Origin of the sequence: Staphylococcus canis (genome assembly GCF_016238445.1) — a bacterium.
In the GTDB taxonomy this organism is placed as follows: Bacteria; Bacillota; Bacilli; order Staphylococcales; family Staphylococcaceae; genus Staphylococcus; species Staphylococcus canis.
Window position 1 is genome coordinate 1 of record NZ_JABANU010000003.1, and the last position, 57,671, is coordinate 57,671.

The window sequence follows — 57,671 nt, forward strand, 5'->3', positions numbered from 1 at the left end:
AGAGCGTCCTGGGTTCGAGCAGAACGATAGCAACGCGTAAAAGTGGGTTTTACTTTAACGTGGTGCGAAAGTTCTGCCGAAGAACCCTGCTCTCGAAATGCCGTCAAAAAAGGTCATTGAGAGAGCGTCCTGGGTTCGAGCAGAACGATAGCAACGCGTAAAAGTGGGTTTTACTTTAACGTGGTGCGAAAGTTCTGCCGAAGAACCCTGCTCTCGAAATGCCGTCAAAAAAGGTCATTGAGAGAGCGCCCTGGGTTCGAGCAGAACGGTAGCAACGCGTAAAAGAAAATCCCCCCTTAAAGCATATTCCTCAGAGTACGCCTTAAGGGGGTTTTATTAGTCGCGATTTATTTTATCAAATGTTTTAACGCCCGCCTGTGTTCCAACAATGGCGTGATCTGCAATGTCTAGAAAATATCCCGTCTCTAAAACTCCTGTGAGATGAATTAAAAACTCATGTGCCTCATACGGATCAACCTTTTCATTGAATGGACAATCTAGAATATAATTGCCGTTATCTGTAATGAGTGGTGTATCTTCAACCATTCGACGTTCGACAGTCGTGTTGAACCGCGCTTCAACTTTTCGTGCCACTTGATACCAATTAAAACGATCTACCTCCACGGGAAGTTTAAACGTTTGACCAAGATAATCTACTAACTTAGTTTCATCTGCTAAAACGACAAAACGTTCTGCAAATTCATCGATAACTTTCTCTCTAAATAACGCGCCGCCGCCACCTTTGATTAAATTTAAATGTGGATCAATCTCATCTGCACCATCAATTGCGAGATCAATATGTAAAACATCATTAATATGTACAACTGGAATGTTCAACGATTTCGCTTGATATTCAGTACGCTCTGATGTACATACACCTTTTAAATGATAACCTTTGTCATGAATCAATTTAGCAATTTCTGGAACTAGCAATTCAATAGTACTTCCTGTGCCGATGCCAAGTGTCATACCATCTTCAATTTGAGCAACAGCTTTCTCTAATGTTTGTAACTTTAATTGTTTTGTATCCACGATTTTCCCACCTTTATCAACACGTTTGTTTGCACCTCTATTTTACCTTATTCTATTTAAAATACCTAATTGAAATACATTATAATTCATACTGTCTGTACTACAATTAGAAATGCACCTCTATCTTAGGCGTTGATTTTCCCTTGATGAGGTGCATGTCATATTAAACTATTATAAGGTGTACTCTAACTACTCATTTTAATGTGGTTTTGCTTCGATTTGATAACTTGTTTTTGAATAATATGGTGTATCAGCCTTCAAAATAGAATGCGCTTCTTCTCCAAATAAATGGATGTCATTTGGCATACTTTGCGTTTCTAATGTAATACCTGAATGTGCTTTATATATATTCATTGGACTTTTCCAATCCGATGTGTCATTTAATGTGAAAATTACCACCTGTGGCATGTCTGTACGCACATGCAACGTTAAAATATCGTTAGATAAATTAAAGTAACCGTCTTTAACTTCAAATGGATGATCTAAGCCTTTAACCTTTTGTGCTTGCGCTTGGATTTCAGTATCATTTGAATTAAAAATATCGTTGAGCTGAATTTCTTGCTTACCTAGTTTTGATACTAAATCGATTGGCTTTAGTTCTGGCATATTATTTTCCCCTAGCGGAAACATGTGCAACTTCTCACTTGATAACACATGATTATCAACCACTTTATTATCTCGATTCAAATTAAAGTAGACATGATTCATTGGATTAAACACAGTATCTTTAGTAGACACTGCTTCATATTCAATGGTCCATGTACTTGTTTCATCATACGTAAATATAACTTTTAAATCGATATCACCCGGGAAATGATCTTCTGATTCTCTGAGCTTCGTATGAAAGATGACTTTAACATAATCTTCAGCTTCCTCAATATCATAGTCAAATAACTGACGCGAAGCACCTTTTGCCCCCCCATGTAAATGATGTGGTGGATCGTTTTGCTCTAATTGATAAGTAACTCCATTTAATTGAAACGTTCCATTTTCGATGCGTCCCCCATAACGCCCAACAGTCGCTCCAAAATAAAATGGATTATGTGGATAAAACTCATCCGCTTCAACCTCGTTCCCTAAAACGATGTTGTTGTCATCAAATTTCCAATTCACAATACGTGCCCCATAATTGGTGAAAATGATTTTACTAGACGCGTTCTCAATTTTAACAAGTTCAATACCATTAGTTTGCTTCTCAATGTTGACTTTCATGATTTTACTAACTCCTTTAACTTTCCCTAAATTATCCCCCTGATTTTGGGTGCATCAATCACAGAGTAAGATATACATATTATACTACTATGATGCTTAAAATACGAAGATGTTATAGAAAACCATATACTGCAATTGATACGCCAACTGCTTTATTAAAGTGAAGCAATGCTTCTCTCAATATCATCGCCACTTTTTTACTATTGTATCAGTTTATCTTCATAGTGTGCATAGGAATTTTTCAGAAATTGGTCAAAATCTGGTCAAATTATTGTGTCACATTATACTCAGCCACTTGTAATGAACTTCCATTTTACGAGCTATCACTTAGGATTGCGACTTTTTAGGCATAATTCGTTTTAAAGTAGGGATTAAACCTTTCTCAAAAGTCAGTACTGCTTTGTGATAAGTAACCGTCGCAAACCATAAAAGTACAGCGATAAGAACAAGATGAATGATTATTGCGATGACACCCTCGAATGTTGGTGTGTCCATTAAAGATAATCGCGTGAATGTCACAAATGGTGAAAAGAACGGTACATATGATAATACTCGAACAATAACATTATCAGGATTAAACGTACCAAAATATCCGGCATAAAATGCAGCAATTAACAACATATTAAGTGGCATAAGAGATTGATTCATATCTTCAATACGTGTCGTTAAATTACCGAAGATTGCTGCTAAAATCACATAAGTTAAAACTCCTAAAATCAACAAGATTACACCAAATATAATCATTCTGATAATGTGTGTTGACGACTCGATATGAATGAAATCCAGCATCTCTCTTAAATCAAATACAAAATATGCAACTACACATGTAATCGCTAATATTGCAATCTGTGCAAAAGCAACAGCTAAGACACCACTGATTTTAGCTAGAATATGTACGGATGGTTTAACACTCGTAATAATCATTTCTGATACGCGTGAAACTTTTTCAGTAGCGAGCTCCATTGCAATTTGTTGTGCGTATGAAATCACAATAAAAAACATGATGAATGTGCCTATCATTGCTATAATTTGAGTGACCATTTCATCATCACCACTCATAGATTGTGTCTTACCTTTAGTTTGACCTATAATTTGTTCCTTCACTTTTACTGGGGATTGGAGTTGTTGCAGTTCAGATTGACTGAGTCCGAGTCCATTTGCAACCGTCATCGTTTGAATCGGTGTTAACATTTGACTTAGCACTTCTTTATCCGATGCTGATATAGAAGATTTCGTTAAAATCGTAGCCTGCAATTGTTGATTGTCGCCCTCTTTAATGACGTAGGCCTTTTTAATTGTTCCATCTTTTATCTTTTGATGTGCCTCTTTATCCTTCATTCTAGCCAATTGCTGATCATCTTTTTGAAATTTATTTTGCGCTTGTACAGCCTGATAAAGCTTATCATTTTGAACCACAATACCAACTTTTGACGGTTCGTCATCTCCTGCAAATAAGTTAATAATTTTATCCATGTTAGCGCCGATTAAAATCGCAATAATCATTATTAATGTTGTAATGATAAAAGCTTTACTTTTTAATTTCTTGCTAAAAGTGAGCTTAAACGTTGCCCAGAATTTATGCATGAAGCTCACCTACTTCCTGAATGAAAATTTCTTTAATCGTCGGTTCGACTACTTCAAATCGCTTCACAAAACCTTTGTCTCGAATGACTTGAAAAATTACTTCAGCTACAGACTCATTCTCAATCGTAAAATAGGTTGTAGTATTAATTTTTTCAACTTGACGTATGCCATCTAGTGATTCAATTTCTGACACATCATAATGTGCATCGATAGCTACACGCTTATAACCATATTTTGATTTCACCTCATGAATTTCTCCTTGAACCACCATCTCACCTTTGTTCAAGATACATACATCATCACATAATTCCTCAATATGTTCCATACGATGCGAACTAAAAATAATCGTCGCACCTTTTTGATTTAATTCGACAATTGCGCTTTTTAGCAGTTCAACATTCACAGGATCTAATCCACTAAAAGGTTCATCCAAAATAATTAATTCGGGTTCATGAATAATACTTGCTAATAATTGAATCTTTTGTTGATTACCTTTGGAAAGCGATTCAATTTTTTTATCTTTATTTTCTGTAATTTGAAAACGTTCTAACCAGTAGGTAATAGTTTTATCTAAATCTTTAGAAGATACCCCTTTCAAAGTTGCTAAATACTTTAATTCTTCAAATACAGTAAGCTTCGGATGAAGGCCTCTTTCTTCAGGTAAGTATCCAATATGATTGTATCTCGATGCTTTAATAGGTTGCCCATCAAATGTAATTGTCCCCTCTGATGGTTCAATCAATCCTAAAATCATTCTAAATGTTGTTGTTTTTCCTGCTCCGTTTCGCCCTAAAAACCCTAGCATTCTACCTTTTTCTAAAGTAAAGGAGATATGCTTAACAGCTTCAAATTGATTAAAACGCTTCGTTACAGCATCCACTCGTAAAACCATTAGTCCACCTCTTTCGCTAGTCTCTTCAGTCTTAATATACGTGAATGCGTATCGTTTAACAACCTATCTTAAAATAAGTTCATATTTTAGTACCCAATTAAATACGCAATCGACATACCAAGCCCACAAATAACAACCCACGCTAAAATAACGCGCCAAGCAAATTTTATCCATTGTATATACGAAATATTTGCAACAGCAAGTGCACCCATAAGTACTGCAGATGTTGGGAATAAACTATTACTAATCGAATCACCATATTGGAACGCAAGTACTGTAATTTGTCGATTAATATTTAATAAATCCGAAATAGGCACAAGTAATGGCATTGTTGTTAATGCTTGACCAGAACCGGATGGGATAAAAAAGTTTAAAAAGAACTGGAATATGAACATTCCAATGATTGTCACAATCGGTGGTAACCCTTGTAAAAATGAAGTCATCACAAATACAATCGTATCAATAATTTTTCCATTTTCTAAAATAACAATAATCCCTTTGGCAAAACCGACGATCATTGCACCAAATAATATTTTCTGCATCCCTTCAACAAAAGCATCGAAAGTCCCATTAAAACCTAGTCCTGCCACAAAACCTGCAAGTAACCCTGCTAAAAGGAAATTGGCACTCATTTCTTCAAATGACCAACCGTATTTAAAAATACCAAATACATTAAAAATTATGGCACATACAATAATTAATAAACTTCCAAGTTGACGCTTAGAGAAGTCTTGACGTTCAAGTTGTTTTTGTTCTTTATTTTCCTCTTGTTCCAATTGATAGACAATACTTTTCTCGGGACTTTTTTTAATTTTCATTGCATATCTCATCACAAAAAATACGGCAACTATCAAGATAAAAATATAAATGATAGAACGTAAACCCCATCCTGAAAACAACGGTAACTCAGCTACTTTTTGAGCGACCCCTACTGTAAATGGATTTAACATACCGCCTATAAATCCACTCGCAGCACCTAAAATAACAATTGCTGTTCCAGTTAATGCGTCATAACCTAAAGTACGTGCGATGATAATACCAATTGGTACAAATATAATCGTTTCTTCAGCTAAACCAATTGAAAAGCCTAATATTGAAAAGATAAGCATCGTTAACGGAATCATCAATATTCTTGAACTTCCAAGAATAGTCATCATTCGGTTAACCCCTGCTTCAATTGCACCACATTTATGAATAATCCCAAATGCGCCACCTACTAAAAAAATATAAAATACAATATCTGCTGCACTCATTAACCCTTCAGGTACAGCACGAAATATATCTAAAAATTGTGCCGGTGCTGATGAAAAGGTTTCATATGATCCCGGTACGACAACAGTTTGACCATCTTGTTGCTTTCGATCAAACTCTCCAGAAGGTATAATATACGTCAATATACTTGCTAAAATAATAACCATCATGAGTAACGCATACGTGTGTGGCATTTTCAATTGCTTTAATTTTTTCATTCAACCAGTCCTTTTTTCAATTTTCAAAAAATTGTTGTTACGTTCTATTCCCTATTTTCATCATCTCAATCAAGATATTAAAAAAGTTAGGATATAATGACTTTTTAATAATACCTAAAGTTTATATCCTAACTTGATTGATTATATTATACGAGCTACTCATACCCTAGTCTATAGTAAATAACGTTTAATATTTATAAGGGTCTTGTTGCTTGATATCTTGTGAGGATCCCGAATTAGCATGTAGTTCATCTTGACTGTGATGACTATATCTTTCTCCTTCACCATACATTGAATGATCGCTATATTTTGGAGAAGGACCATATTTGTTTGTGTGTTTTTGACTATCTAAGAGTGCCACAATAAATGAAACGACTGTTAAAATCAGTGACAATAGACCAATAATCACGATTAACCAATCAGGCAGTCCACTAAGGATACCTAAATTTTCTTGAACTGTATAATTTGTATTAGTATCCTCAAAAATCGTACGACTTTCTTGTACCACATTTGATATAGACAGAGTCACTGATAAAATTAAAGATACAATAGGAATGAGCATCGACATTCCACGGTCATGAAATCGTCGCGTCAATAGCGCATAATTAGGAATAACTATAGCTAGAGGATAAAGTACAAAGACAATGAGAAACCCAATTCCTCCAATAAAAATACCGATAAAAGGAATAAAAAAGAGTACAATTGACAATAATCCGCCACCAAGTACGACGATGGTATGCCACAACGCTACCCACCAATACTCGCTACGTCTACTTCTCCCTTTAAAATTAACATAGTTTTTCCAAAACAATTTATAAGCTTCTAAAAAACCAACTTGAGGCATTTCGTTCATGAATAATCCTCCTAAAATAAGTTTACTGTATAATTGTATCATATTTACTTTAAATTCACGTTAAAGGGTAACAATTTATTATAGACTCTATTTTTTATGATATGATTATTAACAATAACACTCGAAAGAAGTGGTAATAGTTATGGATTTTATAAATCGTTCAACTATAGAAATCGCTAAAGAGTTATTAGGGGTAAGACTCATTTATGAGACGGAGCACGTAACCTATTCAGGATATATCGTTGAAACTGAGGCCTATTTAGGCGTTAAGGATGAAGCAGCGCATAGTTTTAATGGCAAACATACACCTAGAGTGTCTTCTTTATACAAGGCTGGCGGTACGATATATGGGCATATGATGCATCGCTACTTACTCATTAACTTTGTGACGCAAAAAGAAGGTGTTCCAGAAGGAGTCTTGATTCGTGCAATTGAACCTGAAATGGGTTTATCTAAAATGAGTGAAAATAGAGGGAAAACTGGATTCGAAGTAACAAATGGGCCTGGTAAATGGACAATTGCTATGCAAATTCCAAGAACAATTGATGGGACACATCTTAATGAAGGTCTCTTAAAAATTGATACCCGTCATCGAAAATATCCTCAAATCATTCAAGAAAGTCCTCGTATTGGTATACCGAATAAAGGTGCATGGACTGAAGCACCGTTACGTTTCACTGTGAAGGGGAATCCTTATGTCTCCCATATGCGCGTTAAAGATCGTTTACCTATTGAAGATACTTGGAAATCTTAATCATTATACACATAAAAACATACCATTGTCAGTCTTATGTACCCATCAATGGTATGTTTTCTATTTTTTATTTATTAAGACGCATCTTTATTTTTACGAAATACACCTAAATGAATTGAAATGATCGCACATAAGGTTAAGATAAGTGGATAATAAGAGTATTGTAATACTTCTACATATGAAACATGACCAAATTGTTCAGCCATTAACATCCCACTATCGTGCGGTAACACCATCAACGCACTGGCTGCAAAGATGTCTAGTAAACTTGCCATACGCTTTGGAGCAATTTTGTATGTGTCTCCAATTTCTTTAGCAATCGGTGCTGAAATAATAATCGCAAGTACATTGTGTACTAATGCTGCAGATAATATTGCAGATAAAAAGCTCATCGCGTATTCAGCACTTTTCGTACCATTTGCCCGTTTTTTCATCGTTTGAATAATCCAGTCAATTCCACCATAGTAACGAATTAATGCAACTAAACCTGAAACTAAAAAGGCAATAAGGAAAATCATAAATGTACCTTCCATACCTTCACCAATTTTAGTTGTCCATTCAAAAAATGAAATGTTTCCTCTTAATAAACCAATAATTCCAGTAAGTAAAATACCTGATAAAAGAACTAACATCACATTCATACCAGCAATTGCCGCAATTAGCACGAATAAGTAAGGCAAAACATCAATAAAGTTGTATGATAAGTCACCCTTAATTTTACCGGTACCGCCAATAATAGCATAAATAATAAATGTAATGATGGCTGCAGGTAATGCGATAAAAAAGTTGGCTTTAAACTTATCTTTCATTTTAGCGCCAACACCAGTAGTCGCGGCAATTGTTGTATCTGAAATAATAGACAAGTTATCTCCAAAATACGCACCAGCTATAACTGCTGCAGCCGCTGCTGCAACGTTCAAATCAGCTGCTTGGGCAACTGCAACACCAATCGGTATAAATGCTGCTTGTGTTCCTGTAGATGTCCCTAGTGCTGTTGCAACAAATGCACTCATTACAAAAATACCAGGAATCAGTAGGCTCGGCGGAATTACAGAAAGTCCCATATTCACCATAGCCTCTTGACCGCCCATAGCAGAAGCAGCACTTGCAAAAGCACCGGCAAGTAGTAGAATCAAACCTAATTGAGCAATTCCAGATGACCCTGCATTTTCAGTAAAAATTTTGATTTTGTGGGCAACTGGTGTTTTACGATCGTAAGCAACCCACGCGATAACGATAGCTACAAATATCGCAACGTGTCGAGGTAATTTACTAAATGCATCATCCGCGCCTTGCACTGTAAAAAATAATCCAACCCCAATGTACAAGACGAGAAAAATAACGAGTGGTAATAAAGCCAATGCACCATATTGTTTTTGACTTCTTAATTTTTCAGACATTTGATTTCTCCTTAAATCATAGTATCATTATATGAATTATACATACCATATATCATTTGACAAGCGTGTTGCTCATATTGATTAAAGTAAGAAAGTTCTGCCTATTTAAAACTATAGTAAATACCTATAAAATTAGTCTCGATAGTCTACCTGTTCGACAATTATTTCGTCATCAGTTTCTAAAAATAAAGTATAAGTGCCGCAAGATGTCATTAATTGAGATTGTTCATCGATCTGAATTTGACACGATTGATCTAAATCGATATCTCCATGTTTTACCAAAAACCCTTCAGGATCAACAATGGTATAAGACACAATCGGTAGTCCCTCTACTTCCTTAATATCAATGGATACATTCACTTGATGTTGTGGTTCGTTGTATTTGGTTTGCAAGGTATAATTCACAATACGATCATTGGCGCGCTCTAAAATATAAATACACTGATTTAAATGTGTACGTAAATACGTCGCAAAATCAGATGCATTTACAATCGCTTCATCTTTAACAATAATTTGAATGGTATTTTTACCTTCATGTAAATATGCCGTAATATCATACTCTGACACTTTAGAGATGTCATTAATTTCTCCAATGTAGTGATGATTAATTTTAATTAAACTTTCCGTTTGCAATGTTTCCACATTTAAATGATAATCCTTTGATTCATCGTAATCATCAATTATATATGTACGCTCATACTCAAAATAGAAAAAACGCTGTTGTTTTATTAATTCAAACGACTGATCAGTAAGTTTTGACCAATTGCTTGGTGACTGCACAGTAAGTGTCGCAAATACTTGTTGACGCTCTAGTGCCGCTTCATTAAGAAATAAACGACATGTCCAACGGCCTTCCAAATCCGTTACACTATGAATATCTCTTATATTCGTCGTACTAAAATATTCATCTTTATCCACAAAAGGAATATAGCACTGTCGTTTAGCAAGTTGTGTCGATTGCTTAAATTGTTTTATATCATTCATTGTCATTTCCCCTAATATTTTTATTTCCTAAAATATTCATCAATAATTTATCACAATATTTTAAGAATACACATATTCACATGAATACAATACATGGTAAAATGTTTCCTATAGATGAGGAAATGGGGAAACTTCATGCAATTAATGTGGAAAATTTTCAGCAAAGATCATTTGGATGCGAATGTCGATGAATGTGGTATTGAAGTAGGCACAGAACAGTCAAAGTATCAATACGTGGTTACGAAACCAGCAGTGCTTCATATTGTGACATCAGGATCTGGTTTCTTTGAGTATCAACACAAACGTTATCACTTAAAATGTGGAGATATATTTTTATTAAAACGTGGTATGTCTGTAAACTATTACGCCGCATCTGACGATCCTTGGACCTATTATTGGGTTGGCTTTAGTGGTGATGTAGCACTAGAATATTTAAATCGAACAATTTTAAATGAACGTTACGTAATTCAAAACCAAAACACTACTGATGTGAATAAAATGATTTATAAAATGTGTCAACGCGCAATATCATACGATGTTAAAGCTTCTGATGATATCCTGCATTTAAGTGAACTTTATGAATTACTTTACTTACTTCAACGTCATTTCCCTAAAAGATTTGAAATTATAGAATCGGACACGAATAAAACGGTTCGTAGTGCACTTCAATATATTAATCAAAATTACATGAAACCGATTAAAGTGCAAGATGTCGCACAACATGTGAATGTCAGTCGCAGTTATCTCTATAAGATTTTTAAGAACCATATCCATCAATCACCCCAACAATATTTAATTCATTTACGTATGTATCACGCTGCACGCCTGATTAAGCAACACCATAAGCAAAATCAGGAGATTGCTTATCTCGTTGGATATCAAGATCCTTTACGCTTTGCGAAAGCTTTTAAAAAACATTTTGGAATGACTGCAACAGCCTATCGTCGAAAGACAATTTCCACACAAAATAAAGGTTGAACAAAATCATGTATAGCTTTTTTGATACAAAACAATTATAATTGTATAGTATGGGTTTGAAAGCCCTTTCTTAAAATAAACATTAAAAGGGGGACAATACAGTTGATTACATTAGATAATATTACAACGCTATTTATCGCCTGTTTATTACTTATTATTGGTCAAGCGATTGTAAATAAAGTAGAAATTTTCAACCGATTAAGTATTCCATCACCTGTTATTGGTGGTCTGATTTTTGCTATTATTTCAGCTATTTTGTCAGCAACAGGGGTACTTAAAATTGAACTTGATGGCAAATTTTTCCAAGACTTTTTTATGCTTGCATTCTTTACAACAATCGGTCTTGGTGCTTCATTCAAACTTTTAAAACTAGGTGGTAAAGTACTCATTGTATATTGGATACTATGTGGTGTGCTTGCTACATTTCAAAATATTATTGGTGTTTCACTCGCAAAAGTTTTACATATTGATCCATTACTAGGCCTTACTGCTGGAGCTATGTCAATGGAGGGTGGTCATGGTAACGCAGCAGCATACGGACAAACGATTCAAGAACTTGGCATTGAATCTGCTGTGACGGCCGCTTTAGCTGCTGCAACATTAGGGCTTGTCGCAGGTGGTTTAATTGGGGGCCCTGTCGTACGCTATCTTATCAAAAAGCATGATTTAAAACCTGCTCAAGCAGACAGTGTTCAAAAAGATTATTCTGAAATAGACGTTAATCGTCGTTTAAAAAAGAATTTTTCTTTAAATGAAGTATTCTTTATTCAAATTTCAGTTATTTTATTCTGTATGGCTTTAGGGACATATTTAGGTAATTTATTTAGCGAATGGTCAGGCATTAACATTCCATTATACGTTGCTTCAATGTTTATCGCTGTAATTATTAGAAATATTTCAGAATTTGCCAACTTAAATTTAATCGATCTTAAATTAACGAACCAAATCGGTGACATTTCACTGAGCATTTTCTTATCTATTGCACTTATGAGTATTAAATTGACAGAAATTTACAACCTTGCATTACCACTTGTCGTGATTGTCATCTGTCAAATTATTTTTGTAGCATTATTCTCTATTTTTATCGTCTTCCGATTACTTGGAAAGGACTACGATGCTGCTGTTATGATTGGTGGTTTTATCGGACATGGTTTAGGTGCTACGCCAAATGCAATGGCTAACCTGGATACTATTACGAAAAAGTTCGGTAACTCACCACGTGCATACCTTGTTGTGCCGATTGTTGGTGCATTTTTAGTCGATTTACTAGGTGTACCAATTATCACATTCTTTATTAATGTTTTCAGTTAAAAATAATGGGACATGTCTCATTTGGAATTTCCAAATAGACACGTCCCTCTTTTAATTACTGTTGTCTTGTAATTTGCCATGGATATGGATTTTCAAGTTGTGACCAATCAGAGTCAATTTCTGTACTATTGATAAGGCATGCATCTAGTTCTTTAGTGATTGCCTCTTCATCTAAATCTACACCAATAATCACTAGTTGAGTATGACGATCGCCATATTCTGGATCCCAGTCTGCTCTGACATCCTCTCTTTCTTGTAAAATCGCAGCACGTTCTGCTTTAGGCATTGTCGCTACCCAAAATGTTACTGGATGAATATCAACAGCTGTACCGGCTTGTGATACAAGACATGCGACTTCATTGTATTGCGCAAGCCATGCGATACCTTTTGCGCGCACAATATTATCCGTCATATTTTCTAACCATTCATTAAAACGAGCAGCATGGAATGGTAAACGACGGCGATATACAAATGATGAAATACCATATTCTTCTGTTTCAGGTGTATGTGTCGCATGACCACCCGCTTCAAGCTCTTGCAACCATCCAGCTGACTGACTTGCATTATCAAAATCAAATAAACCTGTTTCTAATACTTCGTCAAGTTCAACTTCAGAATTGACTGTACGAATAATCTTCGCTGAGGGTTGTAATTTTCTAAGCATTGCCTCAAGTCGATTTGCATCTTCTTCTGACACAAGGTCCACTTTATTTAAAATCAATACATCACAAAATTCAATTTGATCGATAAGTAAATCTGCGATAGTACGTTCATCTTCATCACTGACACCTTGATCACGATCGATGAGCATATCTCCAGATTGATAGTCTTGAATAAAGCGATTCGCATCGACTACTGTTACCATTGTGTCTAGACGACAAATTTCTGTTAAATCAATCCCTAACTCCTCATCAACATATGAGAACGTTTGAGCTACTGGTACAGGTTCGGAAATACCAGTTGATTCAATAACGATTTGGTCAATACCTCCGCGTTTAACAATTCGCTCTACTTCTTGAAGTAAATCTTCACGCAATGTACAGCAGATACAACCGTTAGATAGCTCAACCAGTTTTTCGTCAGTTCGAGATAACCCTCCACCTTGAGCTACTAAATCTTTATCAATATTGACTTCACTCATATCATTAACAATAACCGCAATACGTCTATCTTCTCTATTATTTAGTATATGATTAAGCAATGTTGTTTTTCCTGAGCCTAAATAACCACTTAACACTGTTACTGGAATTTTATGCATATATATCCTCCTCAGTTCTTCAAATCGAAATAATTACGATTTAAAGTATATAATATCTCACTAAAAAAACGCAATGGTTAAATATAAAAAAACAGTCAATCAGCAAAAGCCAATTGACCGTATAAACCTATATATTTGTTATTATAATTGTCGTTGAGACATCCAATTTTTCAGATAAGGATCAAGAACTACAGAGGATTGACGAAGTTCTGCGATCGTTTTAGCATCCAGTAACGTCATTATTTTTTTCATTTGTTTTTTAAATGAATCTATATATTCAACCGCACCTTCTACCCCTTCATTTTGAACTTGAATCAACACGTTTCGAGACATACCTACTGCTTCTGCACCTAAACGTAATGCCTTAATCGCATCGAGTGGATGTCGGATGCCCCCACTCGCTAAGATATGTACTTTATTATTGAAATTACGTGCTTCTAGAAGTGAGATGGCTGTAGATTGACCCCAATCTTGCAAATAATCCATGTTACGTAAAGGACGTCGTTGATTTTCAATCGTTGCAAAGTTCGTACCGCCTTTACCACTGACATCAACATACCGTATGCCAATATCCATCAGCTTTTCAATAGTTTCATAACTCATGCCAAAGCCCACTTCTTTAACAATAATTGGAATATCAATAGCTTGAACCATTTTTTCAATACGCGTTAACCAATTTTTAAACGTACGACTTCCTTCTGGCATGATTAATTCTTGTGGTGCATTCACATGAATTTGTAAAGCATTCGCTTCAATCATATGAATCGCTTTTTGAGACTGTTCCAAGTCCATATCCGCACTTACGTTAGCCCATATTTGCCCATTTGGATTAATGCGTCTGACTATTTTATATGAGTCACTCACATCACTATTTTTAACCGCTGCATGCATACTCCCCACCGCCATTGGTGTACCCGTATCCTTAGCGACTTGTGCAAGTTTTTCATTAATTTCACCAGTCCATTTAGACCCCCCTGTCATCGCATTAATATATAGTAAATCAGGGATGTTTAAATCTGAAAAAGACGCTTTAAAATCCACTTCGTTTGTATTAATTGACGGTATAGAATGATGGACAAATTGCACACGGTCAAAATCAGATTGAGGTGGTGGTGTTTGATTTAATGCTAATTTTAAATGGTCGTTCTTCCTTTGTTCTCTACTATGATTCATATTTCACATTCCCTTATCAACTTTATTAATTCGACTATACCACACTTAAATACGTAATATTAATTTTAAGTTCACTCTGCCTTGGGTATACTCAACTATAGAATGTATCGAAGGAGGATACTTATGTTAAAATTTCCTTTTTATGATCGTGATAAAGTACATCAATCCTGGATTGATCGTAACGGCCATATGAATGATTCAGAATATGCTCGTGTATTCAGTTTGGCGATTGATGCTTTTCATGATCAAGTTGGTTTAACCAATGAAGAACGTGATGCTCGCGCATACACTGTATTTACATTAGAAACTCATATTAGTTACTTAAAAGAATTAAAAGAGAATCAAGCATTTAAAGTTCTTGTATCTATTTATAATCATGATGAAAAACGCACACACTTTTTCTTAGAACTTTTTGATGAAGAAACTGAGGAACTTTGTGCAACAGCTGAAACGATGATGATGGGTATTGATCGAATATCTCATAAAACAGCACCATTCCCCGAGGATATTTATCGTCACATTCATGCTTATTATGTGTCACAGCCTGAACGTGAATGGCCAAAACAACTAGGTCATCGTATCGATATTCCAAAATCTTAATATGCATATTTAAACCCCTTTCATTCAAATGAAAGGGGTTGCGTCATTTTCTATAACTATTTAATCTGTAATACCGCGTGCTTGCATATCACTTTTCGTAACAATTGGATAATTTTTGAAAATGATAGAGCCTAAAAAGCCCCATACTAATCCAACAATACCCATCGCTACACCGTAAAGGACAACCGTATGCCAACTATTAAAGCCAAACATAACAAGGAACCCTGCAATAGGCGTCGCTGTCCCAGTTGCATCATTAACCATACCAGAAATCGCGATGATAAGTCCTGCTGTTGCCCCACCTAAGAAGTTGGTAATATACACTGGTATTGGATTCGCTGAAACAATATCTGCTTGTGATAAAGGCTCAATACTTACAGAAATCGTATCTTTACGATTACCAAGTTTTAATCGATGGAATAGTGTACCATTCATAAACGCTGAACTAAACGCTGCCATAGCACCAATAGCCATTGGCACACCTGTGAGTCCTAATAATGCGGTTAACGCCATAGAGCTCAATGGTGCAGTACCTACAACAGTGATAATACCACCAAGTACAATACCCATAATAATAGGGTTTGCATCTGTAGAACTTTGAATAATATCACCTATTTTAAGTAACGTATTATTGACTACAGGTGTTAATCCATAAGCAATTAAACGCGCTAAAGGTGCGATAATAACAATTGCACCAATTAAGTCAACACCATCTGGTACATACTTTTCAGTATATTTCATTAAGTACCCGATAATATAACCTGCAAAAAAGCCAGGTAGTAAATCCATACCACCACAAGCCGCCGCAATGACCAGTGCATAGACTGGAGACACACCAATTGCCAGTGCTGTTAAACCTGCAGCAGCAACGCCTCCAAGTCCACCAGCAGCGTCTCCTAACTCTCCTAGAAACGAAATCCCAAACACTTCGCCTCCAACATACTTGTTGAATGCTTCAACCAAGAATGTTGCTATTGCAGCATTCGCCAAAGCACCCATGGCACGCATACCGTTAGGTGCTTTGTATGTAAATAATGTAAAAATCACAAGGACTAAAAGTAAAAACGCCGTACCGATTAATAAATCCATAACTTCCCCCTCTCGTTATTCAAAAACCCCTCTATCTTTTATAGGAAATTGTCGAAATTTAACTTTTGAAGCAACCTCGGTTTGAGTTGACTCAATACTCAACGTATATCTCCCACATTTTTGAATAACTTTAATTCGATATAAATTAAACACATTTCATATTCTACTAAAAAAGCAACTATCTTGCACGGAACTTTTAAGTATAATTATATTTTGTGTATATAGCGTGTCCATTCATTTATCTAAACTACGAAAAACCTTTCATAATAAAGGTTTTTATATTAAATCTATTTGCTATTGTATGTGTCAGGTGAACATTATAAAGATGAGATATTCCTATTTAAGAGAAATATACACCCTATTTGCTATTCAATTTACTATTAATTCCACTTTATTTTTATCATTTGATTTTTTAATATTTATAATAACATATCAACACGATGTCATCCGATTAAAAATGACACTATTGATATTGTCTTAAAATCATTCTTTCAATTTTTTAAATATATATTGTAAATGAATTTGAAGTTAGATTATAATAAAACAAGTTTAAAAGTTAAATCACCCTAGATGTATCACCTCAGACTAGAAAGGTGAATCTAAATTGTATGAACAAAAGAGACTTACGTATTGAAAAAACCTTATCAAAACTGATGAATGCATTTTTAGAATTACTTGAAGTAGAACTTCTTTCTAAAATCACTATCAATAACATATGTCATTTAGCAAATGTACACCGCAGTACATTTTATAAACACTTTAAAGATAAATTTGATTTATTACACTACACTTGTGTCGTGACAACCGAACCTTTTTTTGAACTAGATTTTACAACACGTTTAGAATCTCCTTTTATGAGTATTGAAAAAACCTTTACATGTCAAATGATCAAAGTTTTAAAATTACAAAAGGAAGATCCTTTATTTTATGACGTCATACTCCCATTATTCTCTCAAGTATTTTCAAAAGAAGTTCATAAACAACATAAGGAGTATACGTTTGAACCATTATTTCCTGTAGAATTATTTAGCTATGTCTACGCATCAACGATAATGACAATAAACCAGTGGCGTATTACTCAAAACCTTGAGTTTAATCCTAAAAAACTTGATGAAATGTATCAATCTTTAATGAATTCAAAGCTACTTTACCACGAAGACATATAATCTATCCTACTTACCTTGCACTTTCTGTTATTTCATGTCATGTTAGTAGTAATAAGGAGGAGAATTAAAATGTCGAAATTTACCGATCGTCTATTTGAACGTGTACAACCGATTTGGGAAAGTTACTTAGATCATCCCTTTGTCAAAGGCATTGGCAACGGCGACTTAGATAAAGACAAGTTTAAGCATTGGCTCAAACAAGACTATGTTTACCTCATTGAATATGCACGATTGTTCGCTATCGGGGCAGCAAAATCAACAGATTTAAAGATGATGACAATGTTTGGAGATCTCGTACACGGTACGCTAAATACAGAAATGAGTCTGCATCGTGATTATGCATCACAATTTGGCATATCAAACGAAGCACTTGAAGCAACACAACCTGCAAGTACAACAACTGCTTATACGAGTTATATGCTAAACCTCGCTCAACGTGGTGGTATTGAACATGTCATTGCGGCAGTACTCACTTGTACATGGAGCTACAATTATATTGGAGAAGCACTGAATCAAATAGAAGGTGCTCGTGACCATGACTTCTATGGTGCATGGATTCAAATGTATAGTTCTAAGGAATTTACTTCATTCAAAGAGGACGTGATTCAGATTATGGATCAAGTTGCTCAAGGTAAAACAGAAGACGAACTTAAGGCACTTGAGGATATTGTTGTTTATACAAGTTATTATGAGTATATGTTTTGGGATATGGCTGAAAACTTAGAAACATGGCCTGTTCCGGTACCATAATTAAAAAGGGTTAGAAATAAATGCTAAGTGCTTTGACATTTATATTCTAACCCCATTGTTTATAATGTTTGCTTTACTGCTCTACTATCTTACTTTTGGTCTACGATTACGGAAAAATAAAGCAATAAAGTAAAGGATTGTCGCTATCGCCATGAAAATAATCGCATTGTGAATCGCACTTGATTCAATAAGTAATGCTTGAGGATTGATATCACCTAAATACTGTGAAAGCTCTTTAGATAGACTTGAAGCAACGTATCTAATAATGAAGAGAAAACCCACAGGAATGATAAGTAAAATAACAGAAATCACAAAATTAATTAATTTGAGAACTGTTCTGTTGAAAATCAATGTAATTAGACCTAATAAAATACTGACTAAACTAAGTATGAAAAACACATTCAACACAAGTAGTAACTGGTTAAGACGTGTTTCAAAATCTGACAAGTCAATAAAACTTTGTTGGCTCAACTGTGATGTAAACACTTTAAATTGATCATATGTAACGTTTTGGTCTAATATCACCATTCTAAATAAATTTTCTGTATACATACTGTAAGCTGCGATGATTGTAAGTACAAGCGCAATTAAGGTTAAAATAAAACTGACCCATGAGCGCTTCTTTTTACCATAGCGTTTTCCCCTATGAAGTGTTTCATTTTGAAATTGTTGTTCAAAATGCGGTTGTTGTGATTGTGAAGATGTCATGTATGTCTCCTTTCATGTATAGTTTTATAATTTGTGATTGCGTTTTGAGTTTGAAATAATGTGAGTAAATCAATCCATTCAACGCTATAACCATCTGGTACTATTCATGACTGATTTAAAAAGATTGATATGGTGATTATATTATATGTTTACTTATTTTCATAGCGCTTTCTAGTAGAAATATGATTGTAAAAGGAGGTAGAAAATATGATTACAAACTTACACAGTGTGAGTGAGATGGAATCCTTTATAGAAAAACATCCGCTTGCTGTTATTCAAGTATCGCGTCAAAATTGCAGTGTCTGTCACGCTGTCGCACCAAGAATGGAAGACTTGTTATCTCAATACCAAGATGTTGTGTTTGGTATGGTTGATGCAGACGAAGTTCCTGATATTGCAGGTGCACTCTCTATATTCACAGTCCCTGTAGATATTATATTCTTTGAAGGGAAAGAAATGCATCGTGAAGGTCGTTTTATCGATTTTGATCGTTTTGAAAATCAACTTTCTAAAATTTATGAAAGCATTCATCAATAAAACATATTATAATAATTACATTAAGAAATTATAAAGTGAGGGATCCCCTTGAAACGTAATGTTATGAGTCATTTATTGGGGCGTTACCTATCTCATCAACGTCACATCAAATTTAAATCTCAAAAAGAAATCGATCAATTTTTAGAGCGTCGTCGCGAATTAAACCGTGAAAAACATAAGCAACCTGATCAACTTAATGTGAAGTCTAATCTAATTAAAGATACATTTGACGATATGCAGGTTTTCCGTTTCAATTTCGGTCATCATATTAAAAATAAAATTCTTTATATTTATGGTGGCACATTCGTACTGCAACCGTCTTCTTTTCATTGGCGTTTTATGGATAAATTAGCCTATGAAACCTTACATGAAATTGTATTACCAATTTATCCTAAAGCTCCAGACTTTACCTATCGTGATACGCATGAAGCAATTAAACGTGTTTATGAACGCTTATTAAGAGAAACCGAAGCTTCTAATATTGTTATTATGGGTGACGCTTCTGGTGGAAACATGGCACTCAGTTTTGTACAACAATTAGTCAAAGACAAAGACATGCCTTTACCTGGTAAAATATACTTAATTTCGCCATGGCTTGATTTGTCCCTTTCTAATCCAGATATTACAGATCAGTTGCAAAAAATGGATCCTATTCATAACGTCTTTAGCTTACAATCTATCGCAAAAGTTTGGGCAGATGACTTGGAAAGTAAAAATCCTAAAGTATCCCCAATGTACGGTGCGATTAGAGGATTGCCGCCTGTCTATATGTTCGGAGGTACACACGATATCTTCTATCCTGACATGAATAAATTGGTAGATTCTTTCAATGCTGAACAGCAACCGATTCATTTTTATGAATACAAAGGGATGGTAACCTCTTTCCCACTTTATCCTATTGTGGAATCACGTAGAGTTTTAAGACAAATTCGCAAGACTATCCATATTTAAAAAAAGCATGAGGTTCATGTATCTTTCATCGATATCCTTACGAGTGTACGGTCATATCAGTGAATGATAGGTTTAACCTCATGCTTATTTAGGTTGGCTAAAAATTTTAGGACATGTAACTGAACTTAACATGCCAAAATAAGACTTCACCCAATCTGTTAAAGTACTCATCTTTTTTTCTTGAGAATCTTGATACGATTCGATTGCATCGCTATCAAATGATAATTGAATATGATGCGTCGATTGAAGCATATCTTTTTTGATTGTTACTGTATTCGTTTTAAATGTTTTATCATCTAAACGCCCCATTGCATAAACCTTTAAGTCTCTATCAAATGGGAATGGTCCTATTGATGAATTTGATTGATAATTTAATTTTTCTTCATTTACGACAACTTTCAAACTGTTGTCATCTAATGCTTCATCATGCTTTAAATCCACTTTTAAATAGGCTTCTTGAAAATCTTCTTTAATTTTAACGACATTACTTTTACTTTCAGCTGTGTTAAACTTTAATTGGCCTTGGTATGTGCCTCTTTCCGTAGTTTTTCGAGTATCCAGCGCATAGGCTCCTGGAATAAAGTTACCAATTGAGACGGCTTGATTTTTTTCAACAATTATTTTTTTAGGATGTTCATCAATTGTTAATTCATAAGTTGATTTTACATTCGGTTTAACTTCAGCTTGCTTTGTCGGTGCTTGAAAACCTAAATTGCTAAAAACAAAATAACGTCGTCCATTTTTACTAATACGTAATACATTTTGATTACGATTGGTCTTAACATAAGCTGCAACAGATGCATCCTGTTCAAGATGACGTACCGTTTGTTCCACTTTCTTTTTAAAACTTGGCATTCCAATTTCCGTTTTAATAAATCGGATATATGTTTGAGCTTCACGCGGTCCTACTGTATTGTCTTTTGAACTTAAAATACTCGAAACGCGAGATGCATCATTATTTTCTACGGCGTTTATAAGTATACGCGCTTGGGCTTCGGGCGAATTATAATTTCTGAGTAATAAGAAAAGAATCGTAAGTAAAATCATGATAAATATCATAATACCAATGGGTATCATTTTTTTAATCGGCCACTTTCCAGATGGAGGCTGATTCACATGCGTCGTTTGTTTTTCGGAATTAGAATCCATGGCATATGAGACATGCAATCCACAATGAGGACAACTTGTTGTTTGACGACTTACATTTTGCTGGCACCATGGGCATTTAACCACACCTACACCTCCTGTTAGATTGATTGACATTCAACACATTATTCAATTTAATTCTAATTCAAATGACGTATTAACTCATCATTCGTGAGTTGGATATGTATGATTTTATAAGTGTTTAAATTGTGATGCCATACGTTGATTAATTTTTTCAAGAACTTGACGTGTTTCTACAAGTTGATCCACTGGAATATCAGAAAGCATTTTAGTAGCTAATTCAGCAACTAAATGGCGAGAAGCTTCTACATATTCTTTCCCTTTTTCAGTCAGTGCAATATACTTTAACCTTTTGTCATGTTCATAGTTCATATTAACCCATTTAACTAAATCAAGTTCAACTAATTTTTTAACACGTCGACTCACTGCTGCTTTATTGACACCTTGACGTAACGTAATCTCTGTAAGTGTTAAAGCGCGTTTATGTGACAACATCATCAGTACACTCGATTGCTCATTTGAAATATAGTATTGCTCACGTAAATCTCTTAACAATTTTGTTGTTAGTGTATTCATATTTGTCATAAACTCGCCCATGAATGCGATATGTTCATTCATAATATGCGTATTAGATTGTTTCATTTGATCACCACCTATAAGATATCTCTTTAATCATACCAATTTATGATAGATAAGAAAATATCATATTTAACGAAAAATTTGGAGTCTTATAGTATGCTTAGAATAACTCATGTAAAGGAAAATAGTGGTATGCTTATGTGGCTCATTTTAACATTATTTTATATCATTTTAATCATTACTTTAAAAGTTTTTCCGGATGTTTTTCTACATATCAATACTTTTTATGCTTTAATGGTGTTTAATATGATAATTATATTATTCGCCCAATATCATTTGTATTGGCTTTTAATCGTCATTTTTCCAATAACCATAATACTTTTATATCTAATAGTTGCTTTTTTTCAACATCAACGTACCAATCAAAGATATCGATTCCTGTTCTCTTTATTATGTTACGGATTATCTATTATTGCACTTATTATTGGTAGCTATATGATGATTACACTATTACCATTATGGGCAGCAACACCTTTCGCATTATTGTGTTCATTGGCAAATGTCTTTTTAGTATCGTGGTTCATCTATTTATACATGACTTTCCTAATACAACACATACCTCCTAATGTACATCAGGCTACTATACTTGTGTTAGGTGCTGGTATTTTCACTGAATCCGTCACACCCATGTTAAAACAAAGGCTAGATCGTGCCATTTACTTTTCAAAAATGACGAAGTATGTCAATTCTTTTGTAGTAAGTGGTGGTCAAGGCCCTGATGAGCCGATTTCCGAAGCTTTAGCCATGAAGCGTTATCTTATACAGCAAGGTATTCGCGAAAATCATATAACGATGGAAGATCATTCGACAAATACGTATACAAATATGGCTTATTCGAAACAGTATATAAATGAATATCCTCACCCCGTAGTGATTGTGACAAGTGAATTTCACATATTGCGTGCATTAAGACTTGCGCAACGCCATCATATTCGAAGCTTAGGCTATGGTGCACCTTCACCTATTGTATTTCGTGCGACTTCACTTATTCGAGACTACAGTGGCTTATTATTTCAGTATCCGATAACTTGGAGTGTGTTTGGTATCCTTGTGATTATTATAAAGTTAGTGTTGCAATATTAAAAAACCCCGAGGTTGGGATAGTCGCTTTAAGCATCGATTCACGATGGCCTAAGCACTACTTATCCTAACCTCGAGGTTTCAATTTATATTGATGATACTGCTTTTTCTTGAAGTTGACCTTCATTTAGATATAACATTTTATCAGCGTAATCAAACAAACGTTCATCATGTGTGACCATAATACCAATAGCTTGTTCATCTCGCACTTGTTTTTTAATCATTTCAACGACCTCAGTCGCACGTTTAGCATCTAAACTTGCAGTAGGTTCATCTGCAAGCAATAATTTAGGTGTATTCATCCAAGCTCTCATAATCGCAACACGTTGTTTTTCCCCACCTGATAACATATGAGGATATGCATCAACACGGTGACTTAAACCAATACGATCTAATAATTCTAAGGCACGTGTCTCTGCTTCTTTTTTAGACATGCCCGCTTCTTTTCCAACTAAAATCAATTGATCTTTTACTTTTAAATACGGTAATAAATAAGAAGCTTGAAAAATAAAACCAATATCTTTCAATCTCTTTTCAGTTAATGCCTTATTTTTTAGCCTACTTAAATCCTCATCGCCAAGCATTACTTCACCTTGAGTTGGAGATAACAGTCCTCCTATGATTGTGAGTAAAGTCGATTTACCCGAACCAGATGCACCGTTTAATATCACAAATTCCCCGGGTTTAATCTCAAAGTTGATATCTTTAAGTACTTCTGTCTTAGCATCACCTTTACCAAAAGATTTATAGAGATTTTTTATAGTTAAACTCATGCATTTCCGCCTCCAATCGCTTCTATCGGATCAATTTTGAATACACGAACTAATGATAGTAATGCGCCTAAAACGGCAACAATAATAAAGATAACTACAACTAATAACATTAACTGTGCTGTAATGTGGAATGGCATTGTCACTGGTAAAGCCATAGTTAGTATCGCAATAAGACCTAATGCGATAAGCACACCGAGCATAGTCACAAATAAGATTTGCGCCATTAATGCAACTAATAAATGACTTGTTTTAATACCAATAGCTTTTAAAATACCAATTTCTGATGTTTTTTGAATTGTCATGACATAGAAAAATGCTGTTAAGACAATAGCGGTAATGACGAATAAACTCACAATCATCATTGTAAGCGGCGCTTGTTCTGCTTGATAACTTGGAATAGCATCAGTTAGATCTTTTTTAGATACCACTTCAACACCGTCAATGTTGTTTAATTGTTGAATTTCTTTTTTCTGAACACCATTTAAGAAATATAATGATGTCGCGGCATGATTTTCAGTAATCTGATTGAGTGTTTCTTGATTCACCATCGCAACATTAGTATGAGAATACATTGCGTCTTCAAAAAATCCCACTACTTTTACTTTAGTATCTTGATCTTTAATTGACAGTTCATCACCTATTTTTAAACCTTCACCTTTTAACTTACTATTCAATGTGACCTCGTTATCTTTTGTTGCGAGATGTCCTTCTGAAAGTTTAGGTTGTTCCTCTTTAGGAATTGTCGCAAACATCATATCTTCATTTTGTCCACTAAACTCTGCTGTTGCTATGCCTACTTGAAGCGGCGCTGTATCTACAATTTTCTCAATTTCCTTTTGTTGACTCGGCTCGATATTTGACTTCTCAAGTTGTTGATCGACACCTTTTTGAATGACATACTGTTCAGACTTAAACTCATCAAGTAAAGCAATATTTTCGCGTGCTAATCCTTGTGCGAGCCCTGTGATAAATAAAACCATACTTGCGAGTAATACAACTATAAATGTGATTAATAAATACTTAAATTTATAGAATTTCAATTCACTTAATGCGATTTTCATCACCCACAACTCCTTCTCTTTTTATCTTGCATTTATCATAAATCAACTATATGAACTGAATATGAACAACTCATTTTTACAAAACGTTATTGTGGGATGTTTATGTTAAGATAAAATTAATCCATTAGAAAACGAGGTGTTATCGATATGCCTGTAAAATGTCTTATTGTTGACGATGATCCAGATATTTTAGATTATGTTTCACACCATGTGAGTAAAGAAGGTTACGAAGCCATCACACAAAATAGTGGTGAAAATGCATTGGCTTATTTAGCTCATCATGATATTGATATCGCGATTGTAGATATTATGATGGGAGGAATGGATGGATTTGAACTGTGCCAGACGCTAAAATACGATTATCATTATCCTGTCATTATGCTAACAGCGCGCGATGCTTTAAGTGACAAAGAACGTGCTTTTTTAGCTGGGACTGACGACTATGTAACTAAACCATTTGAAGTAGCAGAACTTATTTTTCGTATTAAAGCGGTACTAAGACGATACCAAATCCAAACCTCTACACAACTTCAACTCGGAAATGTCACAATAGATCAATCTAAATTAGAAGTGAAAATTCAAGATAAAGGCATGCTATTACCAAATAAAGAGTTTATGTTATTAAGTGAATTATTAGCCTATCCCAATAAAGTATTTGAGCGAGAAAGTCTGATTGAAAAAATCTGGGGTTTTGATTATGAGGGAGATGAGCGTACAGTTGATGTGCATATTAAAAGACTCCGTGCACGTTTAAAAAAGTTAGGCGCCTCTATACAAATTGAAACCGTTCGCGGCATTGGCTATAAGGTGACTGAACATGTTTAAAACACTCTATTCAAGATTTGCGATTTATACAATTACAGTGATGCTCATTAGTGCTATACTTAGTTTTTTGATGACAAATATTTATTATCACTTTGAACTCAAGTCTCATAATGATGCGAAAGTCATGCAAACATTACAACAAGCAAAAGCGTACCAGGAGAATGAACACCAAAACTTTAATCAATATATGCACTTATTAGGCGACTTAAATTTCCAAATTGTTGTGTATGATGAAGCGTATCACGCCTCACATTATGGTCACCCTTTTCGTAAACACAATTTAAGTCGTACAGCAATCGCTCGTGTTTTATCAGGGGAAGATTATCATGGTATTCAAAATCGCCCTTTTAATCCTGTAATTACTGGCTTTTTTGATAACGAGACGCGTAATACAGTAGGCACACTTTTTGAAACACAACACGGTCGATATGCTGTATTTATGAGACCTGATATCGGTCATGCATTTGGAGAATTCCGAATCTTTTTAGTCGTTCTCCTTACACTACTCATTATCATATCTATTGCGCTTGTCATCTGGTCAACATTCGCCTTAGTTAAGCCAGTGCAACAATTAAAATTAGCAACAAGTCGAATGATGGAAGGCGATTTCAATACGCCTATTGCTGTCACACGAAATGATGAAATTGGAGCATTACAGCAACATTTTGATACAATGCGCATCAAACTTAAACAGCTCGATGATATGCGTCAGCACTTTGTTCAAAATGTATCTCATGAAATGAAAACACCACTCACTCATATTCATCATCTACTGACACAACTTCAAAATGAAAAAACACCGTCACAACAATCGCAATATATTGAGCGTATTTATGATGAAACACATCGCTTGAGCCAACTAACACGACAACTGTTATTGCTATCTGAGCTGGATAATGATGCTCACTTGAAATTTGATGATAAGCTAGAACTTAAGGGGGTCATTCAAGACATCCTACAAAAAGAAGCTTATGCACTAGATCAAAAAGAGCAAGTAGTTGTTTACGAGTTAAAACCTATACAATACATGGGTAATGAACGATTACTCACTCAAGCTATTGAAAATATTATACGTAATGCTATTAAATATACAGAACCATATGGCATGATTGACATTCATCTTTACGATAACCAAGATACAATCGTCATAGCGATTCAAGATGATGGCCCAGGCATGTCTCCTGAAACGCTACATCATATTTTCGATCGCTTTTATAAGAACAATGCTCACACTGACAGTAACGGCTTAGGGCTTGCTATTTCAAAATCGATTATTGAACGTCATCATGGAACTATCGAAGTCGAAAGTACACTTGGTGAAGGGACATTGTTTAAAATTATATTGCCAAAAGCAAGTGAAATCTAAATACTTTAATCATTTGAATCAAAATGAGAGGTTGTCACACATTATGATACATGTGGACAGCCTCTCATTTATTTAAATATATACATTAACTTAATAATGTACCGTCTTTATTAAGTTTTAAATTTTCTGCTACTTCTTTACTAATTTTCTTGAATAAATCGACATTATCAGTAAGTTTAATACCGTATGACGGAATCATTTCTTTAATTTTAGGTTCCCATTCACTTAAATATGTTGGGAATGTACGCTCTATGATATCTAACATGACCGCAACTGCTGTTGAGGCACCTGGTGATGCACCAAGAAGTGCTGCAAGTGTGCCATCTTTTGACGTAATGACCTCTGTACCAAATTGAAGTGTTCCTTTACCTTTATCTTTCGTATCTTTAATCACCTGAACACGTTGACCTGCAACAACGACTTTCCAATCTTCTGCCTTAGCTTCCGGTACAAACTTTCTTAAGTCCGCAATACGTGCTTGATTTGACAATAATAATTGAGAAACTAAATATTTAGTCAAATCCATCTCTTTAGCGCCAGCTGCAAGCATTGTTGTTAAATTGTTTGGTTTGATAGATTTAAATAAATCTAAGTAAGAGCCTGTTTTTAAGAATTTCGGTGAAAATCCTGCAAATGGTCCAAATAATAATGAACGCTTGCCATCAATATAACGTGTATCTAAATGCGGTACAGACATTGGAGGTGCACCCACTTCTGCTTTACCATAAACTTTGGCTTTATGCTTTTGAATCACATCATCGTTTTGACATACTAAGAATAAACCACTAACTGGGAAACCACCGATATGTTTCGATTCTGGAATACCTGTCTTTTGTAAAAGTGGTAAGCTTGCACCACCTGCACCAATAAATACAAACTTAGATTCTACAGTAAAGACTTTATCTTCTTTAAGGTCGCGAATTTTAACTGTCCATGAGCCATCTTTATTTTGCGATAAGGTTTTAACCTCGTGCTCATAGTAAATTGAGCCACCTTGTGCTTCTAACTGCTCTAATAATTGCTGTGTTAGTGCACCAAAGTTCACATCTGTTCCAGACTCGTCACGTGTAGCAGCAATTGCTTCACTGTCTGCTTGACGTCCTTCCATCATTAGAGGAATCCATTGACGTAACGTTTCAGTGTCATCTGCAATATCCATTCCACTGAATAATACATTTTCTCTTAAAGCTTTTACACGTGATTCTAAAAATTTCACATTACGGTCGCCTGTTACGAAACTCATATGTGGGACAGCATGAATAAATGCTTCAGGCTCTGGTAACTTTCCAGATTTAACAAGATAAGACCAGAATTGTTTAGAAACTTGAAATTGCTCATTGATTTTAATAGCCTTTGTAATGTCCATAGTGCCATCTGCTTTTTCACTAGTATAATTTAATTCACATAAGGCTGAATGACCTGTACCAGCATTATTCCAAACGTTTGAACTTTCCTTTGCACATGTATCTAAACGTTCAAACACATTAATATCCCACTCTGGTTTTAATTCTTTTAATAGTACACCTAATGTTGCACTCATAATACCGCCACCGATAAGCACAACATCTGTCTTGTTATGTAAATTATTCATAACAATACAGTCCCCCTTCTTCAAATTTAAAGCATATATATCTTTAAAATATTGCCCTTTGTAATACTGTATTCAATTTTCAAAAAATGATTAACACATTAATTATATACCTAATCCTTATAAGAAAAAAGGAATTATCATTATTTTCTCACGTTAGACAAAATTCTATCTAATAATGTGCGACTTGCTTAATTTCTATATTTTATTGAACTTTCCCACTTTTTTGTATATAAATGCTATAATAATATAAAAATAGAGTGTTTGGGGAATTCATTATGAAATCTATTACATTTTTAATGCACAATATTTATGCTGTCGGTGGCACAGTCAAAACGATTACAAATTTAGCCAATCAATTGTCAAAGCAAGGGCACTCAGTAAAAATTATAACAATTTTCAAAACGCAAAAAGCTCCCTACTTCCACTTAGATCATCGCGTTAAAATTGAACACTTAATTAATTATCAAATAGACATTCGAAATATCATACCATTATGTGCAAATCGTATTCGTAAGTTTACCCCTTTATTAAAACCGAGACATTTATCACATTTTGAGCCTGGTTTTAAGCAATATTCAAGTTATATTGAAAAACGTTTAATTCGAGCAATTGAACACGATCACTCGGATATTCTCATCGGCACGCGTGCAAGCCATAATATTTTAATTGCACGTTTCGCTCGACCTGAACAAATTACGATTGGTATGGAACATATGAATTTCACAGCGCATCATCCACAGTTAAGAGCGGAAATTATACAATATTATAATCATCTCAATGCTATTACTACACTTACCGAAGAAGACCAAGCATGTTATGCATCAGAACTCGATATCCCTGTATTTCTTCTGCCGAACATGATTGATGAAAAACGTCATCAAATTATGAAATTAAAGCGCATTATTTCTGTAGGCCGCTTCGAATACGAAAAAGGCTTTGATATTTTAATTGAAGCAGTTTATAAAATTCAAGAAGAGCTAAGAGAGCAAGGATATACGGTTGAAATTTATGGTGAAGGTCCTGAAAAAGAAGCATTAGGGCAGCAAATTAACTTTTTAAGATTGCAAGACTTAGTCGCGTTGAAACCAGCGACACAACATATTAGTGTTCACTTAGCAGAAAGTCAAATTACCTGCGTCCCCTCAAGAAATGAAGGTTTTGGCATGACAATTTTAGAAGCTATGAATCAAGGAAGTATTGTAGTGAGCTTTGATGGTAACGTAGGCCCTCGTGCGCTCATTAAACATCAAGTAAATGGCTATTTGGTTCCTCATTTAAATGTAGAATTGCTAGGTCAACAACTTCTAGAAGTTATCGCACACAGTTATACATCACGTACCAAATCGATTATTGCAAATGGTTATCAAACTGTTGAAAATTATGGACCAGAAGATATTTATCAACAATTTTTAACAATCATACATCAAATTTAAAAATCCCTCAGCTGATGATGTCAGTTGAGGGATTTAATAATAGAGTGAACTGCTTAATTAAGCACCGATAATTAATGATAAGATAAATGTCCAAATACACCAGAATACAAGTAAACCTATACTGTATTTTAATGTCATTTTTAAGAGTTCTGACTCTTTACCTACTTGCTTAACCGCTGCAGTGGCAATTGCGATAGATTGTGGAGAAATTAACTTCGCAATTGTTCCACCTGCAGTATTCGCAGCAACAAGTAACGCACCGCTCGTACCAACTTGTGGTGCAACTGTTGCTTGAATTGGTGCAAATAAAGCATTGTTATTTGTAACAGATCCTGTCATAAATACACCAATCCAACCTAAGATAGGTGACAATAATGGGAATACTGTACCTGTTTTCGCAATCGCTTCACCCATTGCACTTGTTAAACCACCATAAGTTGTTAATTTAGCAATAGCGAGGATAAAACAAATTGTGATGATTGGTAACCATAACTCTTTAAACGCTTGTACAAGTAATGCACCTGCAGTCTTAAAATTGATTTTTTTAGACATTAAAATCGTGATTACACCAGCAAGTAATAATGCCATACCTGTTTGGTTAATCAAATTAAACGTTAACATAATTGGATGGCCTGACACATCATTATTCGTACCTGGAATACCAAATACAATATTCATAAATGATAACGCGCCACCTTCTGCAAATAAACCTTTGAAGAATTTAGAACTCCAGATTAATACTAAAACAGTTAAAATCACGAATGGGCTCCAAGCATAAACAATTTCGCCAATAGAATGTTTTTTAGGTTCTAATGTTTCAGCTTCGTTATTATTATTCACACGATAAATATGTTTTGGTTGGAAACGTTTAGAAACTAAAGCTAATACAGCCATCGCTGCTAAAGGCGGAATAACGTCTGCTAATTCTGGACCTTGGAATTGATTAAATATTGTTTGTAAAACTGTAAATGGTATAGCTACAGCTAAAATAGCAGGTAAAGTTTCTTTAATACCTTTAAAGCCATCTAAAATAAATACTAATAAAAATGGTACAAATAAGCTTAATAAAGGTAAGCTCAAGTTTAAAGCACGAGAAACATCAATCGCTTCTACATTACCAGGTAAAGCTAATGTATTGATTACTGATACAGGTAAGCCAATAGCACCATATGCACCTGCAGCACCGTTACCAATTAAACAAAGCATCGCTGCTTTTAATGGTTCAAAGCCTAATTGGATTAAAAGCACAGCACAAATCGCGATAGGTACACCGAAACCTGCAACACCTTCTAAAAATGCATTAAAACTAAAGCCAATTAAAAGGAGTTGAATACGTTGGTCTTCAGACACTGATGTAATACTATCTTGAATTGTCTCAAATTGACCTGTCTCAACTGTTACTTTGTATAACCAAACTGCCATCATTACGATAAAGCCAATTGGCAATATACCTTGATAAAAACCTTCTGCAATACCACCTGTAACAATACCAAATGGTAACTTAAACACAAATGCAGCAATAATAATAGTCACAATTAGTGTTGTTAAAGCTGCGTAAATCCCTTTCATTTTAAACACTGTTAAACAGAGTAAGAATAAAATGATAGGTATACTTGCAATTATTGCAGATATTGCAAGATTGTTAAAAGGGTCAAAACTAGTTACTAACATCTCTTTCATCTACCTTCAATAAGATTTAAATAAAACACAACGGGTTAAATGTGATTTATTTCACATAAAATATAACACTTCATTGTATCGAAATCAATACCAAATTTAAAATTTATCACTACTTTTTATGAAAACAATAAAGTGAATTAATTTAAATTAACACATCTTTTCAAATTAATCCACTTTATTTATGATAACGCGTATTATTGAACGTAAGCTGGATCCACTATTCTAGCTTGTCCTGTATAATCTACTACTACAATTGTATACGTCCCAGGATTCGCTTGATTAATGAAACTAAACATATATGCATATTGTCCATCCTGATTTAAAATTGCATAGTCATTATAAGGATTATTACTACCATTAAATTGATTCACTTCTGCTGACGCTGAATTTAATGAAGTTTCAAAATTTGGTAAGTATCGTAAAGCTTCTTGACGATTGATGTCTGTTGACGCTAAATTTTGAGCAACAGGAGCAACATTTTGTCCTTGGTATGGTGCAACATAAGACGCTGTAGTTGTATTTGATTGTCCATTATTTCCTGCATCTGATTGATTATTAGAAGCCACACTAGCATTAGACTCATTATAACCTTGATTGCCATAACCGTAGCCCGATTGGTCATACGCTTGACTATTAGTACCATTATATTGATCTTGATTATTTACGTTGCCATCGTTATATCCTTCTGAATTGGTACCTTGATCAGAAGATGTTGAATCATTATTTCCATTTGCGCCTTGGTTATCACTAGAATTTGAACTAGATTGACCATTTTGTGCAACTTGACTATTATCATTTTGATTGCCATTTCCAGTATTAGAAGACGCATTGTTATTCGCATTACTATCTTTATTTTCTTCATTTGATACGTCATTAGATTTTTGTTCTGAAGATTTACCCTCTTTGTCGTTAGATGCTTTGTCAGATTGTTCATTCGATTTTTTGTCTTTACTATTTGCGTTGTCTTTTTGTTCAGTTTGTTGCGCCTCATTATCCGCTTTCTTTTTCGCATCATCTCCATCATCATTCGAAGAGCACGCTGATAAAATAACCCCAACCACTAAAGCACTCGATAATAACTTTTTCATATCCTTCGCCTCCATAGAAAATAAATTGATAAGATAAAAGACCTATCACTTTTTTATAGACTACGACAACACCAAATAAACATCAAGGTTGTTGAGGAAGCGTTTAGGATTCAAGCAGAATGAAATAATACGCAAAAATTGGTTTTTAATTTTAGCGCATTATGGAATTCTGTCGAGAATCCTGCTTCCGAAACACCGTCTATCATCAAGATCATTGAGAGAGCGTTTTGAATTCTAAAGAACCACTTTGGATGGAGTCTCTTATCTAAAGGTTATCAATCATATTAAGCCTCCAGACGTTAGTGGTTCTTACAAATGCGTAAATGCGCATTTGTTCATTTAACACCTGCACGTTGCGAAGTTCTGTTGAGAATTCAGCTCTCGAAATGCCGTTCATCACCAAGGTTGTTGAAAAAGCGGTTAGAATTAGAGTAGAACGTAACAGCTTGTAAAATCGTAGTTTGATTTTATCAAGATGTAGAGTTCTACCGATAATTCTGCTTCCGAAACACCGTCTATCATCAAGGTTGTTGAGGAAGTGCTTAGTGTTTGAGCAGAACTACAACTACTCATTGATATAATTATTTATTCTTTATGGTTAGAATTTGCAATTAAATAATCGATGTTGGTATTCTTTGTATGAAATGTAATCAAGGAGGAATCTGAAATGGCTCAAAATTTTAAAGCATTTGTCGTCAATAATGAGAACAATCAGTTTAAAGGTGAATTTAAACAACTCGATACGACACAACTTCCTGATGGAGATGTTACCATTCGCGTTCATTATTCAAGTATTAACTATAAAGATGTTTTAGCAACACAGCCTAATAATAAAATCATTCGGCAATATCCACTGATTCCTGGTATTGATTTAGCTGGAACAGTCATTGAATCGAGTCATCCTTCTTTTCAAAAGGGCGATAAAGTACTTGCGACAGGATACGAACTTGGTGTATCACATGACGGAGGTTATAGCGAAATCGCACGCTTAAATGGAGATTGGCTTGTACACTTACCAGAGGATCTAACGCTTGAAGAAGCGATGATTATTGGAACTGCCGGTTTTACTGCAGCGCTATCCATACAATTATTAGAAGATAACAAAATCTCTAGTACAAATGGTCCTATCCTTGTAAGAGGTGCTAGTGGTGGTGTAGGTTCAATGGCTCTTATGATGTTAAAAGCAATCGGATATCATACTGTCGCTAGTACTGGCCAAGAGAAAAAAGCAGAAAGATTAAAGGAACTTGGTGCAAACGAAGTCATCCCACGTATTTCTAACGATAGCCAAAAAGCATTGCTTAAACCCGAATGGCAAGCGGCAATTGATCCAGTTGGTGGCGCTACTATTGAGTCGATTTTAAAATGTATCCAACCTCATGGTGCTGTTGCGTTAAGTGGTAATGTGAGTGGTGCTAAATTTTCATCTACTGTATTTCCATTTATTCTACGTGGAATTCGTATCATAGGTGTAGATTCTGTTAATTTCCCTATGAAACGTCGTCAACACATTTGGCGTCGCTTAGCTAAAGATTTAAAGCCAGCACATCTTCATGATATTAAAACGGTTGTACCATTTGATGACATTGAAAAAGGGTTTGAGCTGTTACAAAATGACGATCACTTTGGTCGTATCATTATTGATATGAAGGTTTCACAATAAAATCAATCATAATTCATATTTTAAACTGCGGGCACTGTATATTAACCAATCATAGTGTTCGCAGTTTTTCTATATATCTCATCGTTCAGTTTTTTTCATTTACTAATCAGATATGAAAGCGTATACTGAATGTGCAAAATATTTGGGAGGTAAATTGGATGAAAATCAATAAAAAATTAATTTTCTTTATTGGCGCACTCGGGGGTCTTCTTTACGGATATGACATGGGTGTTATTTCAGGAGCATTACTGTATCTAAAAAATGATATTCCGTTAAATGCTTTTACTGAAGGTCTAGTTGTGTCGTCAATGTTAGTCGGTGCCATCTTCGGTTCTGGTTTTAGTGGACCATTATCTGAAAAATTAGGTCGTAGACGACTCGTATTTATTATTTCTATCATATTTATTATTGGAGCATTAATATTGGCATTCGCACCGACAATGGAAATTTTAGTACTCGGTCGACTCGTAATTGGGTTTGCAGTCGGAGGATCTACTGCAATTGTACCTGTTTATTTATCAGAACTTGCACCTACTGATGCACGTGGGTCATTGAGTTCATTGAATCAATTGATGATTACGATTGGGATTTTGTCATCTTATCTTGTTAACTATGCCTTCGCACCTATCGAAGGTTGGCGTTGGATGCTTGGACTTGCGATAGTACCATCACTTATTTTAATGATTGGTGTTATCTTCATGCCAGAAAGTCCAAGATGGTTACTTGAAAAACGTGGTGAAAAAGCAGCACGTGATGTCATGAAGTTAACTTACCCAGAATCTGAAATTGATAAAGAAATTGCTAATATGAAACATATTAATGAAATCTCTGAAGGAACATGGACTGTTTTAAAATCTCCATGGTTACTTTCAACAATTATTATTGGTAGTGTTTTTGCATTATTACAACAATTAATTGGAATCAATGCGATTATTTACTATGCACCTTCTATTTTCGAACGTGCTGGCTTAGGAAGTTCAACTTCAATTTTAAGCACTGTCGGCATCGGGGTTGTAAACGTCCTTGTGACTATAGTCGCTATTTTCATTATTGATAAAATTGACCGTAAAAAACTACTCGTTATCGGTAATATTGGGATGGTCACATCATTACTTACAATGAGTGTTTTAATTTGGTTAATTGGTGTAAATAGTTCGATTTGGATTATGATGATTTGTTTAACAACATTTATTATTTTCTTTGGTATTTCTTGGGGACCTGTACTTTGGGTTATGTTACCAGAGTTATTCCCAATGCGTGCACGTGGAGCTGCAACAGGAATTGCTGCATTAGTACTTTCAATTGGTAGCTTACTCGTTGCGCAATTCTTCCCAGTACTTGTTTCGATTTTCCAAGTTCAACAAGTATTCTTGATTTTCGCAGTAATTGGAGTTATTGCATTATTCTTTGTTATTAAGTTCTTACCTGAAACACGTGGTCGAAGCTTAGAAGAAATTGAAAAAGATTTACGTGAACGTAGTAATTTATCATCATAATAGTGTGAGAGGTGTTCAACTGTTTTTACAGTTTGAGAACACCTCTCTTTTTGATTAACACTACACTTTTTAGAGAATATTATAAGAAAGGAGGATTCTAATGGAGATTCGAAAATTAAACATACCACCTTCATCGATTGATTATTGTCATTTACGAAAGATTTGCGGTATGAGCGAGAAATCGATAGAAGCAGCTGAAATTGGATTAAAACATGCATGCTTTAATGTCACACTGTATGATGACACTTTATTAATTGGAATGGGCAGAGTGATTGGAGATGGCGCCACTGCATTTCAAATTATCGATATTGCAGTACATCCAGATTATCAAAAACAAGGTTACGGTAAACAGATAATGAAGGAAATTATGTCATTTATTGAAGAGGTTCAATTACCTGGAACTTATGTGAGCCTTATCGCCGATCATCCAGCGGAACATTTATATCAACAATTTGGGTTTCAAATGACTGCTCCAGCGTCTCAAGGGATGTATGTACACTACCCTTATCATTCTGATTAATATAAAAATAAAAAAGCTGGCATGTCTTTTCAAATTCCTGAAGCATGCCAACTTTTATTGAGGTAATTATTATCTTGGATTTTTAATAATGGCTTGTCTTAATAAGAAAAATAATAAAATAAAGCCACCTGTAATCACGACATGTCCGATACCAGCAAATCCTGATATTGATGCAGATACATTTTGACCGACAATTTGCATATAGCCTTTTGTAAACTGCATGCCAACAGTAATAAGGACGCCAAGATTATAAATGATAAAGAACCAATTAAAAAGGTAATATGAACTTAATTTAAACAACTTCTCAATTGGGATTAAAATTAAAAACATAAACATGCCTAGTGTCAGTAAGTGCGTATGTAAAACACTCATTTGAGTTTCACCTGTGAAATGGTAATGCAATGTCAATTCACGGTAAATAAACCCACTAAATAGTCCTAATGCGGTATACACTAAAAACGCGTATAAAATTCGTCTCATAGCTCTCCCCCCAATCTACTATTAATAATTGTCATCTTCTTCATTATCATAATTCATAAAACACGTGTCAATATCTATTATTTGTCTTATTTCGTAAAGTTTCTACGCTTAAAGAGTGCGATTAAAGCGATGATAAGCGATGCAATTGTAATGACCCATAACGCCTTAGAAGTACCTGTAGATTGATCTGCTTCTTCAGTCTTACTCATATCCTCACCTTGTTTGACAGTTGTTGTTGGTGCTGGTGTTTCGCTATTTTCATCATCACTTGTCCATTTCACAACATCCCCATTTTTATAAGTTTGGATAGCTTTCCATTTGAAAGTTCCTTCTTCTTCAGGGTTAGCTGCGATAATCGGGAAGTTCATATATTCATTTTTCCCAATTCCTTTTCCTGTAGCTTTCCATGTGATTTTTGTGATATTTCCTTTTTTATCCTTTGTAAAATCATGTTTAAACCCTTCAACAGGTTGTACATTAGATACAGTCACACCTTCTGGTACTTCAAGCTCTAGTTTTGTTGTATGCGAATCTTTTTCCACAGGTACTCTTACTTGATACTCTTCATATGACCCAGGTTCACTAGTATCTGGATTTAATGTTACGTGTGCTTGTGCTGTATATGTAAGACTTGTTAACATGAACATCAATAATAAACTTACTACTAATTTTTTAACCTTCACAATCTGATCTCCTTTATAGTGGTATTTCAATTTGACTCATAATAACCCCTACACAAATTAAACCGATCCCTAGTATTAACTCTCCATATAACATAGGTTTACGGATATCACGTTCTTTATTCATAACAATAAATGTTTGATATGCACCCATAGCCATCATAGTAAACGTTACTACCATCTTAGATAACCATAAAAATGTATAAGGCGTTGCTTTAGTGAGTATTGCTGAGAAACTCGTTGCATCAATTGACATTAATATACCTGTTACAATAATTGACGCTACCGCAGTCAAATTTAATTTAAAAATCGTATCTTTTAAAATCAAAACATATGAGTGTTTCGGTTGCTTCATTAAATATTTAATTAAATAGACTATACTTCCTAACCATATCGCAATGCCCATAAGGTGAATCGCACGTATGATGATTGAATAGATTGGCGTAGATTGTGCCCATGCATGTCCGGACATCGCTAATCCTAAAAATATTAAAATAGCAATGAAATCATACCAAATCCACTCCATATCACGTAGCACAAATAAAATGAGCAAAATAAGTATCACAACAATTGATATGACAAATGGAAACTGTCTCCAAGTCGCAAACTCTAATGTTAAAATCTCAGTAATCACATCATTAGGTAGCGACATTAAGTATAAAATCCCTGTAGCAATCGCAATCATCATTAGAATACTTAGAATCCCTCTAGACTTTGCAATGCTGCCATAAGTTGGGACGCCTCCTAAACTCACTAATCGATTGACTATATAATAGCCAAACAGTAATAACAACCCACTCTGTAAAATGAATCGTGATAGACCTAACCAAAAGTCAACTTGTGTGTAAAATGGTGCTTGGGTACTAATACCATCAGCTGTTCGTTCACCAACTGAAAATTGATATTTTCCATCTATTTGATGTCCGTCTAATGACACAGTTTCCCATTCAATAGCATATGTACCACGTTCAATATCCTTTGCATTAAACGTCACAATTTTAGATTGTCCAGATTCATTAGGTTTTAACATTGCTACTTTTTGACCTTTGTCATCATAAACATTTAATGTAGTATGTTTGGTATAAACTGGTTCATTAAAAGTGAGTTCAATATTGTCTGGCTGATTTTGTACAACACTGTTTGAAGATGGGTTTTCAGTTTGTAATGTTGCATGTGCTTGCACTTCATTTATGTGACCCAAACTCATGAGTCCTAAAAACATAAGGAAACTTATGATAACTACTAAACCTTTCAACTGTCTCAATCAGAACACCTCCTTATTCTTTTAAAATATATACTATGAAATCATAACAAAATTTTAGCGTAATACAATACTAATGTCATGTTTTTTATAATTATCCATATAAAAAAGCTAAGCACATAAGTAAAAAACTTAGCACTTAGCTTAATTTGATATTATTTTAAACTTCTTCAATTGCGATGTCTTCATCTTCTAATGAAACATCATCATTCAAACCTACCATGGATTCAGAAATGTTACGCGCGTTGTATCCAATACGTTCTAAAACTGCGATAACATCAACGTACAATAATCCACCATCTGTTGAACATTCTCCACGATTTAAACGTTTAATATGCCCTTTACGTAATTTGTGTTCAATATTGAAAGCTTTCTGACTGCGTTCAACAACTTCATCTTTTTTAGTTGTATCGTAAACATCAAGTGTATCTAAAGCTTTATGGAAAGATTCTGTGACAAATCTGAATAACTTGTCAATGCCACGAAACGCATCGTCCGTTAGTACAATATCTTTGTCTTTTTTACGTTCAATCAATGTACTGTATTCTTTAATCAACTCAGAAACTTTGAGCATAGAACGATTCACATCAAACATAACTGCGAGACGTTCGACATCTTTCTTGTTAATATCTTTTGTAGAAATACGAACTAAGTAACTTCGAATGCTATCATTAATAGTATCCACAGCCTGGTGTTTTTGCTCTAAAGTCTTTACTACTTTTTTATTAATTTGTGCTGGATCTTTTACATCTTCAAGCATTGATTCTACGATATGACCAATATTTTGAAGTTCCTTTTGTGTTTCTTGTAACGCAACACCTGGTGCATGATAAACTAAATCTTTATTCAGATGTTGTGGTTTGTAATCTTCAGTAACGTCTTTACCTGGTACAACTTTTGTCACAATCCATGCGAGCACACCGACAAATGGTAATTGAATCAATGTGTTCGTCACGTTAAATGCACCGTGCGCGAATGCGATACTCATCGCCGGTTTTAAATGCCAAGCAGCTTGTAACTGTTCGACCAAATGGATAACAACAGGAAGAAAGATCGCAAAAATAATTACACCAATAATATTAAAAATAACATGTACAAATGCTGCTCTTTTAGCGGCAATTGACCCTGCAAGTGATGCAAGTACTGCTGTAATCGTTGTACCGATATTATCTCCTAATAAAACAGGGATTGCACCATTGAGATTAACTAATCCTTGACCGTAAAACTCTTGCAAAATACCAATCGTCGCACTAGAACTTTGAACTAATGCCGTTAAACCAACACCCGCTAAAATACCATATAACGGATTCGACGACATATCTAACATGATATCCTTAAAGCTCTGAAGTTCTGCAAGTGGCTTCACTGCACCACCCATAAACTCCAAACCAAAAAATAAAGATCCAAAACCGAATAAAATACGACCAATATTATTAATATGTGAACGTTTAAAGAAGAAAATTAAAAAAGCTCCTAGTGCAAGTATCGGCATTGCATATTCACCAAGATCAATACCGATAAGAAAAGATGTTACTGTTGTTCCAATATTAGCACCCATAATGACACCAATCGCTTGTTTTAATGTCATAAAACCTGCAGTAACAAGTCCAATCGTAATAACAGTTGTTCCCGAACTACTTTGTATTAAAATTGTTACAATCATTCCGGCGATAACACCGAGAACTGGATTAGATGTAAATTTGTTTAAAATACTTCGTAAACGATCTCCTGCTGATGCTTGAAGGCCATCTCCCATAACCTTTAGACCGTATAAAAATATACCTAGACCACCTAGAAAAGAAAAGACGATCTCTGTAACTGACATATGCATGATTTCACCCCAGTTAAAAATTACGTAAAGCTTGTACACGTTTAAATAATCATTATTTAAATGATAAGTCAATCATAATTGTGTCACTATAGATTATGAAGCATAATTGTAAATTTAATGTTAAGATAATATTAATTTTACGTTCATGAAAACGTTTTTATTATTACATTAAGATTTCCAAGGTGCTTCAATTAAAAAACCATCTAATTAAGTCGCTTCACAAAATTAACAATCCTTACGATACATTAATAAATATGCTATATTTATTTTTTATAATTATATAATTCTTTATACCAATGACATATCTGTGAATGTCTATTATAATAAGTTAAAGTAATAACATAAAAGGATGTTTCCCCTATGGCACAAAATAACGATTACGAACTTTTTTTATTTTATTATGCGTATCAAACTTTTACAAAAACAGCTGATGACATCATTGCTCAGTATGGATTAAACCGTCAACATCACCGTTTTTTATTTTTTATTAACAAACTGCCTGGTATCACAACAAAACAATTGCTAAAGAACTTGGAAATTTCTAAGCAAGGTTCCCATGCAACTTTAAAACTTTTAAAATCAAAGGGTTATATATATGACAAAGTTGACTCACAAGATCGACGCTTAAAGCGATTATTCCCAACTTCTGAAGGTAGTACATTAATTGATACATTAACACATGCACAAAAAGAACTTTTTAACCAAATTAAAGCAAATAACGGAAGTGATTGGTACGCAATTATGGAAGGATTTGCGGAATATAGACAAGGTTACAAAGATATCAAGCACTTAAAACAAAAAATCGATGAAGGTGAAGAATGTTGATTACTGTTTATCAAAACACTACAGATTTATATATTAAAGAAATAGAAGATTGGGAACAAGCACAGTGGATTAATGTTGTGAAGCCTACTCATGAAGAAGTTGAACAATTAATACAATCATTTGGCTTCCCAAAAGACTTTTTAGAGGATGCTTTAGATAGCGAAGAAAGTTCACGTATTGAATATGATGATGAGAGTGGTTACTCCTTAATCATTAGTGATTTACCTATTTCAAAACCAGACAAGTATAAATTAAAAAGTTTTACAACATTACCACTTGGCATCATTATCGGTAAGAATATTGTTGTCACTGTGTGTGCGAAGCCTTTCTCCTATTTTGATGACTTAACACATCGTCAAATTAACTTAAGTTATAAAAGTCAGTTTGCACTCAAATTAATGTATGATATGGCTGCACAATATAATCGCAGTTTAAGACTTTTAAATAAAGAGCGTCGCCAAGTTGAGTATAATCTACAACATCGTGTAACCAATACTAGACTCTATTTACTTAGTGAAATCGAAAAAAGTTTAGTATATTTTCTAGCATCATTAGAAACAAACTCTTCTACTATTCGTCGTTTATTTCGCTTACCTGCTATAAAACGGTTTGACGAAGATGAGGAATTACTAGAAGATTTACAAAATGAGCATCAACAAGCAGTTGAAACTACTGAACTTTATTTGCGTATTGTTGAAAGTATGTCTAATTCATACGCCTCGTTATTATCTAACCAATTAAATACAACGATGAAAACTTTAACGATATTTACGGTACTTTTAACATTACCAACACTCGTCTTTAGCTTTTTTGGAATGAACGTACCTTTACCAATTAGTACAGAAAGTATGTTTTCTTGGATTATTATTATTGCCATTTCTATTGTTTTAGTTGCGATAATGTTTACATTTTTATGGCGTAGTAATAAATTGTAACACTTTTATAGAGGTTGAAAATTAAATGATATCTATAATTTTCAACCTCCATCCTCAGTATGAATGGTTGATCTATAATTCTTATATCAAAAACTACTTATATTAATATGAATTATCATATCCCATTTTTTAATTGTCCCTTTTAATTTTTACTTAATATCCTCTCTATATATTAAATTATTAAAAGAATCATATATCCCCTTTAGTAAAAGTAATGCTTTTTTATTTATTTTTGTCTCCTTAATTTATGAAACCTAAATTTTTAAACATCTCACATAATAATGGTTTAGAATTTTAATATCTCGAATAATGGATATTGTATTTCTTAACCTATTTATGTCATTTTTTAAATCTAATCTGATTTTTTCATATAATTTCCTCTCGTAAAACTGTCTTTGTTTTAGAATTGTATGCTTATTTATATAAAGACCTATCCCCATTGTCCTAACATAACTCTCGCTTTTATAATTGATTCAAATTATTACATGATTTCACAAATTATATTTTGTGAAATTGAAAGAGGTCTACAATGCAAGGTGTAACTATTGAACTTATAAAACATTATCAGACAGAAGCACATCGCATATTTAATGAAGTTACTTTAATGATATCACTTGAAGATGTCTTAGATGTTCAATGTAACGGTAAAAAAATCAAGTTTTATAATCAAGTTGCGTTATTTACTCATAATGACATCGTTAAAGTGTTTAATGCACAATCACTAATTATTGTTCATATTCCATTACACTTTTTTTCAAAATACCAGTCTGATTATTTATTAGGATATTTCAACCATGAAAGGCTATCATCTCACAATCGAATAAAAACGCTGATTCAGTCTATCATTAAAGAGGAAAGTTATGAACAACAAAATATTTTTCTAGAAGATGTGCTGTCAATATTATTTAAAGAGACTTACATGTCAACCGAACGTGTGCATATACCAGAAATACAAACGCAAAATGCGTTATTTTCTAATGTCACTGAATATATTAATCAACATCGTTATGAACACATCGCGCTTAAAAGTATTGCGGATCACTTTTTTGTGTCTCAATCCTATATTTCTATTTTGTTTAATAAATATATAAACATGAACTTCAAGACTTTTATTGTCTCATTACAAATTAATCTTTCACTCAACAAATTATTATCTACAAATGAGACAATCCAAAATATTTCATTAGAATACGGATTCACAAATTATACAAATTACTCAAAACAATTTAAAAACTTAATTGGTCAAAGCCCAATTGAATATCGAAAATCGCTACATTCAGCAATACCAGCGTTACATATTTCACCCTATGATAGACAACATTTTGACGCTTATTTTGTTGATCATATATCGCAAAAAGATTATCAATCTCATTCAACAATACACTTACAGACATTAAATCCAACAACTTATATTAATCAAAAGTATTTATTTCTCGAAACACCACAATCTCAATCAATTATGGATACTATTAATGAAATCAGTCATATCTCAGATTTTAAAGATGAATATTATCTATACTTTAATAAGTTATCTGTAAGTCAATTAGAATTTTTTAATTCAAAACAAATCGAATGGTTATGTCATTATATTCAACATCAAAAACTTAATTTAGCTTTCAAAATAGACTCTGTCCAAAACTTAAAAAAACTAGAATCTCATTTCTTAGAACCATTGCTTAAAGTTTTAGCAACACATTGTGTTTCTATTTCTGAAACATTGTTAACATTAAATATCGTATTGGACATTGATTATTTATCGTTACATGATATTCATTACATTAGACACCAGTTAGATCAACTTATCCCTAAGTATCAATTTACACTTATTGTTAATTTACCATATTCCTTAAGAAAAAATCATATGATTCAACAACTTTTTGATCATCATATGTCTTTTGATTTTTATATGTTAGGCTTTAAAGATTTAGATTGGTCACTACTTCGAAATGAAGATGAAAATAAAGAAGGTATCGATTTAGTCAAAATGATGATTAAAAATCTAACTCAACTGATACCACATTCTAATTATCGAATCATTTTAACTAATATCAATGAATCATTGTTTGAGTTGTTGTTTGATCATCATATCAGTGAACATCCTGAGCTATTTTTATACTTTTTAACAATTTTTAATTCATATATTAATGGTCTATCCTTATCACTTATGCCAAGCGAGCAAAAAGAGATATCTCTGTACAATCAATATTTTCATAAAAGTGCCATTCAATTAATATATGAATTATTTCATCGTTTTGAAAATCAACACGTTACATTAACAGATCAATATTTAGTGAGCGAAAACAATCATGCGTATCAAATTTTATTATTTGATCCATTGTTTCACTTTGTAGAAAACCATAAAGATTCTAAAGGCACCACACATTATCAAATAATAAAATCTGAACATCTATCTAAAAATATAGTCGCGACATATCAATTTCAAAATCAACAATCAAATGTTGAATACATGTTCCCATCAGAAATTCAACGCTACTATATACCAAGTCATCTCATCAAAGAAATCGATCAGAACAACCAACTTCAAATACAAACAAACATCCATGACTTCAGAGACACAACACTAGAAATACAACTCGCACACCGAGAACTCAAACAACTCATCATCTACAAAACAAAAGCAACCCTAAGAAACAACTTGTACTAACAAGGTCATTGAGAGAGCGCTTTGAATTCGAGCAGAACCATAGCAATTCAAGAAATTGTTTACAATTTTGAAGAATTGCGAAGTTCTGTTGAGAATTCAGCTCTCGAAATGCCGTTCATAGCCTCCCACCACATATGTCACAAGGTCATTGAGGAAGCGATTAGGATTCAAGCAGAATGGAATAATGCGCAAAAATTGGTTTTTAATTTTAGCGCATTATGGAATTCTGTCGAGAATCCTGCTTCCGAAATGCCGTTCACATATTCCCACCACATATGGCACAAGGTCATTGAGAGAGCGCTTTGAATTCTAAAGAACCACTTCATATGGAGTCTCTTATTTAAAGGTTACTAACCACATTAAGCCTCCAGATGTTAGTGGTTCTTACAAATGCGTTCAAGCGCATTTGTTCATTTAAAACTTCCATAACATAAGAAAAAGTGCTTTTTCTTTAATTTGTACGTATTAGTATTTTTTATAGTGTAGTTTACTCTTTGAGATGAGGCTTCTAACCTGTATTTTTATATTTCCCACAATATTTAGTCATATCACCGAATATATATTATAATGAAATCAAACATCACACTTTAATAGGAGGATACTTTGAATGTCAAAGATCAAGAAAGCTATTATTCCTGCTGCTGGTTTAGGTACACGTTTTTTACCAGCAACCAAAGCAATGCCTAAAGAGATGTTACCTATATTAGATACGCCTACGATTCAATACATAGTTGAAGAAGCATCACGTGCAGGTATTGAAGATATTATTATTGTGACGGGAAAACATAAACGTGCGATTGAAGATCACTTCGATAATCAAAAAGAACTAGAATCAACCCTAAAAGAAAAAGGAAAATTCGACCTATTAGAGAAAGTGCAACATTCCGCTTCACTTGCGAATATTTTTTATGTGCGACAAAAAGAACAAAAAGGGCTTGGTCACGCCATTTGGACTGCACGTCAATTTTTTGGTAACGAACCTTTTGCCGTGTTACTCGGAGATGACATTGTCCAATCAGACAAACCGGCCATTCAACAATTAATGGAACAATATGATGAAACAGGCAAATCTATTATCGGTGTTCAAGAAGTGCCTTATGAAGCAACGCACCGTTATGGTATTGTAGAACCGTATTCACAACACAACAGACGCTATGAAGTTAAACAATTTGTTGAAAAACCAAAAGCAGGCACGGCACCTTCTAATTTAGCAATTATGGGACGCTATATTTTAACACCTCAGATTTTCAAATATCTTGATACTCAAGAAGCAGGAGCTGGTGGAGAAATCCAATTGACTGATGCCATTGAGCGATTGAATCAAGATGATCAAGTATATGCGTATGAGTTTGAAGGTATACGTTATGATGTGGGAGAAAAAGAAGGTTTTGTGAAAACAACGTTAAGTTTCGCACTGAAAGATCCAACAATGAAATTAGCAATTGCAAAATATATGAAACAATTGCTCGATGATTACAATAACACGCCATCTTAAATATGAAAATGTCTGAGGTTTAGATGCCATGTTTGAACTCATGAACAATACCTAAGCCTCAGACATTAATTCTATTTATCCTCAACATAAGCCGGTTGTGATGCGTATAACCCTACACCTAAAATGAATAGTGCCATGATCATAAACATGATAATGCCACTCACCCAACCATGTGTCATATCATATGACACACCTAGTGCAAATGGTCCAACCGCTGCAACTAAATAACCTACCGACTGACCAAATCCTGATAATGCAAGACTCCCTTTTGTTGTACGTGCTCGAATTGAGAAAAACGTCATACAAATACTAAAACAAGCACCAATTCCCATACCTGTTAGTATCATTGCTACTATTAGTGACCATGTTTGTGTCGTGAATAACAATGCAAAGCCAGCTAGCAATAACCCCACAATAATCAAAATAAGATTACGTTGGTTGTTCATTTTAGCAGCGAATATTGGGAAAGTAAACGTCATAGGAAGTTGAGAAAATTGATTAAGCATTAAAAAATAACCGGCCATTTCCGGATGTATGCCTTTGCTCACAAGAATTGACGGATACCATGCAACGATACTATAAAATATCATACTTTGAAAGGCCATCGTTAAGGCTACTGCCCATGCCATTTTAGACGTAATAATGCGTGTAGTACCTGTTTCGTTATCCTCTTGTTTTACTTTACCTTCACCTTTAATTTGAGAGATCCAGACAATCAAAGCAATTCCCGCAAACAGTAACCAAAAGACTAATGAGAATCGATAGCCTAATGGTGTCAAGTTTGAAAGTGGGTAACTTAACCCTCCTCCTAATCCTGCTGTTAAATTCATAGTCGCACTATAAATCCCTGTAATCACTCCTATTTGTAAAGGGAAACGCCATTTTGCATAGGCAGGTAACGTAACATTGGCAAACGCAATCGCAATGCCTAACAAGATTGTCCCTACAAAAAATAAAATAACATTTCCTGACACACGTATAATCAGTGCAACCATTGTTAAAATCAATGCGTAAAATAATATACGTGACATTGAAATACGTGTCATCACTTTTGAAACTAAAGGTGACACGATACCAAATATGATTAATGGAATTGTTGTAATCATCCCTGCAACTCCATTATTTATATCTAAATTCATTTTAATTTCTTCAATAATTGGACCAACTGCAGTCAAAGGCGCTCGTAAAGTTGACGCTACCAATACAATACCAATAACAAGTAGCCAATTATCCTGAATACGATGTTCATGAGTGATGTGCTGCATGAAACAACCTCCTATATTGATAATCCTATTCTCATCTGTGCCATGAACTTGTCACATTATTAATAAATTTTAACTTTTAGAAATTCAAATTTTCTATTATAATAATAAAAACACTTTAAAAGGAGTCTATTTTCTATGAAGAAAAATAAACAAGCTATGGGGTTCATCTTAATTGTTGTGATGCTCGTCATTACAGCCATTATTGTCGTCGGAATGATGATGTCTAGCCAAAAAGAAACGTATTATGGTTACATGAAAAATGAAACTACAGCTGAAAAAGTGATTAACGCTTCAGAAAAAACGGTGGAAGAAAATGTGACTATTCCGAGTGATCAAAACTTCCAACCTCAAGCTGGTGATTTTGTACGCCTAGTCAAAAACAAAGGCGATGAACAATTTAGTAAAAAAGAAGTCGTGAGTCATGATGATGTCCCGCATGGATTAATGATGAAAATTCACGACATGCATATGTCTCATTAAAATGAAAATCTTGCGTCGTTAATACTAAAGGGCAATTAGTAATATTACCCCTTCTATAACGACGCTTTTTATATGCTTTATTTATTTTTGACAACGGACAGTACGACGACCATTAAAATAATTAAACACACCCCAAGTAATTGCCATAAGCCAAAAGATACATTGAGCCATACAACAGAGGCCAAAAGCGCCATTAATGGTTCAATTGTCCCAAGTAATCCTGCCTCATGCGGCCATAAGTAATGTAAACTCTCTATATAAAACCAAAAAGCAAACATTGTACCAAAAATAATCGCAAACCAAAAATAGAGATGGGTTTCTAATGTCCACATTGATAAATCGACATCCCAAGGCGGATGAAAAAAGCTTAAAATAATACCACCAATAAGCATGGCCCATCCGACTACATTGAGAGAGCCCCATCTTGCTAAGAGTTTAACAGGATATATCGTATAAAATGCTAGTGCAATAGCTGAAGCGAATCCCCAAATAATCGCAAGCATAGGGACTTGTAAATTTTCAATGTTTCCATTCGTTAAGAGTAAATAAGTTCCAGATATCGCAAGTATTACTGCTAGAACTTCTTTACGCCCCAATGTTGTTACTTTTGTTAGGATGAGATAAAAGATAATAAAAATTGGGCCTAAATATTGTAATAATGTTGCTACAGCAGCGTTGCCATGACTAATAGATGACATAAACGTATATTGAACAGCGAGCATGCCAAATATTCCATAAATCAATATTTGCCGAACAGCGTGTTTATCCCACCAAATCACAAACACTTTCCGACCTTGTGTCAAAAATGCAATCAAAATTAAAAGTAATCCTGATATGATCAGACGTACTGCCACAAACCATGGTACTTCAAGCTCTGCATGCTGAAATAACCATTGCGAGACCGTTCCGCCCACACCCCAAAACGAAGCGCCGACAATCACCAGTATATAACCAATCCAACGCCGATGTTCATGTGTAGATGCCTTCAAATTCTAGCACCCCCTTTTGAGCTATATTTTAAGATGTCATATTGAAAAAAGATAGGGCTAAGGCAAAATTTATATACATATCGAGTGAATAGAAAGTCGAATTTTAAGTTTAAGAAATTTGGGATAAATATATGCTCTACTTTCTATTTTCTCTATTTTGCCTTTAACTCTATCTTTGATTCTATCTGTTTTTATTTAACCACTGAATCAGTGCTGACTTACCAAATAATTTGGTCTACTGTCTCATCATTTAATGAACGTACAATTTCAGTCACTAATTTTACTGCATTTTGGTAATCTTCAATGTGAATTACAGAAACATTTGAGTGCATATAACGTAATGGAATTGAGATAACTACTGATGGAATACCATCTAATGCTGTATGAATTGATCCGGCATCCGTACCGCCACCTGTCATTGAATCGAATTGAATATCGATTTGATGTGCTTTTGCTACTTTTTTGATATGGCGAATCAATCCAACATGACCGATGTTTGTCGCGTCCATATTTAACACAATCGGACCTTTACCTAATGCCGCATCGCCTTCACTTTCAAGGCCAGGTGAATCGTATGCTGCTCCAACGTCAACCGCGATGGCTAAGTCTGGTTTAATATGATGCGCTGCAACTTTAGCACCTCTTAAACCAACTTCTTCTTGAACGTTCGCACCAGCATATACATCAATATCTAGTTGTTCACCTTTAACTTCTTCTAATAAATCTACAGCAAGTGCACAACCATATCGGTTATCGATAGCTTTAGCTGTAATATAATTGTCGTTAAGTAATGTTTCAAATTCAGAATATGGTGTAATCATGTCACCAATTTGCACTCCAGCTGACTCCACTTCTTCTTTACTTTTAGCACCGATATCAATATACATTTTCTTGATTTCTACTGTTTTCTTACGTGCTTCTGGTGTTAATAAATGCGGTGGTGTTGAGCCAATAATACCTCTAATTTTTCGACCTTCTTCAGTTGTGATTGTTACTTTTTGAGAAAGCATAACTTGGTTCCACCAACCACCAACGGGCGTAAAACGGATATAGCCTTGATCAGTAATTTTCGTTACGATAAAACCAATTTCGTCAAGATGACCTGCTACCATCACAGAGCGTTTTCCAGATTGTGTTGTTTTCTTGCCAAACACACCACCTAAGTTGTCATAAACCATCTCATCACTATTAGGTTCTAACAAAGATTTCATCTCTTTTTTGATGTCATATTCGTGTCCGGCAATGCCATCAATATCTGTTAGTTGTTTTAATAATTGTTTTGTATCTTTCATCTTTTTTACAACCCCTTTTCCAGTTTAACCCTATCATATCAGATTTTTCCTAATGATGTACGATATATCCATTAAATATCATATATTGCATTATGATTCCTATCACGTATATAATAGATATACATTTGTAATTTTCAGAATTATATTCTCTATAATTTATGTAAAACAAAATGATGATGGCTCATCAACTTGATGACCATTGGATAAGGAGCGATGAATATGGCAAACCGTATTGCACTTATTGGTGTAGGCCGTGTGGGTAGTCAAATTTTAACTGATATTCAATATACAGGTCTATTTCAAGAAATTTATCTTATCGATTCTGATGAAAAACAAGCTGAAGGTGAAGTGTTAGACCATTTACATTTTCAATCTTTAAATGGTAGTCACCAAACTCGTATTTACAATGGTACTTATGAAGATTTGAAAAAAGTAGACGCGATTGTCATCTCTGCAAGTGTGCCATCTGACGCGTCTATGAAAGATCGTGCAAAACTAGCTTCTCTAAACGCAGACCTTGTTAATGATATCATGAACAAGATTACTGCTGTTACGACAGAACCTATTATTATAATGATTTCAAATCCGATTGATTCTATGCTTTATCTAGCTCAAACCCAAACAAATTATCCACTTCACAAAATTTTCGGAACAGGTACAATGCTAGAATCTTCTCGTTTTCGCGTATTAATCGCATCACATTATAATGTAGACCCTAAAAACGTTGAAGCTTTCGTAATTGGTGAACACGGCAAAACAACAGTTCCAGTATGGAGTCGTGTCCGCATCTTTGGTATGCCATTAGGTGAATTTGAAGCACTGACTGATGCTACACCAATCTCAAAACAAGAAATCCGTGATTCAATCGATGAGGTGGCATTTAATGTGATGGCAAATAAAGGTTGGACGAATAGTGCCATTTCTAGAGTAGCGGTGGATTTACTAGAAGCGATTATGTATAACGAAAATCGCATACTCCCGGTAACATCAGTACATCAATCTATTTACGATTACCAAAATGTAGCATTTAGCCTACCAACATTTGTAAACCGTGATGGTTATCACCATCCACTTGAAATTCAACTTGATTCAGATGAAAAAGCAGCACTCGATAAATCTGTTCAATATATTAAAGAAACGATTGAAAGTACTCAAAAATAATAAAAACCATAAAACTGAGGATGAGACATTACTAATGAATACTGTCTCACCCTCATCTTATGGCTATTTTTTCTTTAATTTATAATCTTCATCAAAGAAGTTATACCGTGCTTTTTTATCTAATTTTTTAGTATCGCTATTAAAGCCTTGTAAGAAAAATCCTCGTTTTAGACTCAACGGTTGTGCAATATAGGTATTCTTTTCATCCCCTTTTAACTTCATCTCTTTATAAAAAATACCTTTATGCGAATCATATTCTACTTTTTCTTCAATGATTTTATCATCTAGCTTTTGTTCTGTTAAATATTGATCGATCATTTTTACATTTTGACTTTTTTGATATGCTTTAAATGTAAAAAAGCCTGCAGCAACAAGCACAAATAGTATAATTGCTGCTACTATAAATCCTATTATCTTTTTTGCCATTTTGGATTTTGCCCCCATCTAAATTGCTTTACTTCTATACATATTATCACAAAATAAAATAGCTTGAGCTATCATTAAACAAAGTCACACAATCTTCAAAAATCAAAAAATAATTGTGAAAACGCTTTAAAACATTTAAAATAAATCAAAACGATTACTACTTAGGATTTTAGAGGAGAGATATTATGACAAAGCTGTGGCAATCTCAAGCAGGACGAAAGCAATTACTGAAGCACCTTGTTGCACATCATAGCGTAACACACTCTGAAGGAGAACGTACTTTCCCAAATTTAGTTAAACAACAACTCATGCAATTAACATATTTTAAGCAGCACCCAGACCATATTCAATTGGTTTCAACACAAGATCAACGTCAAGCCGTTGTTGCATTTTATCAAGCACCACGTTCTAAACAAACAATCACTTTAATTAGTCACTTTGATACTGTAGACGTAGAAGATTACGGACAGCATCACTCACATGCCTTCGATATAGATAAAATCACCCAAACTTTTCAAGAGGCTCCTCATTATTTAGATCAAGATGGGCAAAAAGATCTTGCGTCTGGTTTGTATTTATTTGGACGAGGTGTCATGGATATGAAGGCCGGTTTAATGCTTCATATGGCTTTAATTGAACAAGCAACACTTGAACAATGGGATATCAATTTGGTCTTAATGACAGTGTCAGATGAAGAAGTGAATTCACAAGGCATGCTTGCGGCCGTCAGTTACCTAGATCAACTGCGAAAGGAACATCAATTAGAAATAGCCTTGCATTTAAATAGTGAACCAACATTTCAACAAGAAAGTCATGATGACAACCATTACTATTACACGGGGTCCATTGGTAAAATTATGCCAAGTGTCCTCGTTTATGGTCGTGAAACTCACGTCGGCACTCCAGCTAGTGGTTTAAGCTCAAACTTTATTTTAAGCTTTATTCAACAGGAAATTGAGTATGCTTTTGATTTTCAGGAAACATTTGAAAATGAAACAACACCTATGCCCGTTAGTCTAATGGCACGCGATCTCAAATTACACTATGATGTGCAAACGCCATTCAGATCGTTCGCGTTGTTTAATTTGTTTTTATTTGAACGTCATGCAGATGCTGTATTCGAGCAATTTAATTTATCTGTACAAAATGCAGTGAAAAAGGGAATGGCTAGCTACAAAAAGAGATTAACTCAAGAAGGACTAACAGTAGATTTAGATATGCAGGTCATGACGTATCAAGAACTCTATCAATATGCAGTACAACATCACGGTAAAGAGGTTGTTCAGTCTATAGTTAATCAAGTCATACAAGATGAAAAAGAACCTTATCGTCAATCTGTTAAAATTGTTGATCAGCTTATGAACATATGTCGAGCGTTAGGTCCAACAACAATTACATTTTTCGCACCACCCTATTATCCAGCAACTAACGCATCGTATCACCCTATTATTCAAGCTATAGGACATACGATTCAAGAAACGTTACGTGCGCATTTTAATCGTACATCACACCGTATTCATTATTTTAATGGAATCAGTGACTTAAGTTACATATCGCCATCACCAAGCGGCTCAAAATTCGAAGCATACGTGCATAATACACCAGTCTTCAATGATACTTACACTATTCCATTTGAAGCGATTGAACGTATTCAAGCACCTCTTATAAACTGTGGTCCTATCGGAAAAGATGCGCACCAAATTGGAGAACGCTTGCATCAAACGAGCGCTTTTGAAGAATTACCAATTGTTTTGGAAACGATTATAAAACACCACTTTATAAATGCTTAAATTGTCTAAAACTAGACAAAAATAAGGTTGAGCTCTCCATTATGACAGCTCAACCTTAAGATTAAATATTATCTCAACACACTTGCTTTTTCACGTTTATCTAAGTTAAACATTGTAAATAATGCGATGAGTCCAAATATACATAGCAAGATAAATGCAAGGTGACTCGTACCTGTCAATCCTGTTACTAAAGTAATGACAATCGGTGGGAAGAATCCACCTAAACCTCCCATCATTGATACAATACCGTTCGCAACGCCCGCTTCTTTAGTGAAGTATAACGGTACAAGTTTAAATACAAGTCCATTACCAATACCTGCACAAACACTTACTGTTAAACATCCCACTGTAAATAAAAAGATTTGACTTGATACACCTAGTATCAATGAACCGATAATCATTAATACGAAAAAGACTTTTAACATTGTTACGGCATTAAATTTATCTCCTAAAATACCACCTAATGGTCTTAAGAATGTGGCAATCGCGATAAATACACCTGTTCGAATTCCTGCATCTACTTTATCTATACCAAAATGTTCAACTAAGAAGTTAGGTAAAAATAATCCAAATGCCACAAAAGCACCAAACGTGATAAAATACCAAAAACTTAAATAATACAATCTATAGTCTGCTAATAATTTTTTAGATTGCTCAACAAGCGGTACTTTAACTTTGGGTTCACGACTATCCCCTAAGAAGAACATGACAATCGCAAAAACGACCATAACAATCAAATAACTACGTACCGTATTTTGCCATCCAATCATACCTGCAATTGATGGTGCTAAAAACGCAGATACTGCTGTTCCTAAGTTCCCCATTCCATAGATACCATTAGCAAGACCTACTTTATCTTTAGAGAAATACTTTGGAATCGACGTTACACCAACAGCAAAGATGGCACCACCAACACCAAGGAAAAAGCCTGCAAACATCAACGCTCCTGGAGATGTAGCTTGACTTAATAAAAAGATAGGTACTAATAACACGATAAAACTAACTAAAAACACCCATTTCGCACCGATGATATTCGTTAAATATCCAAACGGCACACGTAACACAGATCCTAATATTACAGGAATTGCTAAAATAATAGAAAGCTGACCACTACTAATTTGAATATCCTGAGAGATAAATGGCATTAAAGGGGCAATAATACTCCAAGCCATAAATCCAGCAACTAAACTTAATGTTTGTAAAGCTAACTGTAAACCGCCACTCGACTTATTCATCATTCACTCACCTTATCTTTCTTCAATTCTAAAATCCTTAAAATGACTATCATAGGAAATTCCTCATATTAAGTGTAACGTTATTGTGAAAAAGATAACATAAGGAAATCCCCTAAACTCATAAAGGACTATCCCTAAAAAGCAGACCATTTTTAGAATTGAAAACGGCTAAACCTTTAATACAATAAGGTTTAAGTTATAAGTATTTATGACATATCCCAACCATTACACCACACTTATAATGCATTCTGTTAAAAGATAAAAGCTCGTCTTGAATTTCTCAATACAAAAAGGCTGAAATACAAATCATCAATCACTTTGTATTTCAGCCTTTATCATACATTGAAACTATATGGTATTAAAAATCAAGCAGTTTTTTCTTTAACGCAAATTCAACCAATTCAGGTTTTGATTTTAAATTGAGTTTGTCCATAATACGTGTTTTGTGTGCTTCTACTGTTTTAACTGACACAAACAACTTCTCAGCTATATCTTTATTGCCGTATCCTTTTGCGATGAGTGGCAATATCTCGAGCTCTCGTTTAGATAAAATTTTAAACGGATCATTAGAATAGTCGTCATTTTTGGATGACTGCACAAATTCTTTAACCAGTGATGTTGTCATTTTAGGGTCGATATACGTTTGTCCTTGATAAACAGTACGTATCGCTAATAATAATTGTTCATCCGGCGCATTTTTCAAAATATAGCCACTCGCTCCACTTCTAAGTACGTGGAAGAGATACTCTTCATCATCATACATTGTCAGTATTAAAATTTTAGTTTCCGGAAAGCTGTCCAGTATCTTACTTGTCGCAATCAGTCCGGACTCTCCAGGTGGCATACTCAAGTCCATAATTAACACATCTGGTTTATGTTCCATTACTTTTTGATATGCTTCTCCGCCATCTGCTGCAGTACCAACGACTTCCATATCGTCCTGAAAGTTCAGTATCATCGAAAATCCAGTGCGCACCACTGCATGATCATCAGCTATTACGATTCTCATCTTTATGTCCCTCACTTTTGACTGATCGGTACTTCGAGTGTCACAATTGTACCTTTCCCTTTTTGCGTTTCAATATTTAAATGTCCATTGACTAGTTCTGCACGTTCATTCATACCATATAAACCTAACCCTGAGCCTTTTGGTGATGCATTGGGATCGAAACCTTGACCTTGATCCGACACTTCTACATATAACGCGTCCTGATCTTTACGAACATTGACATCAACCGAATCGACCATCGCATATTTCATCGCATTGAATACCGCTTCTTGCACAACACGATAAACCACCGTTTCAACTTCATTATCGAACCGTTCATCTTGCATATCGAAATGATAATTAATCATCAATCCATAATTATCTTCAAGTTGCTTAAAATAGGACTTAAATGCAGCGTTAAGTCCTAAATCATCCAATGAAGATGGTCTGAGTTCTAATGATAAATTACGAATATCATCTATTAACTTCGTCATCAATCCTTCAATATGCTTTGAATGATCGACTAAAGTGGATAAGTCTTTTTGGTATTTTAACAAGCGTAATTCCACGTTAACATTGATGAGTTCTTGAATCACACCATCATGTAACTCTCGAGAAATACGCTTTCTTTCATTTTCTTGCGCTGCGATTGTTTTTTGCATCATGTTACGTTGATATACTTTTTCTTGTTGCTCTAATTGCGGTGTCACGTTTTGTAACGTGAACGCTTTAATGCCTTTTGCTTCGTCAACAACTTGATAAGATGCTGTAAATGGTTCAATTTTGTTTT

The 57,671-nt window shown here is 34.4% G+C and carries 52 protein-coding genes and 1 pseudogene (1 of these 53 running past the window's edge); 23 read left to right on the plus strand and 30 right to left on the minus strand.

All coding sequences use genetic code 11. The annotated features are described in order from the left end of the window. Positions 1-336: 336 nt before the first annotated feature. The 6 genes from HHH54_RS01550 to HHH54_RS01575 all read right to left on the minus strand — a co-directional run bounded on the left by HHH54_RS01550 (position 337) and on the right by HHH54_RS01575 (position 7,042). On the minus strand, positions 337-1,035 hold the full coding sequence (locus HHH54_RS01550) for a ribose 5-phosphate isomerase A (RefSeq protein WP_198617173.1): 699 nt from the start codon (positions 1,033-1,035) through the stop codon (positions 337-339). Positions 1,036-1,230: 195 nt separating this feature from the next. Continuing rightward, positions 1,231-2,244: an aldose epimerase family protein gene (locus tag HHH54_RS01555; RefSeq protein WP_198617074.1), complete on the minus strand. Its 1,014-nt coding sequence runs from the start codon at positions 2,242-2,244 to the stop codon at positions 1,231-1,233. 327 nt (positions 2,245-2,571) lie between these two features. Beyond that, positions 2,572-3,828 carry an ABC transporter permease gene (locus HHH54_RS01560; protein ID WP_198617075.1) on the minus strand — a complete coding sequence of 419 codons (1,257 nt, stop codon included), beginning with the start codon at positions 3,826-3,828 and terminating at the stop codon, positions 2,572-2,574. Then, on the minus strand, positions 3,821-4,720 hold the full coding sequence (locus HHH54_RS01565) for an ABC transporter ATP-binding protein (RefSeq protein ID WP_198617076.1): 900 nt from the start codon (positions 4,718-4,720) through the stop codon (positions 3,821-3,823). Before HHH54_RS01565 ends, HHH54_RS01560 begins: the two co-directional genes overlap by 8 nt. An 86-nt stretch (positions 4,721-4,806) precedes the next feature. Then, positions 4,807-6,189, minus strand: a complete 1,383-nt coding sequence (locus HHH54_RS01570; protein ID WP_198617077.1) for a YfcC family protein — start codon at positions 6,187-6,189, stop codon at positions 4,807-4,809. A 187-nt stretch (positions 6,190-6,376) separates the two neighbouring features. Then, positions 6,377-7,042, minus strand: coding sequence for a DUF805 domain-containing protein (locus tag HHH54_RS01575; RefSeq protein ID WP_198617078.1), 666 nt, complete (start codon positions 7,040-7,042; stop codon positions 6,377-6,379). A 142-nt stretch (positions 7,043-7,184) separates the two neighbouring features. Here HHH54_RS01575 and HHH54_RS01580 point away from each other — a divergent pair, with 142 nt between their 5' ends. Beyond that, positions 7,185-7,796 carry a DNA-3-methyladenine glycosylase gene (locus HHH54_RS01580; RefSeq protein ID WP_198617079.1) on the plus strand — a complete coding sequence of 204 codons (612 nt, stop codon included), beginning with the start codon at positions 7,185-7,187 and terminating at the stop codon, positions 7,794-7,796. Positions 7,797-7,870: 74 nt separating this feature from the next. Here the strand turns inward: HHH54_RS01580 and HHH54_RS01585 are convergent, their stop codons facing one another. Both HHH54_RS01585 and HHH54_RS01590 read right to left on the minus strand, forming a co-directional pair. Further along, complete coding sequence (locus HHH54_RS01585; protein WP_198617080.1) at positions 7,871-9,196, minus strand: Na+/H+ antiporter NhaC family protein; 1,326 nt, start codon at positions 9,194-9,196, stop codon at positions 7,871-7,873. 132 nt (positions 9,197-9,328) lie between these two features. Further along, a complete protein-coding gene (locus HHH54_RS01590) occupies positions 9,329-10,180 on the minus strand; it encodes a glycoside hydrolase family 2 protein (RefSeq protein WP_198617081.1) in 852 nt (283 codons plus the stop codon). 135 nt (positions 10,181-10,315) lie between these two features. On the opposite strand from HHH54_RS01590, the gene HHH54_RS01595 reads away from it, so the two are divergent. Both HHH54_RS01595 and gltS read left to right on the plus strand, forming a co-directional pair. Next, entirely contained in the window at positions 10,316-11,158 is an 843-nt protein-coding gene (locus HHH54_RS01595) for an AraC family transcriptional regulator (protein WP_198617082.1), read from the plus strand. 102 nt (positions 11,159-11,260) lie between these two features. Beyond that, a complete protein-coding gene (gltS, locus tag HHH54_RS01600; protein ID WP_198617083.1) occupies positions 11,261-12,469 on the plus strand; it encodes a sodium/glutamate symporter in 1,209 nt (402 codons plus the stop codon). A 55-nt stretch (positions 12,470-12,524) separates the two neighbouring features. Here the strand turns inward: gltS and HHH54_RS01605 are convergent, their stop codons facing one another. Both HHH54_RS01605 and fni read right to left on the minus strand, forming a co-directional pair. Next, the gene (locus HHH54_RS01605) at positions 12,525-13,727 is read right to left on the minus strand and encodes a GTP-binding protein (RefSeq protein ID WP_198617084.1); all 1,203 of its coding nucleotides are present in this window, start codon (positions 13,725-13,727) and stop codon (positions 12,525-12,527) included. A 141-nt stretch (positions 13,728-13,868) separates the two neighbouring features. After that, a complete protein-coding gene (fni, locus tag HHH54_RS01610) occupies positions 13,869-14,900 on the minus strand; it encodes a type 2 isopentenyl-diphosphate Delta-isomerase (protein WP_198617085.1) in 1,032 nt (343 codons plus the stop codon). A 123-nt stretch (positions 14,901-15,023) separates the two neighbouring features. Here fni and HHH54_RS01615 point away from each other — a divergent pair, with 123 nt between their 5' ends. Next, complete coding sequence (locus HHH54_RS01615; RefSeq protein ID WP_198617086.1) at positions 15,024-15,500, plus strand: thioesterase family protein; 477 nt, start codon at positions 15,024-15,026, stop codon at positions 15,498-15,500. Positions 15,501-15,560: 60 nt separating this feature from the next. Here HHH54_RS01615 and HHH54_RS01620 read toward each other — a convergent pair whose 3' ends face one another. Further along, positions 15,561-16,547, minus strand: coding sequence for a PTS sugar transporter subunit IIC (locus tag HHH54_RS01620; RefSeq protein ID WP_432813786.1), 987 nt, complete (start codon positions 16,545-16,547; stop codon positions 15,561-15,563). Between HHH54_RS01620 and HHH54_RS11265 the strand changes: the two are divergent. The 3 genes and pseudogenes from HHH54_RS11265 to tenA form a co-directional block, all read left to right on the plus strand. After that, positions 16,498-16,608 (plus strand): annotated as a pseudogene (locus HHH54_RS11265) (hypothetical protein); the annotation flags it as partial. The gene HHH54_RS01620 and the pseudogene HHH54_RS11265 sit on opposite strands and share 50 nt — an antisense overlap. Before the next feature lie 589 nt (positions 16,609-17,197). Further along, positions 17,198-17,755 (plus strand): TetR/AcrR family transcriptional regulator, encoded by a 558-nt coding sequence (locus tag HHH54_RS01625; RefSeq protein WP_198617088.1) that lies wholly within the window; start codon positions 17,198-17,200, stop codon positions 17,753-17,755. Positions 17,756-17,824: 69 nt separating this feature from the next. Next, on the plus strand, positions 17,825-18,505 hold the full coding sequence (gene tenA / locus HHH54_RS01630; RefSeq protein ID WP_198617089.1) for a thiaminase II: 681 nt from the start codon (positions 17,825-17,827) through the stop codon (positions 18,503-18,505). Positions 18,506-18,589: 84 nt separating this feature from the next. On the opposite strand, the gene HHH54_RS01635 is transcribed toward tenA, so the two are convergent. Further along, positions 18,590-19,213: a hypothetical protein gene (locus HHH54_RS01635; RefSeq protein WP_198617090.1), complete on the minus strand. Its 624-nt coding sequence runs from the start codon at positions 19,211-19,213 to the stop codon at positions 18,590-18,592. A gap of 207 nt (positions 19,214-19,420) precedes the next feature. Between HHH54_RS01635 and HHH54_RS01640 the strand changes: the two genes are divergently transcribed. Both HHH54_RS01640 and HHH54_RS01645 read left to right on the plus strand, forming a co-directional pair. Next, positions 19,421-19,750 (plus strand): thioredoxin family protein, encoded by a 330-nt coding sequence (locus tag HHH54_RS01640; RefSeq protein ID WP_198617091.1) that lies wholly within the window; start codon positions 19,421-19,423, stop codon positions 19,748-19,750. A gap of 48 nt (positions 19,751-19,798) precedes the next feature. After that, complete coding sequence (locus tag HHH54_RS01645; protein ID WP_198617092.1) at positions 19,799-20,701, plus strand: alpha/beta hydrolase fold domain-containing protein; 903 nt, start codon at positions 19,799-19,801, stop codon at positions 20,699-20,701. 84 nt (positions 20,702-20,785) lie between these two features. Here HHH54_RS01645 and HHH54_RS01650 read toward each other — a convergent pair whose 3' ends face one another. Then, positions 20,786-21,934 carry a TcaA second domain-containing protein gene (locus HHH54_RS01650; protein WP_198617093.1) on the minus strand — a complete coding sequence of 383 codons (1,149 nt, stop codon included), beginning with the start codon at positions 21,932-21,934 and terminating at the stop codon, positions 20,786-20,788. Positions 21,935-22,039: 105 nt separating this feature from the next. After that, positions 22,040-22,510: a MarR family transcriptional regulator TcaR gene (tcaR, locus tag HHH54_RS01655; RefSeq protein WP_198617094.1), complete on the minus strand. Its 471-nt coding sequence runs from the start codon at positions 22,508-22,510 to the stop codon at positions 22,040-22,042. A gap of 93 nt (positions 22,511-22,603) precedes the next feature. Here tcaR and HHH54_RS01660 point away from each other — a divergent pair, with 93 nt between their 5' ends. Continuing rightward, positions 22,604-23,590: a YdcF family protein gene (locus tag HHH54_RS01660; RefSeq protein ID WP_232796201.1), complete on the plus strand. Its 987-nt coding sequence runs from the start codon at positions 22,604-22,606 to the stop codon at positions 23,588-23,590. A gap of 83 nt (positions 23,591-23,673) precedes the next feature. On the opposite strand, the gene HHH54_RS01665 is transcribed toward HHH54_RS01660, so the two are convergent. Both HHH54_RS01665 and HHH54_RS01670 read right to left on the minus strand, forming a co-directional pair. Next, positions 23,674-24,360: an ABC transporter ATP-binding protein gene (locus HHH54_RS01665; protein ID WP_198617095.1), complete on the minus strand. Its 687-nt coding sequence runs from the start codon at positions 24,358-24,360 to the stop codon at positions 23,674-23,676. Next, a complete protein-coding gene (locus HHH54_RS01670) occupies positions 24,357-25,421 on the minus strand; it encodes an ABC transporter permease (protein WP_198617096.1) in 1,065 nt (354 codons plus the stop codon). The genes HHH54_RS01665 and HHH54_RS01670 overlap by 4 nt, the downstream gene beginning before the upstream one ends. 147 nt (positions 25,422-25,568) lie before the next feature. Between HHH54_RS01670 and HHH54_RS01675 the strand changes: the two genes are divergently transcribed. Together HHH54_RS01675 and HHH54_RS01680 are read left to right on the plus strand one after the other, a co-directional pair. Then, a complete protein-coding gene (locus tag HHH54_RS01675) occupies positions 25,569-26,246 on the plus strand; it encodes a response regulator transcription factor (protein ID WP_198617097.1) in 678 nt (225 codons plus the stop codon). Beyond that, positions 26,239-27,612 carry a HAMP domain-containing sensor histidine kinase gene (locus HHH54_RS01680; protein ID WP_198617098.1) on the plus strand — a complete coding sequence of 458 codons (1,374 nt, stop codon included), beginning with the start codon at positions 26,239-26,241 and terminating at the stop codon, positions 27,610-27,612. The genes HHH54_RS01675 and HHH54_RS01680 overlap by 8 nt, the downstream gene beginning before the upstream one ends. 85 nt (positions 27,613-27,697) lie before the next feature. Here HHH54_RS01680 and mqo read toward each other — a convergent pair whose 3' ends face one another. Beyond that, positions 27,698-29,203 (minus strand): malate dehydrogenase (quinone), encoded by a 1,506-nt coding sequence (gene mqo, locus HHH54_RS01685; protein WP_198617099.1) that lies wholly within the window; start codon positions 29,201-29,203, stop codon positions 27,698-27,700. Between the two features lie 275 nt (positions 29,204-29,478). Between mqo and HHH54_RS01690 the strand changes: the two genes are divergently transcribed. Then, a complete protein-coding gene (locus HHH54_RS01690; RefSeq protein ID WP_198617100.1) occupies positions 29,479-30,636 on the plus strand; it encodes a glycosyltransferase family 4 protein in 1,158 nt (385 codons plus the stop codon). Between the two features lie 57 nt (positions 30,637-30,693). Here HHH54_RS01690 and HHH54_RS01695 read toward each other — a convergent pair whose 3' ends face one another. Both HHH54_RS01695 and HHH54_RS01700 read right to left on the minus strand, forming a co-directional pair. Continuing rightward, positions 30,694-32,307, minus strand: coding sequence for an L-lactate permease (locus HHH54_RS01695; protein WP_198617101.1), 1,614 nt, complete (start codon positions 32,305-32,307; stop codon positions 30,694-30,696). A gap of 203 nt (positions 32,308-32,510) precedes the next feature. Continuing rightward, a complete protein-coding gene (locus HHH54_RS01700) occupies positions 32,511-33,404 on the minus strand; it encodes a hypothetical protein (protein WP_198617102.1) in 894 nt (297 codons plus the stop codon). A gap of 667 nt (positions 33,405-34,071) precedes the next feature. Between HHH54_RS01700 and HHH54_RS01705 the strand changes: the two genes are divergently transcribed. The 3 genes from HHH54_RS01705 to HHH54_RS01715 all read left to right on the plus strand — a co-directional run bounded on the left by HHH54_RS01705 (position 34,072) and on the right by HHH54_RS01715 (position 37,083). After that, a complete protein-coding gene (locus HHH54_RS01705; RefSeq protein ID WP_198617103.1) occupies positions 34,072-35,067 on the plus strand; it encodes an oxidoreductase in 996 nt (331 codons plus the stop codon). Positions 35,068-35,225: 158 nt separating this feature from the next. After that, positions 35,226-36,563 carry a glucose transporter GlcP gene (glcP, locus tag HHH54_RS01710; protein WP_198617104.1) on the plus strand — a complete coding sequence of 446 codons (1,338 nt, stop codon included), beginning with the start codon at positions 35,226-35,228 and terminating at the stop codon, positions 36,561-36,563. Between the two features lie 100 nt (positions 36,564-36,663). Beyond that, a complete protein-coding gene (locus tag HHH54_RS01715; RefSeq protein ID WP_232796202.1) occupies positions 36,664-37,083 on the plus strand; it encodes a GNAT family N-acetyltransferase in 420 nt (139 codons plus the stop codon). Positions 37,084-37,152: 69 nt separating this feature from the next. Here HHH54_RS01715 and HHH54_RS01720 read toward each other — a convergent pair whose 3' ends face one another. From HHH54_RS01720 to HHH54_RS01735, 4 genes are all read right to left on the minus strand, one after another. Continuing rightward, on the minus strand, positions 37,153-37,563 hold the full coding sequence (locus HHH54_RS01720; RefSeq protein ID WP_198617105.1) for a DUF2871 domain-containing protein: 411 nt from the start codon (positions 37,561-37,563) through the stop codon (positions 37,153-37,155). Between the two features lie 86 nt (positions 37,564-37,649). Further along, on the minus strand, positions 37,650-38,210 hold the full coding sequence (locus HHH54_RS01725; RefSeq protein ID WP_198617176.1) for a YcnI family protein: 561 nt from the start codon (positions 38,208-38,210) through the stop codon (positions 37,650-37,652). Positions 38,211-38,259: 49 nt separating this feature from the next. Further along, a complete protein-coding gene (locus tag HHH54_RS01730) occupies positions 38,260-39,507 on the minus strand; it encodes a copper resistance CopC/CopD family protein (protein ID WP_232796203.1) in 1,248 nt (415 codons plus the stop codon). 157 nt (positions 39,508-39,664) lie between these two features. Further along, the gene (locus HHH54_RS01735; RefSeq protein ID WP_198617106.1) at positions 39,665-41,329 is read right to left on the minus strand and encodes a Na/Pi cotransporter family protein; all 1,665 of its coding nucleotides are present in this window, start codon (positions 41,327-41,329) and stop codon (positions 39,665-39,667) included. A gap of 366 nt (positions 41,330-41,695) precedes the next feature. Here HHH54_RS01735 and HHH54_RS01740 point away from each other — a divergent pair, with 366 nt between their 5' ends. The 4 genes from HHH54_RS01740 to galU all read left to right on the plus strand — a co-directional run bounded on the left by HHH54_RS01740 (position 41,696) and on the right by galU (position 47,255). Then, positions 41,696-42,160, plus strand: coding sequence for a MarR family winged helix-turn-helix transcriptional regulator (locus tag HHH54_RS01740; protein ID WP_198617107.1), 465 nt, complete (start codon positions 41,696-41,698; stop codon positions 42,158-42,160). Beyond that, positions 42,157-43,095, plus strand: coding sequence for a magnesium transporter CorA family protein (locus HHH54_RS01745; RefSeq protein ID WP_198617178.1), 939 nt, complete (start codon positions 42,157-42,159; stop codon positions 43,093-43,095). The genes HHH54_RS01740 and HHH54_RS01745 overlap by 4 nt, the downstream gene beginning before the upstream one ends. 529 nt (positions 43,096-43,624) lie before the next feature. After that, entirely contained in the window at positions 43,625-45,760 is a 2,136-nt protein-coding gene (locus HHH54_RS01750) for an AraC family transcriptional regulator (RefSeq protein WP_198617108.1), read from the plus strand. A 607-nt stretch (positions 45,761-46,367) separates the two neighbouring features. Further along, on the plus strand, positions 46,368-47,255 hold the full coding sequence (gene galU / locus HHH54_RS01755; protein ID WP_198617109.1) for a UTP--glucose-1-phosphate uridylyltransferase GalU: 888 nt from the start codon (positions 46,368-46,370) through the stop codon (positions 47,253-47,255). Between the two features lie 71 nt (positions 47,256-47,326). Here the strand turns inward: galU and HHH54_RS01760 are convergent, their stop codons facing one another. Beyond that, the gene (locus HHH54_RS01760) at positions 47,327-48,520 is read right to left on the minus strand and encodes a CynX/NimT family MFS transporter (protein WP_198617110.1); all 1,194 of its coding nucleotides are present in this window, start codon (positions 48,518-48,520) and stop codon (positions 47,327-47,329) included. Between the two features lie 135 nt (positions 48,521-48,655). Here HHH54_RS01760 and HHH54_RS01765 point away from each other — a divergent pair, with 135 nt between their 5' ends. Next, positions 48,656-49,000, plus strand: coding sequence for a DUF4889 domain-containing protein (locus HHH54_RS01765; RefSeq protein ID WP_198617111.1), 345 nt, complete (start codon positions 48,656-48,658; stop codon positions 48,998-49,000). A 77-nt stretch (positions 49,001-49,077) separates the two neighbouring features. Here the strand turns inward: HHH54_RS01765 and HHH54_RS01770 are convergent, their stop codons facing one another. Further along, positions 49,078-49,989 (minus strand): EamA family transporter, encoded by a 912-nt coding sequence (locus HHH54_RS01770; protein ID WP_198617112.1) that lies wholly within the window; start codon positions 49,987-49,989, stop codon positions 49,078-49,080. Between the two features lie 218 nt (positions 49,990-50,207). Next, entirely contained in the window at positions 50,208-51,281 is a 1,074-nt protein-coding gene (locus tag HHH54_RS01775) for a M42 family metallopeptidase (RefSeq protein WP_198617113.1), read from the minus strand. A 219-nt stretch (positions 51,282-51,500) separates the two neighbouring features. Between HHH54_RS01775 and HHH54_RS01780 the strand changes: the two genes are divergently transcribed. Beyond that, complete coding sequence (locus HHH54_RS01780) at positions 51,501-52,442, plus strand: lactate/malate family dehydrogenase (RefSeq protein ID WP_198617114.1); 942 nt, start codon at positions 51,501-51,503, stop codon at positions 52,440-52,442. A 63-nt stretch (positions 52,443-52,505) separates the two neighbouring features. On the opposite strand, the gene HHH54_RS01785 is transcribed toward HHH54_RS01780, so the two are convergent. After that, the gene (locus tag HHH54_RS01785; RefSeq protein ID WP_198617115.1) at positions 52,506-52,868 is read right to left on the minus strand and encodes a DUF3139 domain-containing protein; all 363 of its coding nucleotides are present in this window, start codon (positions 52,866-52,868) and stop codon (positions 52,506-52,508) included. Positions 52,869-53,053: 185 nt separating this feature from the next. Between HHH54_RS01785 and HHH54_RS01790 the strand changes: the two genes are divergently transcribed. Then, complete coding sequence (locus HHH54_RS01790) at positions 53,054-54,658, plus strand: M20/M25/M40 family metallo-hydrolase (RefSeq protein ID WP_198617116.1); 1,605 nt, start codon at positions 53,054-53,056, stop codon at positions 54,656-54,658. Positions 54,659-54,726: 68 nt separating this feature from the next. On the opposite strand, the gene HHH54_RS01795 is transcribed toward HHH54_RS01790, so the two are convergent. The 3 genes from HHH54_RS01795 to HHH54_RS01805 all read right to left on the minus strand — a co-directional run. Continuing rightward, positions 54,727-55,893: a nitrate/nitrite transporter gene (locus HHH54_RS01795; RefSeq protein ID WP_198617117.1), complete on the minus strand. Its 1,167-nt coding sequence runs from the start codon at positions 55,891-55,893 to the stop codon at positions 54,727-54,729. Between the two features lie 358 nt (positions 55,894-56,251). Next, on the minus strand, positions 56,252-56,902 hold the full coding sequence (nreC, locus tag HHH54_RS01800; protein WP_198617118.1) for a response regulator transcription factor: 651 nt from the start codon (positions 56,900-56,902) through the stop codon (positions 56,252-56,254). Positions 56,903-56,913: 11 nt separating this feature from the next. Then, positions 56,914-57,671, minus strand: the 3' portion of a protein-coding gene (locus tag HHH54_RS01805) for a sensor histidine kinase (RefSeq protein WP_432813787.1). 286 nt of this gene lie beyond the right edge of the window; only the last 758 of its 1,044 coding nucleotides appear in the window; the start codon falls outside the window, past its right edge — the gene reads right to left on this strand; it ends in the stop codon at positions 56,914-56,916.

Coding starts and splice junctions, on each gene's coding strand:
- mqo (WP_198617099.1), bottom strand. CDS start 29,203: ATGAATAATTTACATAACAAGACAGATGTTGTGCTTATCGGTGGCGGT.
- HHH54_RS01585 (WP_198617080.1), bottom strand. CDS start 9,196: ATGTCTGAAAAATTAAGAAGTCAAAAACAATATGGTGCATTGGCTTTA.
- HHH54_RS01580 (WP_198617079.1), top strand. CDS start 7,185: ATGGATTTTATAAATCGTTCAACTATAGAAATCGCTAAAGAGTTATTA.
- HHH54_RS01740 (WP_198617107.1), top strand. CDS start 41,696: ATGGCACAAAATAACGATTACGAACTTTTTTTATTTTATTATGCGTAT.
- HHH54_RS01735 (WP_198617106.1), bottom strand. CDS start 41,329: ATGTCAGTTACAGAGATCGTCTTTTCTTTTCTAGGTGGTCTAGGTATA.
- HHH54_RS01560 (WP_198617075.1), bottom strand. CDS start 3,828: ATGCATAAATTCTGGGCAACGTTTAAGCTCACTTTTAGCAAGAAATTA.
- HHH54_RS01625 (WP_198617088.1), top strand. CDS start 17,198: ATGAACAAAAGAGACTTACGTATTGAAAAAACCTTATCAAAACTGATG.
- HHH54_RS01775 (WP_198617113.1), bottom strand. CDS start 51,281: ATGAAAGATACAAAACAATTATTAAAACAACTAACAGATATTGATGGC.
- HHH54_RS01695 (WP_198617101.1), bottom strand. CDS start 32,307: ATGTTAGTAACTAGTTTTGACCCTTTTAACAATCTTGCAATATCTGCA.
- HHH54_RS01675 (WP_198617097.1), top strand. CDS start 25,569: ATGCCTGTAAAATGTCTTATTGTTGACGATGATCCAGATATTTTAGAT.
- HHH54_RS01555 (WP_198617074.1), bottom strand. CDS start 2,244: ATGAAAGTCAACATTGAGAAGCAAACTAATGGTATTGAACTTGTTAAA.
- HHH54_RS01765 (WP_198617111.1), top strand. CDS start 48,656: ATGAAGAAAAATAAACAAGCTATGGGGTTCATCTTAATTGTTGTGATG.
- HHH54_RS01790 (WP_198617116.1), top strand. CDS start 53,054: ATGACAAAGCTGTGGCAATCTCAAGCAGGACGAAAGCAATTACTGAAG.
- HHH54_RS01780 (WP_198617114.1), top strand. CDS start 51,501: ATGGCAAACCGTATTGCACTTATTGGTGTAGGCCGTGTGGGTAGTCAA.
- HHH54_RS01750 (WP_198617108.1), top strand. CDS start 43,625: ATGCAAGGTGTAACTATTGAACTTATAAAACATTATCAGACAGAAGCA.
- glcP (WP_198617104.1), top strand. CDS start 35,226: ATGAAAATCAATAAAAAATTAATTTTCTTTATTGGCGCACTCGGGGGT.
- HHH54_RS01570 (WP_198617077.1), bottom strand. CDS start 6,189: ATGAAAAAATTAAAGCAATTGAAAATGCCACACACGTATGCGTTACTC.
- HHH54_RS01700 (WP_198617102.1), bottom strand. CDS start 33,404: ATGAAAAAGTTATTATCGAGTGCTTTAGTGGTTGGGGTTATTTTATCA.
- HHH54_RS01575 (WP_198617078.1), bottom strand. CDS start 7,042: ATGAACGAAATGCCTCAAGTTGGTTTTTTAGAAGCTTATAAATTGTTT.
- HHH54_RS01565 (WP_198617076.1), bottom strand. CDS start 4,720: ATGGTTTTACGAGTGGATGCTGTAACGAAGCGTTTTAATCAATTTGAA.
- HHH54_RS01660 (WP_232796201.1), top strand. CDS start 22,604: ATGCTTAGAATAACTCATGTAAAGGAAAATAGTGGTATGCTTATGTGG.
- HHH54_RS01725 (WP_198617176.1), bottom strand. CDS start 38,210: ATGTTCATGTTAACAAGTCTTACATATACAGCACAAGCACACGTAACA.
- tenA (WP_198617089.1), top strand. CDS start 17,825: ATGTCGAAATTTACCGATCGTCTATTTGAACGTGTACAACCGATTTGG.
- HHH54_RS01640 (WP_198617091.1), top strand. CDS start 19,421: ATGATTACAAACTTACACAGTGTGAGTGAGATGGAATCCTTTATAGAA.
- tcaR (WP_198617094.1), bottom strand. CDS start 22,510: ATGAAACAATCTAATACGCATATTATGAATGAACATATCGCATTCATG.
- HHH54_RS01760 (WP_198617110.1), bottom strand. CDS start 48,520: ATGCAGCACATCACTCATGAACATCGTATTCAGGATAATTGGCTACTT.
- HHH54_RS01705 (WP_198617103.1), top strand. CDS start 34,072: ATGGCTCAAAATTTTAAAGCATTTGTCGTCAATAATGAGAACAATCAG.
- HHH54_RS01715 (WP_232796202.1), top strand. CDS start 36,664: ATGGAGATTCGAAAATTAAACATACCACCTTCATCGATTGATTATTGT.
- HHH54_RS01785 (WP_198617115.1), bottom strand. CDS start 52,868: ATGGCAAAAAAGATAATAGGATTTATAGTAGCAGCAATTATACTATTT.
- HHH54_RS01635 (WP_198617090.1), bottom strand. CDS start 19,213: ATGACATCTTCACAATCACAACAACCGCATTTTGAACAACAATTTCAA.
- nreC (WP_198617118.1), bottom strand. CDS start 56,902: ATGAGAATCGTAATAGCTGATGATCATGCAGTGGTGCGCACTGGATTT.
- HHH54_RS01615 (WP_198617086.1), top strand. CDS start 15,024: ATGTTAAAATTTCCTTTTTATGATCGTGATAAAGTACATCAATCCTGG.
- HHH54_RS01720 (WP_198617105.1), bottom strand. CDS start 37,563: ATGAGACGAATTTTATACGCGTTTTTAGTGTATACCGCATTAGGACTA.
- HHH54_RS01680 (WP_198617098.1), top strand. CDS start 26,239: ATGTTTAAAACACTCTATTCAAGATTTGCGATTTATACAATTACAGTG.
- fni (WP_198617085.1), bottom strand. CDS start 14,900: ATGAATCATAGTAGAGAACAAAGGAAGAACGACCATTTAAAATTAGCA.
- HHH54_RS01590 (WP_198617081.1), bottom strand. CDS start 10,180: ATGAATGATATAAAACAATTTAAGCAATCGACACAACTTGCTAAACGA.
- HHH54_RS01795 (WP_198617117.1), bottom strand. CDS start 55,893: ATGAATAAGTCGAGTGGCGGTTTACAGTTAGCTTTACAAACATTAAGT.
- galU (WP_198617109.1), top strand. CDS start 46,368: ATGTCAAAGATCAAGAAAGCTATTATTCCTGCTGCTGGTTTAGGTACA.
- HHH54_RS01690 (WP_198617100.1), top strand. CDS start 29,479: ATGAAATCTATTACATTTTTAATGCACAATATTTATGCTGTCGGTGGC.
- HHH54_RS01595 (WP_198617082.1), top strand. CDS start 10,316: ATGCAATTAATGTGGAAAATTTTCAGCAAAGATCATTTGGATGCGAAT.
- HHH54_RS01605 (WP_198617084.1), bottom strand. CDS start 13,727: ATGCATAAAATTCCAGTAACAGTGTTAAGTGGTTATTTAGGCTCAGGA.
- HHH54_RS01670 (WP_198617096.1), bottom strand. CDS start 25,421: ATGAAAATCGCATTAAGTGAATTGAAATTCTATAAATTTAAGTATTTA.
- HHH54_RS01665 (WP_198617095.1), bottom strand. CDS start 24,360: ATGAGTTTAACTATAAAAAATCTCTATAAATCTTTTGGTAAAGGTGAT.